General features: G+C 32.1%; 40 protein-coding genes (1 of these 40 only partly in view). 5 read left to right on the top strand and 35 right to left on the bottom strand.

Features of this window, described 5'->3' with window-relative positions; genetic code table 11:
• Positions 1-399: 399 nt before the first annotated feature.
• Together J2Z43_RS08440 and J2Z43_RS08435 are read right to left on the bottom strand one after the other, a co-directional pair.
• Positions 400-1,773, bottom strand: coding sequence for a hypothetical protein (locus tag J2Z43_RS08440; protein WP_209456769.1), 1,374 nt, complete (start codon positions 1,771-1,773; stop codon positions 400-402).
• 270 nt (positions 1,774-2,043) lie between these two features.
• Positions 2,044-3,288, bottom strand: coding sequence for a serine hydroxymethyltransferase (locus tag J2Z43_RS08435; protein WP_209456768.1), 1,245 nt, complete (start codon positions 3,286-3,288; stop codon positions 2,044-2,046).
• A gap of 321 nt (positions 3,289-3,609) precedes the next feature.
• On the opposite strand from J2Z43_RS08435, the gene J2Z43_RS08430 reads away from it, so the two are divergent.
• Together J2Z43_RS08430 and J2Z43_RS08425 are read left to right on the top strand one after the other, a co-directional pair.
• Positions 3,610-4,398 carry a threonine/serine exporter family protein gene (locus J2Z43_RS08430; protein WP_027701409.1) on the top strand — a complete coding sequence of 263 codons (789 nt, stop codon included), beginning with the start codon at positions 3,610-3,612 and terminating at the stop codon, positions 4,396-4,398.
• Complete coding sequence (locus J2Z43_RS08425; RefSeq protein ID WP_209456767.1) at positions 4,398-5,102, top strand: threonine/serine exporter family protein; 705 nt, start codon at positions 4,398-4,400, stop codon at positions 5,100-5,102. The genes J2Z43_RS08430 and J2Z43_RS08425 overlap by 1 nt, the downstream gene beginning before the upstream one ends.
• Before the next feature lie 140 nt (positions 5,103-5,242).
• Here J2Z43_RS08425 and J2Z43_RS08420 read toward each other — a convergent pair whose 3' ends face one another.
• From J2Z43_RS08420 to J2Z43_RS08320, 21 genes are all read right to left on the bottom strand, one after another.
• Complete coding sequence (locus J2Z43_RS08420) at positions 5,243-5,680, bottom strand: SoxR reducing system RseC family protein (RefSeq protein WP_209456766.1); 438 nt, start codon at positions 5,678-5,680, stop codon at positions 5,243-5,245.
• Between the two features lie 12 nt (positions 5,681-5,692).
• Positions 5,693-5,986 (bottom strand): metal-sensitive transcriptional regulator, encoded by a 294-nt coding sequence (locus J2Z43_RS08415; protein ID WP_027701407.1) that lies wholly within the window; start codon positions 5,984-5,986, stop codon positions 5,693-5,695.
• 179 nt (positions 5,987-6,165) lie between these two features.
• Positions 6,166-7,947 (bottom strand): aspartate--tRNA ligase, encoded by a 1,782-nt coding sequence (aspS, locus tag J2Z43_RS08410; RefSeq protein WP_209456765.1) that lies wholly within the window; start codon positions 7,945-7,947, stop codon positions 6,166-6,168.
• Between the two features lie 251 nt (positions 7,948-8,198).
• On the bottom strand, positions 8,199-9,461 hold the full coding sequence (gene hisS, locus J2Z43_RS08405; protein WP_209456764.1) for a histidine--tRNA ligase: 1,263 nt from the start codon (positions 9,459-9,461) through the stop codon (positions 8,199-8,201).
• Complete coding sequence (gene hemZ / locus J2Z43_RS08400; RefSeq protein WP_209456763.1) at positions 9,442-11,049, bottom strand: coproporphyrinogen dehydrogenase HemZ; 1,608 nt, start codon at positions 11,047-11,049, stop codon at positions 9,442-9,444. The genes hisS and hemZ overlap by 20 nt, the downstream gene beginning before the upstream one ends.
• Before the next feature lie 23 nt (positions 11,050-11,072).
• A complete protein-coding gene (locus J2Z43_RS08395) occupies positions 11,073-11,690 on the bottom strand; it encodes an MBL fold metallo-hydrolase (protein ID WP_209456762.1) in 618 nt (205 codons plus the stop codon).
• A 12-nt stretch (positions 11,691-11,702) separates the two neighbouring features.
• Complete coding sequence (gene dtd, locus J2Z43_RS08390) at positions 11,703-12,152, bottom strand: D-aminoacyl-tRNA deacylase (protein ID WP_209456761.1); 450 nt, start codon at positions 12,150-12,152, stop codon at positions 11,703-11,705.
• A gap of 30 nt (positions 12,153-12,182) precedes the next feature.
• Complete coding sequence (locus tag J2Z43_RS08385) at positions 12,183-14,402, bottom strand: RelA/SpoT family protein (protein ID WP_209456760.1); 2,220 nt, start codon at positions 14,400-14,402, stop codon at positions 12,183-12,185.
• Positions 14,403-14,638: 236 nt separating this feature from the next.
• The gene (locus J2Z43_RS08380) at positions 14,639-15,151 is read right to left on the bottom strand and encodes an adenine phosphoribosyltransferase (RefSeq protein ID WP_027701401.1); all 513 of its coding nucleotides are present in this window, start codon (positions 15,149-15,151) and stop codon (positions 14,639-14,641) included.
• A 10-nt stretch (positions 15,152-15,161) separates the two neighbouring features.
• On the bottom strand, positions 15,162-17,636 hold the full coding sequence (gene recJ, locus J2Z43_RS08375; protein ID WP_209456759.1) for a single-stranded-DNA-specific exonuclease RecJ: 2,475 nt from the start codon (positions 17,634-17,636) through the stop codon (positions 15,162-15,164).
• A 91-nt stretch (positions 17,637-17,727) separates the two neighbouring features.
• Positions 17,728-19,389 (bottom strand): ABC1 kinase family protein, encoded by a 1,662-nt coding sequence (locus J2Z43_RS08370; protein WP_209456758.1) that lies wholly within the window; start codon positions 19,387-19,389, stop codon positions 17,728-17,730.
• 93 nt (positions 19,390-19,482) lie between these two features.
• Positions 19,483-19,980, bottom strand: coding sequence for a gamma carbonic anhydrase family protein (locus J2Z43_RS08365; RefSeq protein ID WP_209456757.1), 498 nt, complete (start codon positions 19,978-19,980; stop codon positions 19,483-19,485).
• A gap of 19 nt (positions 19,981-19,999) precedes the next feature.
• The gene (scfB, locus tag J2Z43_RS08360; RefSeq protein WP_209456756.1) at positions 20,000-21,370 is read right to left on the bottom strand and encodes a thioether cross-link-forming SCIFF peptide maturase; all 1,371 of its coding nucleotides are present in this window, start codon (positions 21,368-21,370) and stop codon (positions 20,000-20,002) included.
• A 248-nt stretch (positions 21,371-21,618) separates the two neighbouring features.
• On the bottom strand, positions 21,619-21,762 hold the full coding sequence (locus J2Z43_RS08355; protein WP_081800284.1) for a cyclic lactone autoinducer peptide: 144 nt from the start codon (positions 21,760-21,762) through the stop codon (positions 21,619-21,621).
• 27 nt (positions 21,763-21,789) lie between these two features.
• A complete protein-coding gene (locus J2Z43_RS08350) occupies positions 21,790-22,374 on the bottom strand; it encodes an accessory gene regulator ArgB-like protein (protein WP_209456755.1) in 585 nt (194 codons plus the stop codon).
• A gap of 767 nt (positions 22,375-23,141) precedes the next feature.
• On the bottom strand, positions 23,142-24,851 hold the full coding sequence (gene ptsP, locus J2Z43_RS08345) for a phosphoenolpyruvate--protein phosphotransferase (RefSeq protein ID WP_209456754.1): 1,710 nt from the start codon (positions 24,849-24,851) through the stop codon (positions 23,142-23,144).
• 40 nt (positions 24,852-24,891) lie between these two features.
• Positions 24,892-25,155 (bottom strand): HPr family phosphocarrier protein, encoded by a 264-nt coding sequence (locus J2Z43_RS08340; protein WP_024621036.1) that lies wholly within the window; start codon positions 25,153-25,155, stop codon positions 24,892-24,894.
• Positions 25,156-25,200: 45 nt separating this feature from the next.
• Positions 25,201-26,430: a patatin-like phospholipase family protein gene (locus J2Z43_RS08335; RefSeq protein WP_209456753.1), complete on the bottom strand. Its 1,230-nt coding sequence runs from the start codon at positions 26,428-26,430 to the stop codon at positions 25,201-25,203.
• Positions 26,431-26,474: 44 nt separating this feature from the next.
• Positions 26,475-28,238 carry an Eco57I restriction-modification methylase domain-containing protein gene (locus tag J2Z43_RS08330; protein WP_209456752.1) on the bottom strand — a complete coding sequence of 588 codons (1,764 nt, stop codon included), beginning with the start codon at positions 28,236-28,238 and terminating at the stop codon, positions 26,475-26,477.
• A gap of 90 nt (positions 28,239-28,328) precedes the next feature.
• Positions 28,329-29,132: an N-acetylmuramoyl-L-alanine amidase family protein gene (locus tag J2Z43_RS08325; RefSeq protein ID WP_209456751.1), complete on the bottom strand. Its 804-nt coding sequence runs from the start codon at positions 29,130-29,132 to the stop codon at positions 28,329-28,331.
• A gap of 146 nt (positions 29,133-29,278) precedes the next feature.
• Positions 29,279-29,923, bottom strand: coding sequence for an undecaprenyl diphosphate synthase family protein (locus J2Z43_RS08320; RefSeq protein WP_027701391.1), 645 nt, complete (start codon positions 29,921-29,923; stop codon positions 29,279-29,281).
• A gap of 152 nt (positions 29,924-30,075) precedes the next feature.
• Here J2Z43_RS08320 and J2Z43_RS08315 point away from each other — a divergent pair, with 152 nt between their 5' ends.
• The 3 genes from J2Z43_RS08315 (at position 30,076) to J2Z43_RS08305 (ending at position 33,348) form a co-directional block, all read left to right on the top strand.
• A complete protein-coding gene (locus tag J2Z43_RS08315; RefSeq protein WP_209456750.1) occupies positions 30,076-31,116 on the top strand; it encodes an NADH:flavin oxidoreductase in 1,041 nt (346 codons plus the stop codon).
• Positions 31,117-31,131: 15 nt separating this feature from the next.
• Entirely contained in the window at positions 31,132-32,094 is a 963-nt protein-coding gene (locus J2Z43_RS08310) for an LCP family protein (protein WP_209456749.1), read from the top strand.
• A gap of 279 nt (positions 32,095-32,373) precedes the next feature.
• Entirely contained in the window at positions 32,374-33,348 is a 975-nt protein-coding gene (locus J2Z43_RS08305; RefSeq protein WP_209456748.1) for an LCP family protein, read from the top strand.
• Between the two features lie 119 nt (positions 33,349-33,467).
• On the opposite strand, the gene J2Z43_RS08300 is transcribed toward J2Z43_RS08305, so the two are convergent.
• From J2Z43_RS08300 to J2Z43_RS08245, 12 genes are all read right to left on the bottom strand, one after another.
• Complete coding sequence (locus J2Z43_RS08300; protein ID WP_209456747.1) at positions 33,468-35,585, bottom strand: family 10 glycosylhydrolase; 2,118 nt, start codon at positions 35,583-35,585, stop codon at positions 33,468-33,470.
• A gap of 670 nt (positions 35,586-36,255) precedes the next feature.
• On the bottom strand, positions 36,256-36,819 hold the full coding sequence (locus J2Z43_RS08295; RefSeq protein ID WP_209456746.1) for a C40 family peptidase: 564 nt from the start codon (positions 36,817-36,819) through the stop codon (positions 36,256-36,258).
• Positions 36,820-37,246: 427 nt separating this feature from the next.
• Positions 37,247-37,966, bottom strand: coding sequence for a C40 family peptidase (locus J2Z43_RS08290; protein WP_209456745.1), 720 nt, complete (start codon positions 37,964-37,966; stop codon positions 37,247-37,249).
• Positions 37,967-38,162: 196 nt separating this feature from the next.
• Positions 38,163-40,079, bottom strand: coding sequence for a polysaccharide biosynthesis protein (locus J2Z43_RS08285; protein WP_234926203.1), 1,917 nt, complete (start codon positions 40,077-40,079; stop codon positions 38,163-38,165).
• 164 nt (positions 40,080-40,243) lie between these two features.
• Positions 40,244-41,341, bottom strand: coding sequence for a glycosyltransferase (locus J2Z43_RS08280; protein WP_209456744.1), 1,098 nt, complete (start codon positions 41,339-41,341; stop codon positions 40,244-40,246).
• A 5-nt stretch (positions 41,342-41,346) separates the two neighbouring features.
• Positions 41,347-42,645, bottom strand: coding sequence for a UDP-glucose dehydrogenase family protein (locus J2Z43_RS08275; RefSeq protein ID WP_209456743.1), 1,299 nt, complete (start codon positions 42,643-42,645; stop codon positions 41,347-41,349).
• A 109-nt stretch (positions 42,646-42,754) separates the two neighbouring features.
• Positions 42,755-43,507: a glycosyltransferase family 2 protein gene (locus tag J2Z43_RS08270; RefSeq protein WP_209456742.1), complete on the bottom strand. Its 753-nt coding sequence runs from the start codon at positions 43,505-43,507 to the stop codon at positions 42,755-42,757.
• A 46-nt stretch (positions 43,508-43,553) separates the two neighbouring features.
• Positions 43,554-44,462 carry a glycosyltransferase family 2 protein gene (locus tag J2Z43_RS08265; protein ID WP_209456741.1) on the bottom strand — a complete coding sequence of 303 codons (909 nt, stop codon included), beginning with the start codon at positions 44,460-44,462 and terminating at the stop codon, positions 43,554-43,556.
• A 21-nt stretch (positions 44,463-44,483) separates the two neighbouring features.
• Positions 44,484-45,233, bottom strand: coding sequence for a glycosyltransferase family 2 protein (locus tag J2Z43_RS08260; RefSeq protein WP_209456740.1), 750 nt, complete (start codon positions 45,231-45,233; stop codon positions 44,484-44,486).
• A 25-nt stretch (positions 45,234-45,258) separates the two neighbouring features.
• On the bottom strand, positions 45,259-46,437 hold the full coding sequence (locus tag J2Z43_RS08255; RefSeq protein ID WP_209456739.1) for a CDP-glycerol glycerophosphotransferase family protein: 1,179 nt from the start codon (positions 46,435-46,437) through the stop codon (positions 45,259-45,261).
• Positions 46,438-46,451: 14 nt separating this feature from the next.
• On the bottom strand, positions 46,452-47,291 hold the full coding sequence (locus tag J2Z43_RS08250; protein WP_209456738.1) for a glycosyltransferase family 2 protein: 840 nt from the start codon (positions 47,289-47,291) through the stop codon (positions 46,452-46,454).
• 138 nt (positions 47,292-47,429) lie between these two features.
• A protein-coding gene (locus J2Z43_RS08245; RefSeq protein WP_209456737.1) for a polysaccharide polymerase crosses the window boundary here: on the bottom strand, positions 47,430-48,557 show its 3' portion. 30 nt of this gene lie beyond the right edge of the window; only the last 1,128 of its 1,158 coding nucleotides appear in the window; its start codon lies beyond the right edge, outside the window; it ends in the stop codon at positions 47,430-47,432.

The following is a 48,557-nucleotide window of genomic DNA, read 5'->3' as shown; positions in this document are numbered from 1 at the left end:
ACGCCGCCAGCGTTCATCCTGAGCCAGGATCAAACTCTCAATAATAATTTGACCTGCTCAGATACTATCGTTATCTTTAATATCTGGCTTTATATGGTTTGTTTCTTGTTTTCTTATAAATTAACCTACTGTTTAATTTTCAATGTTCTTTTTGTACCCGCGTCGAGTACATGTATTATAATATCACCTAATAATAATTTGGTCAACTATTTTTTTGCATTTTTTTATATTTTTTTTACTTTTCTCTTTATATTCTTTACTATATGGCTATTTATCAGTATTTATTCCTTTTTTCTATACTTAATAAGCTTTTTAAATTAATTATTAAAATTCAACTATAAAAACACTTTGACTGCCTCTTGTTCGGAGACAGTCAAAGTATTTTTATAATTTTTCTAACTATATAATAAACATCGCTACTATAGTTGTTACTATAAGTCCTATCATAACTGGTTTGAAGTTTCTCTTTGCTAGTTCTATTGGATCTACACCACATATTGCAGCAGCAGATATCAATCCCCACGGAACTAGACATCCTCCTCCAACCCATATTCCTGCAATTTGACCTAAAGCCGCCAAAGCACCTACGCTTGCATTTATTGCTGTTCCAAATACAGATGCCAATGAACCCACTAATGATATTCCAGAAAATCCTGATCCATCTAACCCTGTTATGGCTCCAACTACTGTTTGAATTCCAGCTACTGCTACTTTATTTAACGGAACAGTGTTTGATATAGCCATACCTATATCAGATAAAAGTCCTCCTGATCCTTGAGCCAATACTGGACCAAAAACATTTGTAAGCGGATCTACTTCCCCCATATAGAAGAATGCAGCTATTGGAATTATAGCTCCAAATATTTTTATACCAAATACAAAACCATCTATTATATTTTCACATACTTTATCAAAACTATCTCTTCCGTAGTTCATAATGTCTATCAAAATAATTAAAAATACAGCAGTTCCACCCAAAAGCGCAGACGCCTCCCCACCTTTAAGGTCGAAAATATACATCGCAGCTATATCTAGAATAAATCCTGCTCCTACCATTAATGTAGCTAATTTAGCTTTTAAATTGAATTTTTTATTTTGAATGTTTTTTGTATTTATAACTTCATCTAAAAACCTTCCTTGTTTTAAATCTCTTTTTAAAGTATAAAAAGCTATAGAAATTGTCACTACAGCCATAACCCAAAATAGCATCATACCATCATTGATTACATCTGACACTTCAACTCCCGCTGCCCCTGAAGTAATGCTAGGAGCACCTTGAATAAAGAAATCAGTAGATAAAGCTAAGCCATGCCCAAATAAATTTAGAGCTACAGCTACACCAATAGCAGGTAAACCCGCCCTGATAGCAACTGGTAAAAATATAGCTCCCACAAGCGCTACTGCTGGTGTCGGCCAGAAAAACCAAGACAAAATCAACATAACTCCACCGGTTACGAAAAACGCGGAAGTTGGATTTTTAATTACTTTAGAAAACGGTTTAACCATATACTCAATAGAATCATTCTCTTCAAGCGCCTTCGATAAAGCTACCATGATAGCTATAATAAGTATAATTGGCCCTAACTCATTTAAAGATATTATAAAAGAATTAAACACTGCCCCTATAGCTCCAAATACAGTTTTATTATAAAAAACTCCTAGTGAGAACACCCCTAATATACAAGGAACTACGGTATCTTTTTTTAATATCATAGTGACTAAAATAATAAAAATAAACAAAATATAAATATAGTGTGCTGCCGTCAAAGCCATATATATGTCTCCTTTACGAATACAAAAGATAATATATTATATGGCTCTATTGACTGTTTGTTACAGCACACTATATCAGTAGTATATAAAATATTAAGCATTATCTTTTCAATTTAAAGTATTGAATCATTGAAAAATAACCTTAAAAACTTATGTCTTAAATTGTAATGTAATAATTATATTTTAAAGCTATATTTCAAAATTAAAACTACATTAATAAAAATCTATTATTAAGAGTCATTATTAAAATTCCATTAAATATGGGTTCAATTAATCCATCAAATTGTATTCATTATAAAGTGGATATTTCTCAGTTAGGCCTACAACTAATCTCTGAGCATTTGCTTCATCATTATTAGTTATACATAAATCAATTGCTTCAGCAATAACTATCATATCTTCTTCTTTCATTCCCCTTGTTGTAACTGCAGGTGTCCCTATTCTAACTCCACTTGTTACAAATGGCCCATTTGGGTCGAAAGGTATCGTATTTTTATTTACAGTAATATATGCCTCATCTAATCTCTTTTCTGCCTCTTTCCCTGTAATATTCTTATTAGTTAAATCTAATAAAACAAGGTGGTTGTCAGTTCCTCCAGAAACAAGATCAAATCCTCTATTTTTTAATTCTTCTGCTAGAACTTTAGCATTTTTAACTACTTGCTTTTGATAATCTTTAAATTCATCACTTAGAGCTTCTTTAAAACACACAGCTTTAGATGCAATTATATGTTCAAGTGGGCCGCCCTGTATTCCTGGGAATATAGCCTTATCTATTGCCTTAGCATATTCTTCCTTACATAGTATAGCTCCACCACGAGGACCTCTTAGAGTTTTATGAGTAGTTGTAGTTACAAAATCAGCTACTTCACATGGATTTTGGTGAAGGTCAGCTGCTACAAGACCAGCTATATGAGCCATATCTACCATAAGAAGTGCTCCTACCTCATCAGCTATTTCTTTAAATATCTTAAAATCTATTTCTCTTGGGTACGCACTTGCTCCAGCCACAATCATTTTCGGCTTTACTTCGTGTGCAACCTTTCTTACATTATCAAAGTCTATTGTTCCACCATCAGTTGTTACCCCGTATTCATGAAAATCAAAATACTGTCCTGAAATACTCACCTTAGCTCCGTGAGTTAGGTGACCACCTTGAGATAAGTTCATCCCCATTACTACATCACCTGGTTTTAACATTGCAAAGTATACACCTAAATTGGCATTAGCTCCTGAATGCGGTTGAACATTTGCATGTTCAGCCCCAAATATTTTTTTAAGTCTTTCTATAGCTATTGTTTCTATTTCATCTATGTATTCACAGCCACCATAGTATCTTTTACCTGAGTAGCCTTCTGCATACTTATTGGTTAAATGACTCCCCATGGTTTCCATGACCGGTAATGAGACTATATTTTCAGAGGCGATCAATTCTATATTACGTTGTTGCCTCGTAAGTTCTTTTCTCATACTAGCATAAATTTCTTGATCCATTTTTTTTAAATTTTCAAACATGTTGTTACCCCCTAAAATATAGTCTTATTTTTTTATATTTAATAATTTTTGTGCTATCAATATGATAACAAATTATTAATAAATGATTATAGTGTTTAAGTAGAGAATAGTCAAGTATTTTTTATTTTTTGTTTAAATTAAAATAATAAGTACAAAATAATAAAAGGCTTTTAAACGTTTTATTATCAACAATAAACGGCTACTTAAATATGTCAAATGATTATTGAAAAAAAATAAAATATTTTTTTTAATAATAGCTATTAAATGTGTACATAAATTTGATATAATCTCAATATCATAACTTTTTATTGGAGGTGCATTATGGGGCAAAAAAATATTCAAAGCCAGAAAAAAGATGTACTCAAGGTTGCTTTATTCGTTGGCGAACTAATGATGAAAAACGGTGCAGAAACCTACCGTGTCGAAGATAGTTTACTTAGAATATGTAAATCTAGAGGGTTTAATCATGTCAATGTCTTTACAACCCCTACTGTAGTTATCATTTCTGATGAAAAATTTGATGGGTTATCTTTTATGAAGACTATTGATTTTAGAGGAATAAACTTAAATAAAATTTCTCTCCTTAATGAATTTTCTAGAGAATTTGTAAGCAATAAAGATTACGATACTAAGAGTGCTATTTCTAGACTTTACGAAATTCAAAATTTAAAACCGTATCCTCTACCTATTTACTATACATTTACAGGACTCGGATCTGCATGCTTTGCTTGTTTGCTTGGCGGGAATAATATTTTAAACTTTATGCTAACATTTATAATAGCTATATGTGCGGCTATTAATTACAATCAAATAATGAGACTAAGTTCTATAACAGTTTTTTCATGTTTAGTTACTTCTTTCCTAATTGCCGTCTCCGGGGTGTTGTTATCAGAAATAGGTATACTTGGAGATCCCAAGATGCTTATAGTTGGATCGATAATGCCATTGTTACCAGGAGTCGCCTTTATAAAGGCGATAAGGGATCTAATTTCAGGAAATCTACTCTCAGGGATTTCGAGAGCGTTCGATGCAGCAATGATAATAATATCAATAGCTGCCGGAGTAGGTTTTGTACTTAATATGTGGTACAAAATAGGAGGTATCTTATAATGACTGATATGCCAATAATTTTGCATTTTATGTTTTCAGGACTTGCAACCGTTGGTTTTGCAGTCTTTTTTAATACCCCAGCACGTCTATTAGCTCCTGCTGGTATAACTGGAGGGGTCGGTTGGATTGTGTATATATATTTATTTAATCTTTCTGCAAGTACTGCATTTGCTGGATTTATTGCAGGAGCATTTGTTTCCTTGTGCAGTGAAGTACTCGCCAGAAAGATGAAACAACCAGCTATAGTATTTGTAATTCCAGGAATACTGCCACTTATACCCGGTATAGGACTTTACAATACGATGTTATACATGATTCAAAAAAATTACTCCATGTCGATTACAAAAGGAACTGATGCAATATTTTTAAGTGCTGCAATAGCTCTTGGAGTTCTTGTAATAACATCACTTGTAAGAACAATGAATATAGTTAGATCGAGACAAATAGCGGAAAGAAAACAGAAAAAACTAGCACAAGAAGCCATAAATGCAGCAAATTCATCAGAAATCAACCCACAAATTAACGATCAATACGAATGTGAAAGCAGCTCAATCAACAAAAAGGCTGAGCCTAATTTAGACTACGAATACGAGGTTTTAAGTCAAAAATCAGATTCTAATACTTGCTATGACGATGATGACTACAACAACATACCTAGCATAGATTTTGATTTAGACGACTTAGACCCTAAACCAAGAAATTAATATAAAAAGAGAACCTACTTGATTAAGATAAATATCTATAATCCAGCAGGTTCTCTTTTTATATTTGGTTTTAATTATATTCAATTTACTACTTTAGCTTTGATTACACATTAGCCAAACTCAATTATTGATGCAGTCTATTATAAATCAATTAGTATTCTAGTTACTATCGGAATATAATTTCTGCTATCCTTAAATTTCTTATCATTTGCCCTCATCCAAAAATAAGATGCAAGAGTCAGTGTGAGACCTACAACAGCGCTAACTATCTCTACATTACCAGCAAAACCTAAGGCATTTAACCCATAATAAGTACCAATTGTCCCTACAAGTAAAGCAATTAAAGGAAGCACATAAACTATAGCAGTCGCTTTTATAACGTTTATATTCTCCATATTCACTTCAACATGATCTCCAACTTTTGCACCATAAGTATTATCCACTTCAACAAGTATCTCCTTGCTCTCTGATGAAACTGTAGCACACTTTCCACAATGAGCACATGCTGAATGTTTTTGCATTTGAACCTTTGCAGTTACCTCATCGACAATCTCAACAATAAATCCACTTTGATTCATTACAACTCCCCCTTACTTCGTAAACTTATTAATAGTATCCATAAGCTCACCTATTGTTTTCTCTGTCTCTAAATAATCATCGTGTTTGATACTCTCTATAACACAACCTTTAATATGATTTTCAAGAAGTATTGTACCAACCTTATTTATCGCAGATCTAACAGCTGAAATTTGGACAAGTATATCGACACAGTATCTTTCGTCTTCAACCATTTTTTCAATGCCCTTTACCTGTCCCTCTATTTTTTTAAGCCTCTTAGACAGGGCATCCTTATTATTTACTTGAGATAATTTTTTTTCTTCCATAAATTCACCTCATACTAAATTTATTCTAGCTTATTTAGCCCTTCTTATACTCATTATATCCGTTTTTACAATTCTGACACCTAAAAGATTGGCCCAGCAAATTGATCTATCCAATCGGGTGAGGCGACAATCATAATCGTACCTATAATTTTGCCTTGGAGCCGAACCCAATGAATTGATTAATTTTGCGGCAACAATTTTATTCCTAATTCTTCAAGTTGCTTATCTTCAGCACGTGTTGGTGCATTTGTCATTGGGCAAACTGCATTTTGATTTTTAGGGAACGCTATTACTTCTCTTATATTATTCTCTTTAGTAAGCAACATAACTAATCTATCTAAACCAAGAGCGATTCCTGCGTGAGGAGGTGCTCCGTATTTAAACGCTTCAATAAAGTATCCGAATCTTTCTTCAACAGTATCTTCTGAAAGTCCAAGAGCTTTAAACATTCTCTTTTGTACTTCGGAATCAGAAATTCTAACACTTCCTCCACCTAACTCGTATCCATTTACTACTATGTCGTAAGCTTTAGCTCTTAGAGAAGCTTTGTCTTCTTGCTCTATTTTGTCTAAGTCTTCATCAAGTGGCGCTGTAAACGGATGGTGCATTGATGCAAATGCCCCTGTTTCTTCGTCTTCTTCAAATATTGGGAACTCTGTTACCCAAAGTAATTCAAATTTATCTTTGTCTTGAAGTCCTAATCTATTTGCTGCTTCTAGTCTAACTTGTCCTAGTGCATCGAATACTACAGAGTTTTTATCTGCTACAAATAACAGTAAATCCCCTACCTTAGCATCCATTCTCTCTACTATATTGTTTAACTCTTCTTCTGTAAAGAACTTAGCAATCGGCGAAGTTACTCCTTCATCAGTTATCTTCATCCATGCAAGCCCTTTAGCTTTATATGTTTTAGCGTGATCTTCTAGAGATGTAATTTGTTTTCTAGTAAAATCGTCTGCGTGTCCTTTTACATTTATTCCTCTTACGCTATTTCCTGGTTTAGTTGCATCTGCAAATACTTTAAATCCGCAGTCTGCTACTATATCAGATATATTTACAAGTTCGAATCCAAATCTTAGGTCTGGTTTATCTGAACCGTATTTTTCCATAGCTTCAGCGTACTTCATTTGTCTAATTGGAAGTTTGATATCTACTCCAACAGTTTCTTCAAATATTTCTTTTAACATGCCTTCCATCATTGCAATAACATCGTCTTGCTCAACAAAAGACATCTCGCAGTCTATTTGAGTAAACTCGGGTTGTCTATCAGCTCTTAAGTCCTCATCTCTGAAACACTTAACTATTTGGAAGTATTTATCCATTCCTGATAACATAAGTAATTGCTTAAGTAATTGTGGAGATTGTGGTAACCCATAGAATCTACCTTGGTTAACTCTACTCGGCACTAAGTAATCTCTAGCTCCTTCTGGTGTTGGATTTATTAAAAATGGAGTCTCTATTTCGCAAAATCCATCATTTGATAAATAACGTCTAACTATGTTAGTAACTTTATGTCTAATCATTAAGTTATTTTGCATATGAGGTTTTCTAAGATCTAAATATCTGTACTTTAATCTTAGAGCTTCTGAAACATCATCATCATCTTTTATATAAATTGGAGGAGTCTCTGATTTGTTAAGTATTCTAAGCTCTGTAGCAAAAACCTCAATATTTCCTGTAGGCATATTTGGATTTTTAGATTGTCTCTCAGAAATTTTTCCCTTAATTGCTATTACATATTCAGATCCTAATTTTTCAGATTTTTCGAATGCTTCTTTATCTACATCTACGTCAAATACTATTTGACAGATTCCGCTTCTATCTCTTAAATCTGTAAAAACTAGTCCACCTAGATTTCTCTTTTTTTGCACCCATCCCATAAGTATAACTTCTTCGTCTATATTAGCTTCTCTCAATTCACCGCAGTAATGAGTTCGCTTTAATCCATTTAACGTTTCCAAATCTATACCTCCATTTATTATATTTCGTCATTTTATTACTCGATCATAATTATTAAAAATAACATTTCGCAATCGATATGTCAATATAGGGCGATTGTTATTACTATTGAGAATCGGCTCTATATCATATATTTGAACTGATTCTCAAACTAATTCTTAAACTGATTTTTAGCCTAACGTTCAGTCTAACTTTTAAACTTACTTTCAAACTAATTTTTATAAATCTTTAAAATTGACTTTTTAAAGTTCATTTATAAAACAGCTTTTAGCTCTTCGACTAAATTACTTAGTTTTACAGTTTTTTGCTCAGATGTCTCCATATTTTTAAGAGTTGCTGAATCATTTTCCAATTCATCATCGCCTATTACCACTGTGAACTTAGATTTTATTTTATCCGAGTACTTAAACTGAGCCTTAACACTTCTGTCTATATGATCTTTATCAGAGCTTATGTAGTTTACTCTAAGTTCTTTTAACAATCCAAAACTCTTAACTTTAGCCTTGTCACCTATCGTAACAATAAAAATATCTGTAGAATTAGGATCTTCTATTTCGATGTTATTGCTCTCTAATGTAAGGAGAAGTCTCTCTACTCCTAAAGCAAAACCAATACCGCTAGTTCCCTTTGGACCTCCGATTTGCTCAACAAGTCCGTCGTATCTACCGCCGCCACAAACTGTGCTCTGTGCTCCTATATCGTTTGATATAATCTCAAATGCAGTTTTTCTGTAGTAGTCAAGCCCTCTAACTATTTTCTTATCTATCTCAAAATTAATATCCATTTCATTTAAATAAGTCTGTAATGTTGAGAAGTGATCTTCACACTCTTCACATAAGTTGTCTACAATAAAAGGTACATCCTTTAAATTTTCCTGACAAGTAGGGTTCTTACAGTCTATAACCCTCATTGGGTTCTTTTCCATTCTCTCATTACAAGTCTCGCAAAGAACATCAGCTTTCGATCTCAAAAATTCCATTAACTTTTTATTGTAAGTTTCTCTACAGACTGGACATCCGACAGAATTTATACTTACAACTAGATCTTTAAGCCCTAATTCACTGAAGAATTGAACTGATAGAGATATTACTTCAGCATCCAGCGAAGGTGTGTCACTTCCAATAGCCTCTACACCAAACTGATGGAACTGTCTTTGTCTACCTGCTTGAGGTCTTTCGTATCTAAAACACGGGGTTATATAAAATAACTTCGTAGGTTGTGTTTCACTGTATAGTTTATTTTCGATGAACGCTCTAACAGCACCCGCTGTTCCTTCTGGTTTTAGTGTTAAATTTCTATCGCCTTTATCTGTAAAAGAGTACATCTCTTTTTGTACTATATCTGTAGTATCGCCTACACTTCTTTCAAATAGCTCAGTGTGCTCAAATATCGGAGTTCTCATTTCTTCGTATCCGTATAGAGCACAGATGTCTCTAAAATGTTTTTCTAAGTAAGTCCATTTATAAACTTCCTTTGGTGTTATGTCTTTTGTTCCTCTAGGAGCTTTTGTTAACATTTTTGTATACCTCCTTCTCTTTTCTGTGTGTCATTTCTTCAACTCTATCTATATAGTGTTCAACGTTTTTAACATTTTCAACTCTCTCGATTCTATTTTCATCATTGTAAACAAATTTAGATATCGATCCAGCGCCTAGCGCGTAGTTGCTCTGTTTTTCTTCCATTACTTGAATGTTGTATATACATTCGTATCCATCCTTAGCATAACCTATATTTTCTAAATTTCCTACCATATGTTTCTGTCTGTACATATAGTATGGATTTAATCCCATTTCATAAGCGTACTTCATCGATAAGTCTATCATCTTGATGACTTCTTTATCGTGAGTCAATTTATCTTTGTACTTGTCCATATTTATTTTTAAGTTAGATGCTCTTTTAATCGCCATTGTGTGGACAGTTAAGCTTTCTGGTGATAATTTTTCGATTTCTTCCAGAGTATTTCTAACCATTTCTAAATCTTCATCTATAAGACCTAGGATTATATCCATATTTATATTGTCAAATCCCATCTCTCTAGCCATGTAAAAACATTCCCTTATTTCCTCTACCTTGTGCTCTCTTCCTATTTTAACTAGTGTTTCATCGTTCATTGTCTGTGGATTAATGCTTATCCTACTAACATTATGCTTCTTTAAGACTTCTAGCTTCTCTCTCGTTATTGTATCTGGTCTACCAGCTTCTACTGTAAATTCAAGGATTTTAGATAAGTCTAACTCGCTAAATAGAGCGTTTATAAGCTTATCCATTTCCTCTGCGCTTAGAGTAGTTGGAGTACCTCCTCCAATATAAAGAGTCTCTATCTCTTTGCCAGTGTTTTTTATTAAAATTGACACTGCTTTAATTTCTTCGATCAACTTATCCACATACACACTTTTTAGATGACCGAAATCAGCTAGTGAATTTGAAGGAAATGAACAGTAAAGACATCTAGTTGGGCAAAATGGAATACTTAGATATAGGGAGATTTTATTTTCATCTATTGGATAAATAAAAGTTCTCTCTTTTTTTGCAATGTTTAAACAAAGATCTATTTTATCATCACTTATAAAATAATTTTCTTTAAGGTTTTCTTTAATTTGAGACTCTGAAAATCCTTCACTCAACAAATTATGAACGACCTTAACTGGTCTAATACCAGTCAAAATCCCCCATGGAACGTACACATCGTATAATTCTTTAAGTACCACATAAAAACTTCTCTTTACGGTCTCTTTACAGGATTTTTTAGCTATCATTTGATCTTCTTTCGATAAGGATTTAAATATATCCTTTATTAAATTCCCATCTTCTAAATCAACTTGATCAAAGTTTAGTTTTCTATAAATTTCAAGACTATTTCTTTCTTTATGTTCAAAAATTACTTCGCCATCTCTATAGCATTTGACCTCTGATGACAATGTATCGCCTTCTAGTGAAAGCGAATTTATCATCAGAGATCTGTTTTCTTCTTTTTTATCATTTGTTATATTTTCAATCTTATCTTCTTCTATACTATCTATAAAATTTAAATCATGAGTAAACATCTTGATTAACTCAGCGACTTCGTATTTATAGTCATGACCTTTTAGTAAAACGTCTAACATATCAACAACTCCCTAGTTTTAGACTATCTAAGATAAGGATTACTTTGTTTTTCTATACCAAGTGTACTTGCTGGACCGTGACCAGGATATACTCTAACATTATCTTCATATTTACAAAGTTTCTTTAAGCTCTTCTCCATAGACTTGTAGTCCCCACCAAATAGGTCAGTTCTACCTATACTACCTGCAAAAAGTGTATCCCCAGTTATCATATCATCGCCAAATCTTATACACATTCCTCCTGGAGTATGACCAGGAGTATGTATAAATCTCATGTTTAGATTTCCTAACTTCAAAGTATCTTTGTCGTCGACATATATATCTGCATCGAACTCTTGAGCTCCACATTTCATTCTAGAACTTAAATTCTTATCTTTATCATTTAACATTTCTTTTTCATTTTTATTTGCTACTACTTTCGCACCAGTCTTAGTTTTTATTTCCATAACGTATCCAATATGATCTCCATGACCATGAGTTAAAACTATATACTCAAGGTCTAGATCGTTTTTCTTTATATAATTGTATATATTTTCCAAGCTTCCGCCTGGGTCTACTACCATACATTTATTAGTATCGTCATCACTTACTACATAACTATTAACTCCACAGTAATCATCAACAAATTTTTCCATTTTCATTTCGAATTCCCCCTAAAAAGATTTACTTGAATCTAACAGAATTGTTACAGGTCCATCATTTGTTAAGTCTACCATCATATGTGCTCCAAATTGTCCAGTTCCAACATTTAATCCTTGTGATTTTGCCTTAGCTATAAATTCTTCATATAGTTTATCCGCCAAATCTGGCTTTGCCGCACTAGTAAAGCTCGGTCTTCTACCTTTTCTACAATCTCCGTAAAGTGTAAACTGAGATACAACTAGAAGCTCTCCATCTATATCCTTTAACGACAAGTTCATTTTATCATCCTCGTCTTCAAAAATTCTAAGGTTCAGGATTTTATCTATCATATAGTCTACATCCTTTGATGTGTCATCATGAGTAACTCCAAGTAAAACCATAAGCCCTTTATCAATTTTCCCTATAACATCTCCATCCACTGTAACGCTCGATGAAGATACTCTTTGAACTACTGATCTCATTGCATCCTCCCATTTTTAGTTGGTTGTATTTTAGTTGGTCATTCTGTAGGCATTTTCCACCCCAGGTATTGATTTTATCTTCTTCATAAGTGAATCTAATTGATCAGCACCATCGACCTCTATTAGTAAATTTATATTAACTATTGATTCCTTTCCTTTTCTTGCATTAATTCCATTTAGACATATCTTCTCAAGTGTTACAATATGAGTAACATCGTTTACAATTCCTCTTCTATCAGCTGCTCTTATCTGGATTTCAGCCTCAAACTTAGCTTTATCCACACCATCCCATTCAACTTCTATAAGTCTATTTTCTAAAAATTCTCCAGTGTCTTCTGTAGGCGTAATGTTAGGACAATCTGTTCTGTGAACTGCAACACCTCTACCCTTTGTTATATATCCAACTATATTGTCACCAGGAAGTGGATTACAACACTTAGCAAATCTTATAAGTATATTGTCTAGCCCCTTAACGCTAACTCCTTGTTGTGAGCCTTTCTTTCTTTTACTACTGTATTCCTGATCTGATATATTATGCTTAGCTATATCATCGGCTTGTTGCTGTTGATCTGCCTTTTGTTTTTTGACATCTCTTAAATAAAGTTCTTTGACTTTACTTGTAACCTGAGATCCCATAAGTCCGCCATATCCAACAGTAGCAATCAAGTCCTCGACACTAGGTTGGTTGAATTTTTTAGCAACAAGTGCCATATACTTATCTATCTGTTGATCTTTAGTTGGAAGTCCATGTCTCTTTAGCTCCCTTTCCATGATCATATTACCGCGGTCGACGTTCTCTTCTCTTCTCTCTTTTTTGAAAAACTGTCTAATTCTGCTCTTAGCGTTTGGAGTCTTAACTATATTTAGCCAATCTCTGCTAGGCCCATTAGAATTAGAAGAAGTCAGTATTTCCACAATATTTCCGTTTTTAAGCTTATAATCAAGCGGTACTATCTTACCATCTATCTTAGCTCCTACACATTTGTTTCCTACCTTTGTATGAACTCTGTATGCAAAATCTATAGGAGTTGAATCAGCTGGAAGTTCTATGACATCACCTCTTGGAGTGAATACATATACTTGGCTGTTAAATACATCTTCTTTAAGGGCATCCATAAATTCCTGTGGATCTTTAACGTCCTTTTCCCATTCCATCATTTGCTTTAACCACTGAAGTTTTTCCTGTGATCTCAGTACTCTAGCATCAGTTAAACCTTCTTTGTACTTCCAGTGTGCAGCAATACCATTTTCTGCAATGTTGTGCATTTCATAAGTACGTATCTGAATTTCAAGCGGCTCACCATCAGGTCCCACAACAGTCGTGTGAAGTGATTGGTATAAGTTTGGTTTTGGCATTGCTATATAGTCCTTAAATCTTCCAGGAATAGGCTTCCAAAGTGTGTGTACAATACCTAAAACAGCATAACAATCCTTTACACTGTTTACCAAAATTCTAACAGCCGTTAAATCGAATATTTCATCGAATGATTTGTGCTTCTTTTCCATCTTCTTATATATACTATAAAAATGCTTTGGTCTACCGTAGACATCGCATTCGATATTCATTTCTTTAAAAGTATCATTTAAAATTCCAACTATTTTTTCTATATAAGCCTCTCTTTGGCTCCTCTTCATAGAAACGCTATCTACTAATATATAATAACCTTCTGGATCCATAAATCTAAGTGCAAGATCCTCTAATTCCCATTTAATCTTTGAAATACCTAGTCTATGCGCAATTCCACCGTATATCTCAAGAGTTTCTTTAGCTTTGTACTTTGCCTTTTCTGGCGGCATATACTTTAAGGTCCTCATATTATGAAGTCTATCAGCTAATTTAATAAGAATCACACGGATGTCTTTTGCCATAGCCAAAAACATCTTTCTTAAATTTTCAGACTGAGTCTCTTCCTTAGACTGGTACTTTATCTGTCCAAGCTTTGTTACTCCGTCTACTAAGTCAGCTACATCCTGTCCGAACATTTCCTTTATATCTTCATAGGTATACTCAGTGTCCTCAACTACATCGTGAAGCAGACCTGCTGTTATAGTTTCTATATCTAGCTCCATATTAGCCAAAATATTAGCTACTGCAATAGGATGAATAAGATAAGGCTCTCCAGACTTTCTAAACTGTCCTTCATGCGCTTTTCGGGCTAGTTCATATGCCTTTTCTACTAAAGTGAAGTCAGCATTAGGAGCATAGGATTTAATTTTACCGATTAATTTTTCTAATTCTTTATCATGCATATAACCACCTGTTTAATCAAAATTTTGTTCGTCAATCTATATGATCGTACATTGTACTATAAATATATTTAATTTATAGATTGTTTCTCCTAATACCCTAATAACTTATATATAAGCAATTCCCTAGTAAATTTGTTAATCGTCAGGTAAAATTATATATATTAATACCGAAAAATTGCAGTGTAGCAAACCTGATGATTCAACAAATTTTGATTGAAGCTATTTACTTAAGCTAACTAGTATTTTATAAGAGATTTAACATCGTACTTTGTAAGTTTTTCTCTAGCATTTAAGAACTCTAGCTCTATTAAAAATTGAATTGACACTACCTCTCCACCAAGTTTTTCAATAAGTTTAGCTGAAGCTTCTATAGTCCCTCCTGTAGCTAGTAAATCGTCTACTATTGCCACTCTAGTCCCTTTGTTGATGGCATCTTTATGTATTTCCAGAGTATCTGTACCATACTCAAGTCCGTATTCATACGATTCAGTTTCACCAGGTAGTTTACCAGGCTTTCTAATAGGTACAAATCCTGCTCCTAAAGCATATGCTACAGGAGTTCCCATTAAAAATCCTCTTGCCTCTGGCCCTACTACTACATCTATATCTTTTGATTTTAAATCTTCAACCATAGTATCTACTGCATATTTAAAAGCTTCTCCATCTTTTAATAAAGTGGTTATATCCTTAAAATCTATACCTTCTTTTGGAAAATCCATAATATCCCTAATTTTGCTTTTCAAATCCATACAAACCCTCCTAATAGCTGCTTTTGAATTTACTAATTAATTCATTCAAATTTTTTAAAATAAGGCTACTGTTTAAATCCATTTTGCTGTCTGGCTTTGGCAGCATACTTATAAATATACTATCTTTTTCACAGCTATAATCGAGAAGTTTAAGTTCTTTAAATACATTTGATGCTGTAAAAAATTTCAGTGGCGATACACCAAAGATCTTTTTAATGTCAACTGTATCAAGTTTTACTTCTTTATTTATCATAACATTTTTATAGACTGATAAAAAATCGTCCCTATTTGGAATTATGTTATCAACTATATTTTGAATATACAATAAGCTAGTTTCATTATAATTATTAACTATTTTACTTTTTTCGCCTTTATTTTTATAAATATGATTGTATTCGCCTAAAGTGAATAAATAATCATAAAGAATAATATTATTATATCTTTTTAAGTCTATTTTATCAATATTAGGAGCGAATATAAGTTGTATATTAGCATTATCTTTAGAACTGTCTATAATATTGTAATTTACATCAAATTCTCCATCTATTAACGATATATCGGAAACGGCTGAATTAAATCCATTTACTGAGTTTGTAATTACTAGCGTGTTAGGTTGCAAGTACTCAAAAATGTCTAAAACAACATCTCCATTTACTAAATCGGTACCGGGACCTTCTTCGTCGATTAAACAGTAAAGTTCGGATATATCATTTGGAATTATTTTATTCATTAGACTTATGCTATCTTTGTCGTTATTTATATTTTTAGGACGATACATTCTAACGTCTTTTATTAAGAATTGTATTTTAGTGTTTCCCATATAAGTATTTTGATCTAGCTGAAATAAAACATCTATTCTATCTCCTACTTCGTAGTTTTCAGCTAAGTACGCCATATTAAATCCTACGCATTCATACTCATAAACTCCAACTGCATTGTACTCACTCTTTTTCTCTACCCTCAACTTCAAATGCTGTCTGGTTTTACCCATAACGATTATATCTTTTAATTCACAGTTTCTCATAATAAATCTAGGAGTTGGATTGCTCATGCCGAATGGTTCTAAGTTATGTAGTTCTTCTACCAGATCCAGACTTACAGATTTTTCATCTAATTCGTACTCTACACTCACATTTTCAACCATATCTTCTTCAGTCAAGCTGTAGTCTGCAAATTTATTGATTTCATCTCTAAGTTTATCTATGTTCTCTACTGGTAGAGTAAGCCCCGCAGCCTGCTCATGCCCTCCAAACTTCGTCATAAGGTCAGAGCATCTCATAAGAGCTTCAAATATACTAAATCCCTTAATAGATCTCGCAGATCCCGTAGCCTCGCCATCTTCTATGTTTAGTAAAACTGTCGGCTTGTAATACTTTTCGGTAAGCTTTGATGCTACTATTCCTATAACACCATGTTGCCATCCTTCACTAGCGATTACTAGAACTTTGTCAACTTCATACCTTTTATCCAAACTCATTATCTCTTCGGCTTTTCTGTACATATCAGCTTCAATAGCCTTACGTTCTTCATTTTTATCTTCTAGCAGATTCGCTACTTCTTCTGCTTCCTTTTGAGAATCTGTTGTGAAGAGCTCTACACCTAGATAAGAAAACCCTAGACGTCCTGCAGCGTTTATTCGGGGTCCTACGGCGAATCCTATGTGTGCTGAACCTATCTTTGCACCTTCTACTCCGCAAACGTTTAGAAGCTCTCTTAATCCCATATTTTTGCCTTTTCTCATTAGTTTTAAACCGTTTTTTACAATTATTCTGTTTTCGTCTTTAAGAGGAACAATATCACATATTGTAGCAAGTGTAACAATTTCTAGGTAATTGTACATTTTTGTCTCAAATTCTTCTGCCGGTGTCAAAGCTTGTATTAATTTAAATGCAATGCCACATCCACAAAGCATATCAAATGGATAGTTGCAATCTTCCTGTTTTGGATTTACTACTGCAAAGGCATTTGGGATTTCATCTTGACACTCATGGTGATCTGTTATTATAACGTCTATTCCAAGATCATTGGCTACATCTACTTCTTTTGTAGATGTTATACCACAATCAACGCTTATTATAAGGTCACAACCTCTATCTTTTATAAGTCTGATTGCGTCTTCATTTATGCCGTAGCCTTCCTCAAGCCTATTTGGAATATAGTAACTCACAGGATATCCAATGTCCTTAAAGTATAGACAAAGAACTGATGTCGACGATACTCCATCGACATCATAGTCTCCGTATATCCAAATTTTTTCGTTATTTGCTATTGCTTTCTCTATTCTATCGACGGATTTTTTCATATCCTTCATTAAAAACGGATCTCTTAAATACTTTAGCGAAGGGTTTATAAAAATTTCTGCTTCATCTTCTGTTTCTATTCCTCTATTTTTCAAAATCTGACTTATTTCCAGGGAAATCCCTAGATTTTTAGCAAGTTCATCTTCTTTTATTTTTCCAGTGTGTTTTAGTGTCCACTTTTTCAAAAACAATTCCCCCTTTAACTCTTACTCTTTAAAAAACTTAACTTTATACTTTTTACTATCTTAAAATGTCTTTTCTCCTTAATGTTTTGCTTTAATCTTTATACTTTGATCTTATACTTCTTATTACTAAAAACAAACCAATTAAAAACGAAATAAAAAATCCAGACAGTGCTGTATACTTTATCCATACATTTTTTTCTATATTCGGTGACGCTACTATTAAAGATGAACCGATAATAATTGAAGCTAGAATCAAAGATAAAGACATTTGGGAAGTCAGCTCTACAACAACAGCTTCCAACTTTGTCATCTTAACATCTTCAATATTAAGCTTTATATTATTTCTCTCTACATTTTTAAGTATTGATTTTAGTTGTCTCGGGATAGACTTTATATCTAACATGATTTCTTCTATATTCTGCCTAGAATCCGAAATTAAATCTTTTATATTCAGCTTGTGCTTATAGTAGTGTTTTAAAAATTCTTTGCTAAGTGAATCAAGAGAGAAATTCGGATTTAGAAGTCTAGCTGTTCCTTCAAGAGTTATTACTGTTTTAGCTAGTATCACAAGTTGATTTGGAAGAACTACATTGTACTTTCTAAAAAATCTAAAAACCTCATTTAAAATTTCTGTGGCACTTATTTTCTCAAGCGGAACATCGTAGTAGTAGTGAATAAGATAGAGTAAATCTTGCCTAAATCCAGATATATTGGAATCACCTGATAGAGCATCCATCTCTAAAAGAAGATATATTATCTTATCTACATTTTTATCGACTACTGCTAATGATACCTCGTTTAGCATTTTTAAAGTCTTGTTGTCTATTATCCCGATCATTCCGAAGTCGATATATGATATTTTATTTTTCCCGACCACAAATATATTTCCAGGATGGGGGTCGGCATGGAAAAATCCATCTGATAGTACTTGCACAAAAAACGATCTTACACCAATGTTGGCGATATTCTCGGTGTCCCATCCAAGACTTTTTATTTTATCTATATCGCTCAGCTTAATTCCTTTGACTTTTTCCATTACTAAAATTCTCTTTGTGCACCATTCTAAGTACACTTCAGGTATATAAACTTCATTGCTATCTTTAAACATCTTTCTAAACTTCGTTGCACTTATCGCTTCAAATGTATAGTCAAGTTCTCTTAAAAGCTGTGTCTCAAATTCCTCTATTATCTCTACTAAGTCGACTTTATAATCTTTTTTTAAATCATTCAGCGAAACTGCTATAGTTTTAAGGATCTCGAGATCAGATTTTATTGTGCTTTCTATATTCGGTCTTTGAACTTTGACTATTACCTCTTCTCCGGTTTTAAGAGTAGCCTCGTACACTTGGCCTATTGAAGCAGCCGCAATTGGATCCTCATTAAAATAAGAAAATACTTCTTTTATCCCTTGGCCGATCTCCCCTTCAAAAATCGCTAAGGCTTTTTCGGTAGGAAATTTTCCAGTATTATCTCTAAGTTTTGAAAGCTCGTCTATAATATCTTGATCGATTAGATCTTTTCTAGTACTAAGTATTTGACCTATCTTTACATAAGTTGGTCCAAGCTCTTCAAGAGCGAATGTCAACCTCTCACCTGTAGTCATATTTTTTATATTTTCTGATGTGTCAAAGATCGGTATTTTATAGGCTATGCCTTCAATATTTAGTTTTTCTACTATGAAACTAAATCCATATTTTATTAAAACATGTGCAATCTCTTTATAACGTTTTAAATGCCTATAACTAATTCTCAAATTACTTCCTCCTCTAATAGACAAGACTCAATTTCTATCCTAAGAAGGAGACAATAATATATTGCCCCCTTCAAAATTTAAATTCGTATGAATCTATTTATATCCATTTGCTGTATCTACATACCACTTTGCAGAACTTTTATTTCCTTCTATATCTTCTTTAGTAAGTTCTCTGACTACTTTAGCTGGAATTCCCATAAGAAGTACGCCATCTGGGAACGTCTTTCCAGATGTAACTACACTTCCAGCAGCTACTATAGAGTTTGCACCTATTACAGCATTATCTAATACTATTGCTCCCATTCCTATAAGTGTATTATCACCAACTGTAGCACCATGAACCAAAGCTTTATGACCTACAGTTACATTGTTTCCTATTTTAGTTATATAATCTCCGTGTAAAACGACTCCATCTTGTATATTGGAATTATCTCCTATAACTATAGCTTCACCGTCTCCTCTTAAGACAGAATTGTACCAAATACTACAGTTTTTTCCAATTTTAACATCGCCAATTATAGACGCAGTTTCTGAAATAAATACATTTTCTCCTATCTCTGGATTTATTCCCTTAAAATCTCTAATTACCATATACAGCCTCCTAAAAAGATTACTTTTCTACTTCTGTCATAAGTTTTGCCTGAATCATAATTGCACACTCTGTACGTTTTCTCTGCATTTCACAACCAAGATCGTAAGGAACAGTTATATCCTTGTTGAAATTAATTGCATTGGCGTGGCAACCACCTGAACAGTAGAACTTATTCCAACATTTTTTACACTCTTCTTTGCTATATACATGAGCTTCTCTAAATGACTGTTTTAATTCTTCAGGCATTTCTATTTTTTCATCGAATATATTCGCCATCTTGAACTCTTCATTACCTACAAATTGATGGCATGGATATATATCACCTGATGGAGTTACTGAAAGATACTCATTTCCTGCCCCACATCCAGTTATCCTTTTAATAACACATGGACCTTGATTTAAGTCGATCATATAGTGGAAAAACTTAAATCCTTCTCCGTTTAACTGTCTATCTGCATATTCATCTGCAAATTTTTCGTACTCTTCAAATATTTTTGGAAGATCCTCTTCTCTAAGAGCATAAGGGTTGCTTGTATCTCCGACTACAGGTTCAACAGATGTAAGTTTAAATCCTTCATTTGCAAAGTGAATAATGTCTTTTGAAAAATCTAAATTATCTCTTGTAAATGTCCCTCTTATATAGTAGTATTTGTCCTTAGGTCTATTCTCGACAAGTTTTTTAAATTTAGGCATGATAATATCATAGCTTCCTCTGTCATTTAATGTCGGTCTCATACTATCATTTATATCTTTTCTACCATCTAAACTTAAAACTACATTGTGCATATTTTCATTAATATATTCAATTATTTCGTCATTTAATAAAACACCGTTTGTAGTTATTGTAAATCTTATATTTTTATTATGTCCTTTTTCAATACTTCTTCCGTACTCAACAAGTTGTTTTACAACGTCGAAGTTCATAAGTGGCTCTCCACCAAAGAAGTCGATTTCAAGATTTCTTCGGTTTCTTGAGTTTTCAATCAAATAGTCTATAGCGGCTTTTCCTACTTCAAAGCTCATAAGCTCTTTGTCTCCACCGAAATCACCTTGTGCTGCAAAACAGTATTTGCATTTTAGGTTGCAATCATGAGCTACGTTTAAACAGAGTGCCTTAACTACTGATTCTCTGTTTACAAAACTAGGATGATTTTCATATGTATCTTCAGAATAAAGAAGCCCTTCATCTTTTAAGTTTGTAATTTCATTATATGATTCATTTATCGATTTTTCGTCAAATTCATCCTTCATAAGAGCTATTATTTGTTCTATTGTTTTATCTTCATAAAAATCTAACATCTTATATGATAAATCATCTAAAATATGCACAGAACCACCGTTCACGTCTAGCGCAATATTATATCCATTCATTGAAAACTTATGTATCATTAAATCTTACCTCCCAAGTTGCGTCACAAATCTAAATTATTTTTATATACATTTCAACTAATTATATCATATTGTCTGTTTAAATTACAAAAATAAAGCCATGGACAAATGCCCATGACTTTATTTATATATCTATTATGTAATTAACACATTACTTCCCCCATGTAGCATTAAAAAGGCATCTCTATGTCAACCCTATTAATGAAAAAAATATTCCAAAAAAAAATTAAATCTATCTATAATTAATATTAATTAACTTTATCCCTTTGATTCGTTAAAGGCTCTGGATGATACATGATCCAAGAGCAAGTAGTATTTGTTGATAAAACCGCTGTGAACAATGCTAATACACTACAGCATTTTAATGCTTTTATCTTAAATATTTCTAACAATCAAATCTCCCCCATAAAATTATTTTATCAACTAGTTCTTCTGCTAGTAACAATAGCTAGTACTTGCATTATAAAAATCCAGTAAAGCGCAAATGCACTAAAAATAAAGTAATTTGTCAATATACCGAAACTTATACTAGCTACATTTACTGTGAATATTATTAATGACAATCTTGCTGCAACTTTCTTATGATGAATTCTTTCTGCATCGCTAAGTGGGTTATTTCTGTGTTCTACCGGTGATAGTATACAAATTCCTATTAAGCTTACTGCTAGTCCAATCATTATTGGAATCTGATATACTTCTAAATCTATATAATTTATGGTTAATATTGTAACTAAATAAATAGTTGCAAAAGTTAGCAGGCATCTTGAATAATTTTTTGCATGAAAACCTCCTGCGTACTGTCGTATCGGACAGTATGTCAATAAGAACAACAAAGTATGTACAAATTTTCCGAAAATTAAGCCTATCAAAAGTACAGTTAATGCATTTGCTGCAAAAGCTATTATTAACTCAAATCCGTACGAATATACCCTGAACTCTTTCTCTTCAATAAGTTCATTCGTGACGAGAACTGATGTTATCCTATCTGCACTTAATTTAAACATTTAAGACCACCCTTTCAAATATCTATTAAATGAAGGATAACCCTTCATTTTATTTTTTTCAACACCTTATGTGAAACTGGGCATTAAAATTGCATAACTGGTCAAATTTTTAACCTAAAGTAGTAAATATGCTCTCCACCTGTGCTTTCAATTGAATCAAAGTTTTCTATTCTTTGTCTTATCTTTCATTATAAAAAAAAATAGCCCTTTTGTCTATTTAATTCTAACTAAATCTTTACATTTCCTTCAATTTTCACTAAAATCCACAAATTATGGATAACCTGTGCATAAGTTGTGGGTAAACACTATTAATTTGTGAGTAATTGTTGATAAGTTTTTATATTTTTAATATTAGAATTTTGAACAAAAATAAATAGGAGTGGATAACCACTCCTATTGATATATAATAAACAAATAAACCCACAAATAGATCAAATTGTATAATTTTATTAGAATGTTCCTCATAAGTGTTTCGCATCTCTAAACTTAAGATCTACATTAACATCATTTAAAAGTAATTCTACTATTAAAATCCACCATACTCAACCTTAACTCTTATATATAAAAATTCGGTGCTATTTAGGGTTTATTCGATTATCAATTCCATTTAGCTGCATATTTCTTTACTATCTATTCTATATTTTTTTATTTATTTATTGTTCATTATATAATATATTGCTTTATATATATATTATACTATTTTTGAAATATAATTCTCTATATTGCAAAAATTTTTTAATAATTTTTTTAAATTATGTACTAAAAGACTATTCTAAATATCTATCCATAAGATCAGATATCTCTCTAGAAGTTCCCCTAGTGAAAACTTCATCCTTTAGTTTTTCTAGATCTTGCGTATTTATAGAGCTGATTAAATTTCGTACTTCTAAAATCGAAATAGGGGGCATTGATAGTTTTTTAAAACCTATCGCTAAAAGAAGTGGCACCATTTTTAAGTCACTACAAGGTTCACCACTTATTCCTACCCACTTATTTTCATTTTTCGCACTTTCTATTACGTGTCTTAATAATCTTAAAACTCCTGGATTAAACTTGTCAAATATATCGTTTAGCCTATGATTGCTTCTATCTACCGCGCATGTAAACTGTATCAAATCATCTATCTCCACAGATAGAAAATCTACATGCTTTACTATTATATCTGAAATTATAGCCAGGGATGGGATTTCTATCACTGCGCCGATTTCTACATTTTTATTGTACTTAATGCCTTCTACATCTAACTTATCAAGAGTTTCTTTTAATATAGACTTTACCTCTAGTAATTCAGCTAGGCAAGATATCATAGGGAATTCGATCTTTAGGTTTCCGTGTACACTGGCTCTATAGAGCGCTCTTAATTGAGTTTGAAAAATATCTAATCGATCAAGACAAAGTCTAATTGACCTATATCCAAGTGAAGGATTTAGTTCTTCTTTCAAGTTTATATAACTCAGCTCTTCATCTGCTCCTATATCTAAAGTTCTTATTACTATTGGCTTGCCATCCATTTTTTCTATTATTGATTTGTATACTTCATATTGTTGATTTTCGCTTGGAGATGTATCTCTATTTAAATATAGAAATTCAGTTCTTAATAACCCAACTCCTTCTGCATCATTTTTAATTATGTTGTCTATTTGAATTTGACTGCTTATAATTCCATATAGATTGATCTCTTTTCCATCTAGTGTAACTGTCTTTTTACCTTTTAATCTTTTGAGCATTTCTCTTTCTTTACAGTATTTTTTTCTATGCTCTATATACTCAGCTTTGATTTTTTCATCAGGGTTTAAAATTACTTCACCACTACGTCCATCAAAGACAACGTAGTCACCATTTTTTACTTTTTGGGTTATATCATTTAATCCAACAACTGAAGGAATTTCAATGCCTCTTGAAATTATTGCAGAAATAGATGCCTTTGTTCCTAAATCGGTTAACGCTCCTACAATTGTATCTACATTAATCAAGTTTAAATCGTTTATTGAAAATTTATCACTTACCAAAATAGTATCTTCTTCTAATAATGATACATCGATTACTTCTAGTCCAAGTAAGTGTTTAATCAACCTATTAGTTATACTTTTTATATCAAATGCTCTTTCTGAAGTATATAAGTTTCCCATAGATTCAAACATAGTTACAAATAACTCTTTAGCTTCATTTAATGCGTACTCTGCATTTACTTTTTCTTTTTCTATTCTTTCTTTTGTCGAAATAATTAAGTCCGAATTATCCAGTATTGACAGATGTTCTACAACCAATTCTGCCTCACCATAAGGCAATTCTTTTATAGCCTTGTTTTTAAGTTCATCCATCTCTTTTCTAGATATTTCTACAGCTCTATCAAGCCTCTCGATTTCGTAGTCCACATTGTCTATAGTTCTCTTTTCAATGATAGGTTTATTGTCCACAACTACTAAAGCTTTTCCCATAGCAATTCCAGGTGAAGCGCCTATACCATTCAGAAACATAAAATATTCCCCCCATAATTGTTAGATATTGACGATCTTTTTATTTTTCATCAAATTCGTTTTCAATCAAATCTACAATTGCCTGCATTGCTTCACTCTCATCATCACCTTTTACAACTATCTTTATTTCTTCTCCCTTTGAAAGCCCTAGACTCATAATGCCCATAATAGACTTTGCATTTACACTTTTACCTTTAAATTCAACCTCTACATCTGATCTATACTTAGATGCTTCCTTTACAAACATACCTGCTGGTCTTGCATGAAGCCCACTTTTATTCTTTATCTTTACTATTTTTTCCATAGTTTTACTGTCCTCCTACTGTATATTCTCTCTCTTTATCTTAATCTATCTGCTTTGTTCACTTATACCAGTAATTATACTATTTATCAAAAGTTTTGAAGTTTTATGCTTTTTTAATAAATTTATATTTTTTTGTATTATTGGTTTTGATCCGAAACTCGATATTATATCGTTGTTTGATTCAATGTTTGTATTTACAATATTAAATACTTTATTGAAATCGTAAAGTTGTACTCTGTTGATATTATTTTCCTCAAGCTTAGTCTCATATATACGATAAAATAAATCCTGATACGAAAAATTCTTAGCTAAATCAAGCGTATCCCCAACTTTTGGGATAACTACTTCCATAAGAGTCCTTAGATTAGGATCTTTTTTAATATTTAGCAAGTTGCATATATTTTCTATTACATCTCTATCTAGCCTTCTAAACATTTCAAAACAGTACTTGTCGTCGAACTTATAATCTAAATCAAAGAAATACTTTACACCATGGCATCTTTCATACGCCTTCATAGTATCTAGGTATCCTAATTTTATATTTTTCTCAACACTATCTCTATCTTTATTTAAGGATCCCCCTAAGTATTCAGAAGGAATTATCGTCTTTACATTCATATTGCTGTATTTATTTAAACTCATTTTACCAATAAGGTCATCAACAAGTCTTATTACCACTATATCTTCATACCCTTTATCTTTCAGCAGGCCTACAGGTATATTATCTGAAAATACTCCATCTAAATACAATCTATCGTCCATTCTGTTCATCTGAAATATCGGAAGACTAGAACTTGCAATTAAATAATCTATCAATCTGCCTTCTGGCATTTCCTCTATATACAATTGGTGGGGATTTAGCTTTTTATCCCAGTACACAGTTACAAGCCCAAAGTCTTTCTTTGACTCTCTCAGTATTCTCTCATCTAAAGTATTTTCTAGTAGCGATCTCAATGGGCTGATATCAATACCTTGATTTTTTCTAGCCTTATTCATAAGATCAAGTACACTATTAAAACTTTTAGTAGAGAAACTTATATCTTTAATTCTTTCATAATTTTCTTTGTCAATATCCATAAAGTATGTATAATCGTAGTTTAGCCATATATCTTCCATAACCTCTATGTCATCTTGAACTATATAAGCTCCATTTAATGCTCCTATAGAAGTTCCAGATACACCTTGAAATTCCATACCTAATGATCTGAGAGCTTTATAAGCTCCTATTTGGTATGCTCCTTTTGTACCCCCGCCTTCTAGTACTAATCCTCTCATATCATCACCACCAAATTAAGCTTTATTTGATAATAAAATACAATTTATGAATTATATTTTACCATATTTTGACCTTCTAAACATAAAGATTTAAGTATCAGATTATCTATTTCACTTTGTAAATACTCAGCATTCTGTATACTATGCTGCGATTTATTTCTAATTTCATATATTATCTGCTTAGATAAATATTCTATTTCTTTGTAGTTTTCTCCTTTAAAGATTTTCATCTTTAGTACTTTATTTGGGTAGTAATCATATATCCCTCTACTCATCTTTTTAGCTGTAATTTTATAATATTTGTCATACACTTTAGAATTTAAAAGAGCTACCAAGTATTCATATGAAAATTCATTTAAATATTCTTCCTTAATAGCGAATGAATATACATCTGCACTTGAGAAATTGTAGTCGTAATCTATTGCAAATTTATTTTCTTTTGATTTGTAAGGATACATTATCTTAATTCTCTCAAACAAATCTACACTTCTTCCCCACTGCAGCTGATGCCATTTCCTTATATTTTTTTTGCACTCTCTTCTATTCTTTAATCTTTCACTGTATTCCTCTATTAGAGTTTCAAAATAATCTAGGTCATCTTCATCTTCTATTATGTCCGAATACACTAATTGGAAATCACTTGAATCTACTGAATACTTCTGTATGTCTTTATTTTTTACCCAACTTTTTAAAAATTTTCTATTTATTTTGTCGAGCCTCTTATCGCCCTTTCTATAAATAAATGCCTTATCACAACCAGTTATTACACCTTGAAAACTTTCAACAATATCTCCAAGTTGAAAAGTACACTTGTTTTGAATTATTGTATAGAACTTTTCACTGTCCTCATCCACAATAATCCAGTCATCATCTAAACTGTCTTTCTTGATCTTCAGGTGCTCAAATTTATCACTTCTAATATATACTGAAAGCCTTTCTATATTTTTCATGCTCATATCTTCGTCTTTAACTCTGTATACATCTGCGTACGACTTACTTTTTTGATTACCAAATGTAAGTATACAACTAGAAATTCCTACATTTTTAAAAATTTTAGCTCCTAAAAAGTCTACACATTCCTCAATAGATATGTTTTCATTTATATAATTTCTTAAATCTTTTGCCGATGGGCTCTCTAAAAAATACCTAGGTGTCACTATACTGCTTTTCCCACCCTCATCCAACAAATCCATGATTTTTTTAATAAAACAGAAGTAAAGATCTGATTTATCTTTATAGACTTCCCCGAAATTTTTATTTAAAAACTCTCTGTAACTTTTATCTATATTTTTATGCCCTACATAAGGTGGATTTCCTATTATATAGTCAAATTTATACTTATTGTCGTAATTTAATGAATCATAACACTGTATATTTTTTTCATAATTACATGAATTCTTGAGATCTTTCTTTGATAACGAATCTCTTAATATATTTATAGCCTCGCTATCGATATCTGTTCCGTAGATACAGTTGTTTATTATGTGGCTGTGAAGATTATTTTCATTCCAATAATTTTTGCCGTATTTATTTGATAGCGCTTTTAAATTATTTCTAAACATACTGTACAGTACATCGTAAGCTACTATTAAAAAATTGCCACAGCCACAAGACATATCAAACACCTTTGGATATGGATTTTCAATTATGTCGTGTTTATATAGAGTCTTTTCCATAATGTATTCAACGATAAATTTAGGTGTATAATATATGCCTGAGCTCTTCTTTACCTCTTCATCTAAGCTCTTTTCATAATTATTTGATACAATAAAGTCATCTTCTTTAATGAAATTTCTATCACCACGCATATTGACCTCCAATCAGAACTCTTCATAGATAACAAAAAAGCTGATTATTATAAAATCAACTTTCTCAAAATAAATTATTAAATATTTTGTCTATTTATTATCTAAAAATGTTAATATCCCTTGAACAATACCTTCTGCTAATTGGTCTTGATGCTTGCTACTTAACAATTTTTTTTCATCTGCTGGATTAGTTAAAAATCCACATTCTACTAAAATCGCAGGCATATCTGTATTTCTAAGTACTTCGAAATTGTTTTCTAGAATTCCTCTATCCTTTTCTTTTACATAAGAAAGAGTTGTAACTTGCACATTTTCTGCAAGTTTTTTTGAACCATCAGTTGCGCCAGTCCTATACCATGTCTCAATACCAGTCGCTGTAGTTACTCCCTCTTGTGCATTTAGATGTATTGATATTAAGGCATCTACTGAATTTTGCTTTGCAAGATTGACTCTTTCGTCTAAACTCACGTACTTATCATCAGTTCTAGTAACCAATACTTGTACATCTTTTTGCTTAGATAGGTTATTTGCTACCTTCTTCGCTATTTCAAGATTCAAATCCTTTTCGTACAGTTTTGAGTTTGTTTTACTCTGACTCCCTTTGTCATTCCCACCGTGTCCAGGATCTATAAGTACTGTAAATTTCTTGTTTTTATTTTCTTCCTCATCCCCCAAATCAAATTGTTCATCTGATTTCACCTTTTGTTCAGTCTTCAAGCTTATTTTGTTGTTACTCTTAATTAACCCAACTACTCCTTGAGATGCTTTAAATATACAAAACACAAAGAACGCGGCAACTAAAATGACTATTAATAACTTCTTTTTATTAATTCTTTTTTTCTTTTTCTCCTTTGAAGTTTTTCCCCTCGAATTGTCGCTTTTCTTTTCTGACATCTCAACACCCTTCTCAGTTATAAAATTTAGTAATTTTTTATTAATCTTTATTTTCAAAAAAATAAATATTTATTAATGATATTTTATCACCAAGAGAGATATTTTTCAACTCGATATATTTCTAAAAAGCTTTAAATATGCAGTTTTTATCCACCTAATGTTATATCTTGTGTATCATACCAACAAAATGCCTCATTTAAGTCTTCGTTTTTAAAGTCAGGCCAGTAATTCTCTATAATATAAAAGTCTGCATAAATTGACTGAATCGGCAAAAATCCACTCAATCTTCTTCTTCCACCCCATCTAACTATAAGGTCGAGTCTAGAAACATCAGATGACTGTATATGATCTTGTATATTATTCTTGTTTACTCCCTGAGCACCAGCTATATTATTTACATCCCAGTACCACCCGTAATTTACAAGTAGATTAGCTTTTATTTGGTTTTCTTTTGCTTCTATCCTATTAGTATAAGGAAGTAATTCTTTTGGAAACATCGGTGAACTAACATTTCCTACTACTAATAGTGCTGCTCCCTCATCCAAAAGTATATTTGCAGCTTTAATACACGCATCTGTAAATGCCTTTGTCTGATCAGCTGGTCTTCTAGTATTGTCTGTGGTAAATCCGTAGAATGTTACCTCATCACATCCACTATCTCTACAGAATCTATAAGCTTCGAGCCCCGGATCAATCCCACTTATATATCCTTTATCCTTAGTCATTCCTTGGTTGCTCGCCCAACGTCTATTACCATCTGGTATTATTCCAACATGCTTTGGTATTCTCATTTTTAATCACCTCTTACCACACATTATTGTCACAAATATACTTTATTAATCAGTATAATTTGTTAAATTCATACAAAATACGTTTAACTCCTAATAAATGTGTAGTAAACTATATAAATATAGATTTTTTTATTAATAATGGAGGAATACTGATGAAAACTTTATTTGACAAAACATCTATGAAAAATATAGATCTGAAAAATAGATTTATAAGATCTGCAACATGGGAAAATAGAGCTTTGGAAAATGGATCTATTGATGAAAATATAATCGATATATACTGTGATCTTGCAGATGGAGGGGTAGGTCTTATTATAACTAGTTACGCATATATAACTAATGAAGAAAAGCCTAATCCTAGGATGCTTGGTATATATGATGATTCTTTAATAGAAGTCTATACAGAGTTAGTGGACACTGTACATAAAAAAGGCTCTAAAATAATGATGCAAATAGTATATGGAGGTTCTAGCGCTAGTTACAATACAGAATCGAGAACTATACTAGGACCATCTAGCGTTCCAAACATAAATAAAGGTACCGTTCCAAAGGAAATGAGCAAAGACGATATAAAACATATTGTAGATTCATTTTCAAAAGCTGCCTTAAGATGTAAAATAGCTGGATTTGATGGCGTTCAAATACATGGAGCTCATGGATATTTGCTAAGCCAATTTTTAGACCCACACCACAACAAGAGAACTGACGAGTACGGCGGCTCCATTGAAAACAGATCTAGAATCATCCTAGAGGTCTACAGAGCTGTCAGAAATAGCGTTAGCGACGACTATCATGTCGGAATTAAAATTAACAGCAGCGACAATAGAGACGGAGGCGCCACAATTAACGACTGCTTGTATACTACAAAAGAATTAGACAAATTGGGTATCGATTCTATTGAGGTAAGCGGTGGTGGATTTTACAACTTAAAAGGTGAATCATACTTTAAAGACGATGCGTCTAAAGTAGCTGCATCTGTAAATTGCCCTGTAATACTTGTAGGCGGTAACAGAACCGTAGACAACATGAATAATATATTAAACAATACAAATATTGAATACTTCTCAATGGCTAGACCACTTATACGAGAACCAGAACTAATCAATCTATATAAGGAAGATAACTCCTATAAACCAAAATGTATAAATTGTGGTAACTGTATGAACGTTGAGAAAACGTGTATATTCAATTAGAGAGGTGGAAATTTTTTGTCAGGATTAAAAAAGCTGGTGGTATTTTTAACTATAATTGTAGTAGCCTTCCCAGCTAGCATATATGGATACGTTTATTTTAAATTAAAAACAATACAAGATAATAGCATTAATATTGACTCATTAAACAGCAACGATTACAAGAGCGATAAGAGCATAACAAATATACTTTTACTTGGTACAGATGCAAGACCTGGAGAAGAAAAGTCTAGATCAGATGCTATGATGATACTTACTTTAGACAACAAAAACAAAAGTATAAAACTTACATCGCTTAATAGGGATACATTTGTGGACATCCCTGGTCATGGAGAGCAAAAACTTACCCATGCCTATGTGTACGGTGAAGCTGAGATGCTTATAGACACTATTGAGCAGAACTTTGAACTAGATATACAACACTACGCTACAGTAGATTTTAATTCATTTATAGATGTAATAGATGCTTTAGGAGGCGTAGAAGTAGAGGTTCAGAAGAGCGAAATTAGAGAATTAAATAAATTTATACCTGAAACTTACAAATGGTCCAAAAATAAGGATAAAGGATCGATCGAGTATATTCAAAACTCCGGAAAGCAAAAGCTCAACGGATACCAAGCTCTTTCTTTCTCGCGTATAAGAAAGAACGATAGTACAGCAGAAAGAGACAGAAGACAGAGGGATGTTATTCAAGCTTTAATAAATGAGGCTAAAGATCTTCCAAAGAGCAAGTACGCAGGAGTTGTAAACAGCCTCCTTCCATATGTTAAAACAAATATGAATCCAAACACTATAATATCGCTTGGAACACAGTTGATAGGTATCGGAAATCTCGATCTTAAATCACTTGAGTTCCCTATGAATATAGATAAAGGAAGAAAAATAGGTAATTCAGGATTTGTTATACCTTTTGACTCGGAAGATATCAATGTGCTCCATGACTTCATATTTAAAGACATCGAGTACAATGGCGGTGAATAGGTCTTCGGTTTAGTTTTTATATGAGATGGGATAGAAAGGAGGAATGGGGATATACTGACCATGTCAGACCAAAGTGCTGATCTGAAAATGGCGCAGTTCATCCCCATTCCTTTTTTCTTTCTCTCGATATATAGAACTTGATCTGTCGACGTTATTTCACTTAATTCATACTTTATTCATAATATACACCAAAATATTCTATTGAATAAATTCCCATACTTTATTATAATTAGGTGTACGATGTTAAAACCCACGAAAAATCAGAAAGAAGGGATATATATGTCAAAACTTAAGAAATTTGTTATCTTTTTGGCTATTCTTGTTGTAGCTTTCCCAGCTGGGGTATATGGATATTTTTATTATAAATTATCTTCTATTCACGATTCTAGCATTGGAAACTCTGCTTTGGATAACTTAGATTATAAGTATGAAGAGGGAATAACAAATATCTTATTGATGGGTACAGATGCGAGGCCAGATGAGGACAAGTCTAGATCAGATGCTATGATGATATTGACTATCGATGGTAAACACGGAAGTGTTAAACTAACATCTCTTGCACGTGATTCTTATGTGGATATACCAGGGCATGGCAATCAGAAATTGACACATGCTAATGTCTATGGAGGAGCTGATTTATTAATTGAGACTATCGAGCAAAACTTCGAGATAGATATCAATTACTACGCTACTGTAGACTTTGAATCATTTATGTATATAATAGATACTTTAGGTGGGGTTAAAGTCAATGTAGAAAAGGGATACATTAAAGAGTTAAATAAATTTATTCCAGAGACTTATGAATGGTACAAGGGTAAGAAAAAGACTAAGATCGAGTATATTAAGAAATCAGGCGAGCAAACTTTAAATGGATATCAAGCTCTATCTTTCACACGTATCAGACACAACGATACAGCTTTTGAAAGAGATAAAAGACAGAGAGAGGTTATGCAAAGTATACTAAACTCGGTTAAAGAACTTCCTATTACTAAATATCCTCAACTTATGAATGCTGTTTTACCATATGTTAAGACTAATATGAAACCTAATGAGATACTGGCTTTAGGAACAGAAGTGCTTAAAATAGGAGACTTCAATATTAAACAATTTGAATTCCCTATTGATGATGAAGTTCACAGTACAGGTGGTATTTATGGAAATGCTGGTTGGGTTTTAAGGTTTGAAGAAGATTCTATCAGTATCCTACACGATTTTATATTCGAGGATAAAGAATACAACCCAGATAATGAGTAACATTGTAATTAATTATTAATCACTGCAAATTAAAAGCACTTTGAAGATTTTATTTCTTCAAAGTGCTTCTTTAGTTGTAATAAAATTCTAATTTAACTGGTGTATTGCCGATTAAGCTTTTAAGCTATTAAGTTTAATAATCTAATTAAAGCAGTTTTATTAATTCCTCCACCTATTTCGTATACTAATTCAGATTTTTTAACATCTAAAACTGTACTTTGTGTAGCACTTATACTATTTCCAAGCAGTACTACTGGTGAATTAGTTTTTGCAGCTAGTGGTCCAGCTGTTAGTGCGTCTACTAACTGGTCGCTCTTGCTTACAAATACAGAGCTGTAAGTTTGCTCTGGATAAAACTTCTCTATTACTTTTGCATTTGTCTCTTGTCTATCGTTTCCTGCTATTCTGTTCTTAGATACGTCAGATGCAACTATTGAGTCTACTTTAGTTATTACCTTGTCAGAAATACTTGCTGTTCCTCCTATAAAGTAAGCATCTTTTACGTCCTTCTCTTTAATCCAATTGTATATTCCAGTGCTTATATCATCTTTTGAAGTTAATACTATCGGTTGTTTTTCTGCTCCAGCTTTTGAAGCTATAGATAGCGAATCCGCTTCCCCTGTTCCACTAGTTACATATACTTTGTTTATATCGTTCTTTTCTGCTACTTTTTCAGCAATTAATAGAGATGTGTCGTACCTATCTGATCCGCCAACTCTATCTATTGTTATATCAGATCCTAAACCTTTTATTGAATCTTCAACTGTTGATCCTATTGAGTTTTCTCCACCTATTAGTATTACATGTTTAGGGTTTAATCTCTTTAATTCATTTGTTGTTGTAGTACCTATTTTATCTTTTTCCACTAGTAGTGTTGGAGCTCCATCAGTAGTTGCAAGTGGCGTAGAAGTAATTCCATCTACTATTGAATACCCGTTTACCAAAACTACTGTATCTGATCCCTCTGCCCAACCTTTTTTACTTATTTCAACCGCTGTTTCGTATCTAGTATTTCCCTCTAGTTTTTCAACTTTCACATTTTCAGGTTCAACTTCAGGAGGTGTTACTTCCTTAGGGTATAGTTTCTTTAAATCATTTTGTATTGTTGCACTGTTAACTATATCTTTAGCTGAGAAATACATACTTCCCTTTATTTCAGGATATTTTCTATTTAATTCTACTTGTTCAACAATTTCTTTAGCTACATTTTGTCCACCGTAACTACTTTGTCCTTGTTTATATATTCCTTGTCCTATATATAAATCTACATTGGTACCTTTAACTTCATTTGCCCACCATGCTACAAGCTTTGAATAGTCAGCAGCTTTTAAACCTATTGGCCAATAAAGTTGTGGCACTACATAATCTACAAGACCTTGTTTTATCCATGCTCTAGTATCTGCATATGTACCTACATAACTTTCATTTCCGCTAGTATCTGAACCTGTAGGCTCTGAAGCCGATTTATTTCTCCATATACCTGCTGGGCTGACACCAAATACCACATTTGGTTTAGAAGCTTTTACAGCAGCCTTTACTTGTCTTAAAAGATCATTTACATTTTCTCTTCTCCAATTATCTTTGTTTGCACCATTTCCATACTTAGCGTATGCGTCATCATCATTAAAGCTAGTACCTGGATAGAAGTAATCGTCAAAGTGAACTCCGTCTATATCGTAATTGTTTACAACTTCCATAACGCTATCTACTATATACTTCTTAACTTCAGGTAATCCCGGGTTATAGTAGTACTTATTGCCATGTTTTACTACCCAACCTGGATTTTTAATTGCTGGATGGTTTACAGGAAGCTTACTTAAGCTCTCATCAGCCATTGTAACTCTGTAAGGGTTAAACCATGCGTGAAACTCCATCCCCCTCTTGTGAGCCTCTTCTATCAAGAATGGCAGTGGATCATATCCAGGATCTTTACCTTGTACACCTGTTAAGTATTCAGACCAAGTATTTATTTTTGATTTGTATATTGTGTCTGACTTAGGTCTTACTTGAACTACTACAGTATTTATTCCTGTACTTTGTAATTTATTTAGTAAATTTATGTACTCTTGTTTTTGTTTTGCTTCGTTGTTCTTAGTCGATGGCCAGTCTATATTGTACACAGTTGATATCCATGCAGCTCTCATCTCTTTATTGCTTTTAGTCTGAGCAGATGCACTTGCACCAGTGAATGTGAATACCATTATAAAGGCCAGAAATATTGAACCTATTTTCTTCATATCATTTCCCCCTGTTTCTCTTTTGTAATTATTTTGTTACTTGCTTTGTTGCCTATTTATTACACGTACTTATTTAGTATAACGAAGTTCTATATTATATGTCAATTAATGACATTAATATTAAATTTTACAATTATTGTTAATAAAAGTGTTGTCGTATAGACCATCTTAAAAATAAAGTAAAACAGCAAAGAAAATTATGTCCTCTGCTGTTTTACTTAGAAGGTATATATTAAATTTAAAAGACTGACAAGGTTAAATCGTCTATTCTTTTACTTTTATCGTCTCTGGATTTTTTGTTACTATTTTGTTACTTTTTAATTCATAAATACGATTTTATACTATATTCCAAAATATTACAACCCTTTTTTGTAATATTTTTGTAACTTTACATAATTTTCCCGTAATATCTTTGTTCCTTTTAATTTCTTTGCTTATTTCGATTTCTTATTTATATGAGTTAAACTTTCATTATTTCTTATATACTGATCCAACTAGCATATAAAAGAAGAAACTATTAAATCAATATTTAGATCTTCTTTAAAAATAAGTAAAACAGCAGAGGAAATTATTTCCTCTGCTGTTTTACATAAAAGGTATATATTAAATTTAAAAAGATTGACTAGGTTAAATAGTCTATTCTTTTTGCTGGTTTAGTGAGTTTAATTTACTACTCTTGTATTATACGTCTTGCCGTTATAAATCTATTTGAATAACTTCCTGTATCCATTTTTGTAACTTTTACTACATCTCCGGTTTGTGGTGAATGTATAAATTTTTGATCTCCTACATACATACCAACATGTGTTATGCTTCCACCTGATCCAAAGAATACTAAATCTCCTTCTTTAAGGTTATTTCTCTCAACTTTAGTACCAGCTGTAGCCTGATCTCTAGATACTCTTGGAAGAGTTACACTAGCTGCATTTTTGTAAGCGTAAGTTGTAAATCCTGAACAATCAAATGAGTCAGGACCAGTAGCTCCCCATTTGTACGGTTTACCTTGTTGCTTATAAGCTAAATCGAGAACTTTCTTTACTTTAGAGTTTTGTTCATTATTAGCAGCAACTAAATTTTTATTAAGCAGAACGCTACTTTCAATTGTCTGAGATACCATTGATTGAGAATCTGCTTCAACCGCATTAGCAACTACTTGACCTTCTAAAAGTGCAAAAGCCGCTATTAGTACTCCTGCTAATATTTTTTTGAACCTTATATTTCTTATTTCCATCATATCTTTGCCCCCATATATTAAAAGTAATCATTCTGTTACTTTTTATGACCTTGTAATTTTTTGTTACTATTTTGTTACTTTTCTAATTCATAAATATGATTCTATACTATATCCAAAAAAATTACAACCCTTTTTTGTAATATTTTTGTAACTTTTCTTATTTTTTCTGTAATATCTTTGTTTCTTTTGATATCCCATCATATATTTTGACTACTTTTTATACAAGGCAGGCTTTTTAATTATTTATAATCCAATACATTTGGAATATAAAATATGAAACTATAAATGAATATAATTAGACAATAAAAAACAGTAGAGATAAATATCTCTACTGTATATAATTTAAGTTGTTTTTAACTATGTATTTGTAATTATCATATTATTGTAGTTTTTTAATCTTATTGTTTATTAGTTTAGTACTCGCTTATTAGTTTTGTACTATACGTCTTGCTGTTATAAATCTCTTAGAGTAGCTTCCAGTATCCATTTTGCTAACTTTTACTACATCTCCTGTTTGTGGTGAATGTATGAATTTTTGATCTCCTACATACATACCAACGTGAGTTATACTTTTACCTGAACCGAAGAATACTAGATCTCCTGGTTGTAAACTAGCTCTGTTTACATAAGTTCCAACTGTAGCTTGGCTTCTTGATACTCTTGGTATAGTTATTCCAGCACCGTTTTTATAAACGTAAGAAGTGAATCCTGAACAATCAAATGAGTTAGGTCCAGTAGCTCCCCATCTATATGGTTTACCTTGTTGTTGATAAGCAAGCTTTAATATACTCTCTACTTTGTCACTGTTTCCTTTGTTTGGTGTTCCACCTTTTATAGTTAAGTATCTTCCGTTTACCCAACCTTTTACATTATCAACAGTTTTTATTTGTACCCATCCATTGTAGTGCATATCTAAAACGTCTACTTTATCTCCAGTGTTTATTCTTCCTACAACTCTCCCGCTTACGCCAGCTGAGCTTCTCATATTTAAAAAGTCACATTCATTTACTATTGCAGTTGGCTCTGTACTATCTGTAGTTTCTGCTGCACTAGCTTGAATTGCCATTCCTTCCATCAGTACGAATCCTGATATCAATACCATAGCGATTGTCTTTTTGAATATGTTTCTTTTACTCTTAGTTATCATAGTTAAAATTTCCCCCATATCTATTATTTACAAATTTGTTACTTTCTCAAAACAACTAATTAATATACTAACCTATGTGGAAAAAATTTGCAACCCTTTTTGTAACATTTTTGTAATTTTTCCTATTTTTAGTAATAAATGTTTCTATTTTTAGTCCTTTTTTTAATAAATACAAACGAAATTGTAACTAATGTAACTAATCATCAATTTTTGTTATAGCTATCTCCCTCTCATTTGCCTTCTCAGCGGTTGTATAGGTAGTAACCAATGTTTTCATCAATGATTCTATTTTATCGGTCTCCTCGTCCTCTGTAACCATTTGTAACTCTTTTAATATTTTATCGATTTTTTCTCTATTTATATTAATCGGTTTACCTATAAATATTTTTTTATGTCTCGTCTCTAAAAGACCTTCTTCCGACATAAGTAGTTCTTCGTAAAGTTTTTCTCCTGGTCTAAGTCCAGTAAATTTTATCTTAATGTCTACTCCCGGCTCCAACCCGCTAAATTTAATCAAGTTATTTGCAAGATCTAAAATCTTTACAGGCTCGCCCATATCAAGTACAAATATCTCTCCGCCTTTAGCCATAGCTCCTGCTTGAATAACTAGCCCAACAGCTTCTGGGATCGTCATAAAGTACCTGATTATCATAGGATGAGTTACTGTCACTGGTCCTCCGTCTTCTATTTGCTTCTTGAACAGTGGAATTACACTTCCATTGCTTCCTAATACATTTCCAAATCTTACGGCTACAAATTCTGTTTTACTCTCTTCATTCATAGTCTGTATAATCATTTCAGCAGCTCTTTTAGTAGCTCCCATTATATTTGTAGGGTTAACAGCTTTATCCGTAGATATAAGTACAAATCTCTCTACATTGTACTTAGATGCAACTTTAGCTGTATTTAATGTTCCAAATATATTGTTTTTTATAGCTTCACTCGGGCTAAATTCCATAAGTGGCACGTGTTTATGCGCAGCTGCATGGAATACTATCTCAGGTCTATACATATCGAATATTTCATCTAATCTTTTCTTCTCTCTAATCGAAGCTATTACAACTACCAGATCAAGCTTGTCCCCATACTTTCTAATAAGCTCCTGTTGTATTGCGTAAGCATTGTTCTCGTAGTTGTCTAGGATTATTAATCTATTTGGGTTGAAGCTTGCAATTTGCCTGCAAAGCTCTGAACCAATCGATCCGCCTCCTCCTGTAACTATTACATTTTTACCTGCTATATAGTTACTTATATCTTTATAATCAACTTCTATCGGTTCTCTACCCAATAAATCTTCAATTCTTACATCTCTAATCTGCTTAATATTTACTTTTCCGTCGATGATCTCGTAGATTCCTGGTATTGTTTTTATTTTGCTATTTGTATTTTTACAGATATCTATAATATCCTTCTTTTTTTGATTATTTATATTCGCTATCGAGAAAATAATCTCATTTACTTCGTACTTGTCGACAATTTCAGGAATTTCATCAGAAGTGCCAACAATCTTCACATTGTGAATCACTCTTCCTCTTTTATTTGGATCATCGTCTATTATGGCAACAGGTGATTTTCTGAGTCTGGGATTTCTATTTAATTCCTGAACTACCATCTCACCAGCATTCCCTGCACCTATTATAAGTACATTTGAAATTCCCTCCTGCATAGAAGTCCTGTTAATAATGATTTTTATAGCCCTGTATGTTATTCTGTATCCAAGTGTAAACATTATTATAGATATCGTATTTAAAATATAAAATAATACAGAATAATTGTAGCCAATAACTTTGTGTACAATAACCACTGGTATTAAGTATGCAAATGTTGCAGCAAAAATTGATATTATTCCCTCTTCACCCGCATATCTCCAAAGTGTGCTGTAACACCTAAATATAATAAACGTAATAATATGAAGGATGATATACACTATTAATGGAATAAAGTTTCCTTTTATATAAAAGCCCGTTGATGTAGTTGTAAGATTTAAAGACAACTCAAATGCTACTAATATACATATTGCATCTAATACAACCAACATCATATGTCTAAATGAATGCCTTTTTAACAACTTTGCTAAAAAACTATCTCTGCTCAGTCTAAACCTTCTTTCCATGTCTGCACGACCTCCTTTACATCTATATTATGCCTCTAAGCTCTTAGTTCTATATCTAAAATTCTTAGTTCTATATCTAAAATAAAAATTAATCTCTCGATTATAAATCTTTTATACAACAATAAAAGCTACACTAATTATAGCATAGCTTATAAATTACTTTATTATTTTTCGTTATTATTTTTATCTAAAATATCTTCATATATCTTTCCAATATCGGTAAAGTTAGAATTAACCTCGTAATTTTCCCCGACAAAAACTCTGCCAGCCTTGCCCATGTTAAATCTAAGTTCATCATCTTCCATTATCTTTATAATAGCATTTTTTAAACCTTCAGGATCCTTTGGCTCGACTATTAGACCTGTCTTACCATTATCTAATGACTCTGGATGACCTCCTACATTTGTAACTACAACTGGCACTTCACACGCCTCAGACTCGATTGCTGCAACCCCAAAACCTTCTCTAAGTGATGGAAATACAGAAACATCGAATGAATTAAAAGTCTTCGCTACATCTTCAGGAGATATTCTTCCTAAAAATTCAACATCCTCTTCCACTCCAAGCTCTTTAGCTAGAGTTTCTAAGTTTTCTCTTTGAGTTCCAGATCCGCCTATTTTTAAAGTTATCTTTTTGTCTCTATATTCATCTTTAATTGCTTTAAATGCTCTAATAAGATACTCTATCCCGTATTTTTTTTCTAAACTTTTTATAATTCCAATTGTGAAACCTTCACTTTTTTCAACTTCAATAGGTTTAAATCTATCCATATCAACTCCAAAAAAAGTTACATCCACATGTTTTTTTGTATATTTATTAGCTTCTTTAGCCATATCTCTACTATTTGAAAAAATATAATCAGCTTTTCTAAAGTTGTGCTTAATTATCTGTTTTTGTAAAAAACCGTTATTAGGGAAGTCGTAAACATCAGTCCCCCATACCGATACTACAAATGGGTGGTATCCAACTAAACTTCCAATAAAACCATAGCTACTTGCGTATTGTGCATGCAAAATATCCGGCTTTATTTGATTTACAAGTTTTTTTACTTCTTTTATATAGCTTAAATAACCAGTTTTTTTAAATACACTTTCATTTTTCACTTCTTCAACATTAGAACCTAGATCGTGTATATCTACACCATCCATATATCCTCCATTTAAAGAAATAACATGTATCTTGTATCCTCTGTCTTTAAAAAAACTACAATACTTTAGAGTATGAGGATTTGATCCATCAGCCAAATAACAAATAGTTTTCATAATTACTACCTTCCTATAGAATAATATTCTATCTCCGCTTTTTTCATATCATCTAGATTGTAACAATTCCTACCATCTAAAACTAAAGGTCTCTTCATAAGCTCCTTGAATTTATTGATATCGTAATTTACTACTTCTTTCCACTCCGTCATAATAAAGCATACCTCTGCATCTTTTAAAGCTTCATCTATATATGTAGAGTAATTTATTGAATCTCCAAAAATTTTCTTTGAATTCTCAATGCCAGCAGGATCATATGCTGTAACATCAGCTCCTCTTTCAAGTAAATATTGTATATTTACTATAGATGGAGCTTCTCTTATGTCATCAGTGTCAGGTTTATAAGTAAGCCCCAAAACTGCTACCTTTATACCTCTAAAGTCATCTACTAATTTGCGAGCCTTTTTAACAAGCTTTAGCTTTTGATTTTCATTTACTTCTATAGCCGACTTAACTGTTTTTAATTCGTAACCATTGTGTTCAGCTAACCAATGAAGTGCTTTTGTATCTTTTGGGAAACATGAGCCCCCAAATCCGATTCCTGATTTTAAAAACTTGCTCCCTATTCTATCGTCATAACTCATACCTAGAGCAACATCTTCAATATTTGCACCTACTATTTCACATAAGTTCGCTATATCATTCATAAAAGATATTTTAAGAGCTAAAAAGTCGTTTGACGCGTACTTTATCATCTCTGCACTGTTTTTATTAGTAATTACAATAGGCTGATTAAATCTTTTATATATACTTTCTAAAGTTTCTCTAGCCCAGTCACTCTCAACTCCAAGCACAATTCTCGAACCTTTAAGCATATCTCTTACCGCTGTCCCCTGTGATAAAAATTCTGGATTAGATGCCAATTCTACTTTGACATTTTTATTTTTTAAATTCTTTTTAATATATTCTTCAATGTCTTCGTTTGTTCCCATTGGCACAGTAGATTTTATTACTACAAGAATATCATTTGTAACTGTTTGTGCAATCTGATTTGCAACTGTCTTGATGTAATCTAGATTTGGGGAACCATCACTACGCTCTGGTGTACCGACAGCAATTATTATCACATCTGCATCAATATACGCACTCTTGTAATCAGTAGTGTAGTCGATTCTTCCAGCTTCGTAGTTTTTAACCATAAGCTCTTCCAAATCTTTTTCGTATATTGGAGAAATTCCCTTCTTCATATTATCTATTTTTTGCTCGTTAACATCTACGCAGACAACATTTTCATTGCCGACTTCAGCTAAACACACCCCTGTAACTAATCCAACATATCCAGTTCCAGCAATAGCTATTTTCATTGTGCTTTCCTCCAACTTCTTAAAACTTAACCTGTCTTCTTTAACTAGCTTTTATTTATTTTTAACGATTCTTTATTTATATAATTTTACTCTTCATTATCCACTTTATTCAAACTCTCTTTTTGATTGCATTGTACACATAAAAACAGAATACATACATGCTTTTAGGCAAGCTTAAGTTTTCTATATTTCGATAAGTGTTCCAAGTTCTCTTAAGAGCTTTGATTTTGTTACTCGATATAGAATTTCCTACCAACCTATAATAAACTAAATCTTCGTAAATTCCATAAGCGTATTTTTCTTTCTTTAGAAGTTGTAGCCAAGTTGCCGTATCTTGACCCCTTCTAACTAGAGGCATTTCAAAATCACCCAATATCTTTCTATCTATAACTACAGTAGAACATCCAATAATTGTGTTTTTTAATAATCCCTCATAATCTATTTTCTCTGGTGACCTCGCCACCTTGTTTGTTTTTGTACCATCTTCTTTCATATATCTATACGATGTAAATGTAAATCCAATGTTTTCTTTAAGCATAAGCCCAACCTGTTTTTCTAGCTTTCTGCTATCCCACAGATCGTCGCTATCTACAAACGCTACAAATCTTCCCTCAGCACTTCTAAGGCCTTTGTTTCTAGAAATTGCAGCTCCTGAGTTTCTCATAAGCTTAGTATACTTAATTCTCGAATCATGCTCCTGATATTTCCTTATTATCTCGCTTGAACTATCGGTGGAACAATCATCTATCAATAAAAGCTGCCAATTTTTGTACGTTTGGTTTTGGATTGACTCTATCGTCTCTGATAAAAACTCCTCTGAATTATATACAGGAGTAATTATCGATACTAAAGGTTCATTCATAATTTTCTCTCCTTATATAGCAACTGGCGTAACTATAACCATAAAACTATTCCCACACTTGTTTTCTTTGACCCCAATACTTGTAGAATCCGAGAGGAAACATTATTATATACATAAATTTATTAAAAAACCCGTTTATCTCTTTAAAATGATTGCTTCCAGAAAGCAATGAATATCTCGCCAAGTTTATGTAGTTCTTAATCCACATATACGGATATTTATTTATCGGGTATGTATTTTGATTCGTAAGTATTAAAAACTCCAAAGCTCTACCTTTTAAAGATTTTTTCCTAAACATGTTTTTTGTAAGTCCATCTTCTAGATAATCGCTTTTTCTCAAAATTTTATTAACACACTTAATCTTGTAGTATTTAGACATTTCAAACCAAACGACGCTTTCTGGTAAGAAATTTATACCTTCTCTTTCAGGAAACGGAAACTCTTTAAGTATATTTGTAACAAATATAATTGTCTTGTCTCCTTCTACTCCATATTTGAAGAAAATATCTGCAAATGGACATTCTTTAACATCTTCTGGCATCTTAGATCCTATGACCTCTCCATCTGGATAAGCACATAAGCCAATGACTCCGTTAAATCCGCTTTTGTCTTCTATTGAATCCCATTCATCCCTTACTATTTCAAGTGCATCATTTACAATCTCGTCATCACTATCCAGTACAAAAGTCAATTCTCCTTTTGCATGTTTCATTGCAGCATTGATTGCAGAGTGTTTTCCACCATTTTCTTTATATACATAATTAATATTTAATTTATCTTCTGAAATAAATTTTTCAACTAATTCCTTTGTATTATCCTCACTGCCATCATCTATTATTAGCCACTCAAACATATCAATAGGCAATGTTTGCGACTTCAAACCATTATATACATTTTCAAGCAAATACGCTCTATTGTATGTTGCAGTAAATACAGTGATTTTATATTTACACATTTATTAGGCCTTCCTCTCTTGCTAACTTTTTCTTATACCGTTTATTCCGTAATATATGAAATAGTATATAGCTACTGGTAGAGGTATCTTTTCTACATTTCTATATATATTCCACGTCCATTTTGCCGCTTTTATCTTATTTCCACTAAGTGAAGTACTCGACTTTCTATACTTAGCCAATACTTCATCAATCCCATGTGCTATATATCCTTTTTTAAGTATAGATAGCCATAAAACATAATCCTCATGTGGTACACCACTCATTCTTATATCAAAATCTAACTTTGTCTTATTAATTACAACAGTAAGACATCCCATAACATTACCTTTTAACAACTTTTTGTAATCCACTGACTTAGGCACTCTTATTGATTTGTTTAACCTGCTGGTGTTTTCATCCATAAGTTCATAAGCAGTAAAAGTTATCACTGAGTCATTTTGATTCATAAAAGCAATTTGCTTTTCAAGCTTACTGCTTTCCCACTGATCATCGCTATCGAGAAAAGCTATAAACTGACCAGCTGCGTTTTCTAAAGCCACATTTCTAGCGTGTGAAACTCCTTGGTTAGACTCAGTTCTTATATACTTGATCCTATCTTCATCCTGCATATAAGACTTCACAATATTAGGGCAATTGTCTGTTGAACAATCGTCGATAATTAACATTTCCCACTCTTGATATGTTTGGCTTATTACTGAATTTATAGTTCCTTCTATAAATTTTTCAGAATTATACATGGGAGTAATTATAGATACTAATTTGTTATTCATATTACCTTCCTCACCATTTTTCAAATTATTTGTTTAACTTACTCAATATGCAATCGTATATTCTTTCGCAATTTTGGTTGTCATTGTATTTGAAAAACTTGTCTCTCTCATTTTTTTGATTGTCCATAACATGAAAATCATTATTAATGATTTCGATAAGTTTATCTACAGCTTCACTACTATTATACGACAAATATCCAAACATTTCACTTCTTAAATCTATATACGAATCTACCTTATCAATATACTCGTCTACATCAAACTGATAAAAGAGTATTGGTCTGTTCATATATAAAAAGTCAATCGCAACACTTGAGTAATCGGTTATATTTGCAGCAGAGGATCTTATCTCATCTGCCAAGGTAACACCTTTATCTAAAAATACTATTCTCTTCCCTGTTATATTTTCTTTTATGTCATCTATAAACTCGTGCATAAGATGGTGTAAATAAAATTTTATATTTACATCTTTTTCATCTAATACTAAATTTAATCTTTCATCATTTAAAAGTTCCATTATATTTTTAAAATAACATGTATCTATAAATTTACCCGAATTAAACTTTATCCAATCACGCCAAGTAGGACTATATAGAATATCCCTAGTTTTAGGGGACTCATCTGTTGGAAGGTTATCATACCTAGCATTTCCTACTATACACACAGACTCTTCACTCATTCCCCACTCACCTGACATAACATCTTTTTCAAACTCCGAACTTGCAGTAGAAATATCGTAGCTCTTAAGAAGATTATCAATAACACCTTTAAATCTAGAGTCCATAGCCTTTCTCTTTTTAAAGCTAATTGTCCCATGATTTAAGTATACTTTCACTACCTTATCGTGGAACCTCTTGAGTACAGGCACTACAAAATTGTATGGAGCAATATCAGCAGATGGAGAGTGAGAAAATACAATTACCTTAGAATTGTAATAGTATAGGTAGTTTTCGACACTTCCCTTTATTAATTTTTTACCAGGTATCCTGTCTTTAACAGTGCTGTCTTTACATACAATCCAATAAACTTCTACATCTTTATGGCTTTCTAGTAGATACTCATAAAAAAACTTCGAGTTATCATTGTATATATCACCCGAATGTCCGCCAATAAGCCATATATTTCGATTCTTAAATTTATTTTTATTAAATGGGTAAATTATAAAGGCAACAATCATATTTACCAAAAATCTCACTTTTTCCATAAACACCATCCTCATTATAACTTATATTGTCTAAATCCACTTATTCTACCTTTAATAGTTGCACTGTGGTAATCTCTATTCGAACTAAGAATAAGACCGCCTATATTTCTAGTAAGCTTAGACAGCATAACTTTAATAAATTTACTATTTTTTCTATAAACAATTTCCTTTTTACAAAGAGCGCCAAAACCTCTTCCGTAATTGTAATCTCTATTATACTTCTCTTTAGACTTAGAGTGCTTTTTAGCTGGATGGTAAACTATATTATCTCCAAAGTATCTTCCTCTAAATCCTCTATTAAGTAGATCAAGTATGTAATCGATCTCTTCTCCTGATCCAAATTCTCCACCTACACCTAATTTTTCATCGAATAGCGTGTAGTTCTTATCTTCGAAATTCACAAAAAAAGTTATAGACGTAATAGTATCTAGCACATTTGTACTAGTTATATGACATACTCCATCTTCCATCTTCTTAAATGAATCAATTTTATTTCTATCCATAGTCTTGCAACTAAAAATTTTATATTCTTTATTTTTTTCAAAAAAACTTACAACTGTTTCAAGTATATTGCTTTCATATTCACAGTCATCATCAGGAAAAGCTATAATTTGTCCAGCTGCATTTTCGATACCGACGTTTCTATTATAGCTAAGGCCTTTTTTATCGCTTTTTATATATTTTACATCTATTTTATCTGCATAATTTTCTAAAATAGCTTTTACTCTATCACATTCATTTTGATCTACTACTATAAGTTCAAAATTTTTATAAGTCTGGCTAACCAAGCTCTTCATAAGCAGATCTATTTCATCAAACCTATTTAAAGTAGGCATTATTAATGATATAAACATTTTTTCCTCCTCTACAATATCCAAAATAGATTGTTCCAACAAAATTGATCGATTTATTGGGTGCAACTACATTATACTTCGTACCATGAATTGGCATAATGCGAACCCAATAAATCGATCAATTTTATAGCAACCTAACTATCGTCTTTTTAACATTTCTTTAAATGTAAATTTTCCGTTATCATTATTTATTACATATTTAATAAGAAGTATTATCGTAAAGTTGTAACCAACTTCAAGAAGTATATTCTCCGCAAAAGCGTATATTAAGAAAATCATAACTACTGCTATGTATTTCTTCTGACCATTTTCTATAAATATACTTAAACCTCTGTAAATCAGGAATAAGAAAAATACTAATGTAACTATACCTAATAAGGCAAGTATATATATATATGAACTATCCAATGGATGTGCTACTGTAACCATTTCATCGTACTTGTTACCAAATAGTGTAAACATCGAACCAAATTCAACTAAGTAAGCGTGCCAATGAAGTGGTCTAGAAGCTAGAATTTTATTAAATATAGTAAAATTTGATAGAACAGTTCCAACAACTATAGATAAAAGTAAAAACAGTACTGGAAGTATCTTTATTCCAAACGAAATGATCGGATACTTTTTCAAATCTACTGCTCTAAGTATATCTACAAATATCAGCGCACCAATAATTGTAAGTGCTCCTGTTCTACTCATTGTCTGTAAATATATATATACAGTCATAACTATAAGTAATATTCTATCATATTTATTATAGTTATCAAATCTCAAGAAGATGTATGCTGCATATATAGGTAGCGAAAATAAGAATACTGAATTTGGATTACCAAATCCAAAAGTCTCTCTTATTACATAAGCTCCTCGAACAAGTCTATAGTGAGACTCTTCAACTTGAGTTACAAAAGGCAAGAAGTTTGACATCGTCATACATACTATTATAAATGCTAAACTTATAAGGAAATAACTCTTAACAACGTATTTATCTTCTATATCTCTAATGCTAATAGCTAAAAGTATTAGAACTAGAATCGAACCTTCTCTTGTAAACACATATAAAGCGCATGATATTAAAAATAATATCACTTCTGTCTTATTATGGTCTTTTCTTATAATAAACTGAATAAATAACAGAATTATCGATCCATAAAATAGAATTGGTACAATTTTTAAAGCAGCTGAATCTGCCTTAAGAATTGTAATCATATACTTTCTTAAAAGTATTATGAATAGAGTTAAAGTATAAAGCCCCTTATTTATTATTAAGTT

It is taken from the genome of Metaclostridioides mangenotii (assembly GCF_017873185.1).
GTDB lineage: Bacteria > Bacillota > Clostridia > Peptostreptococcales > Peptostreptococcaceae > Metaclostridioides > Metaclostridioides mangenotii.
The sequence above is the reverse complement of the archived record's forward strand: the minus strand, read 5'-3'. Positions and strand labels throughout refer to the sequence as shown.

Excerpts from the sequence above, each read along its gene's own strand:
- J2Z43_RS08440 (WP_209456769.1), bottom strand. The coding sequence starts at position 1,773 with ATGGCTTTGACGGCAGCACACTATATTTATATTTTGTTTATTTTTATT.
- J2Z43_RS08435 (WP_209456768.1), bottom strand. The coding sequence starts at position 3,288 with ATGTTTGAAAATTTAAAAAAAATGGATCAAGAAATTTATGCTAGTATG.
- J2Z43_RS08430 (WP_027701409.1), top strand. The coding sequence starts at position 3,610 with ATGGGGCAAAAAAATATTCAAAGCCAGAAAAAAGATGTACTCAAGGTT.
- J2Z43_RS08425 (WP_209456767.1), top strand. The coding sequence starts at position 4,398 with ATGACTGATATGCCAATAATTTTGCATTTTATGTTTTCAGGACTTGCA.
- J2Z43_RS08420 (WP_209456766.1), bottom strand. The coding sequence starts at position 5,680 with ATGAATCAAAGTGGATTTATTGTTGAGATTGTCGATGAGGTAACTGCA.
- J2Z43_RS08415 (WP_027701407.1), bottom strand. The coding sequence starts at position 5,986 with ATGGAAGAAAAAAAATTATCTCAAGTAAATAATAAGGATGCCCTGTCT.
- hisS (WP_209456764.1), bottom strand. The coding sequence starts at position 9,461 with ATGTTAACAAAAGCTCCTAGAGGAACAAAAGACATAACACCAAAGGAA.
- hemZ (WP_209456763.1), bottom strand. The coding sequence starts at position 11,049 with ATGTTAGACGTTTTACTAAAAGGTCATGACTATAAATACGAAGTCGCT.
- J2Z43_RS08395 (WP_209456762.1), bottom strand. The coding sequence starts at position 11,690 with ATGAAAATGGAAAAATTTGTTGATGATTACTGTGGAGTTAATAGTTAT.
- dtd (WP_209456761.1), bottom strand. The coding sequence starts at position 12,152 with ATGAGATCAGTAGTTCAAAGAGTATCTTCATCGAGCGTTACAGTGGAT.
- J2Z43_RS08385 (WP_209456760.1), bottom strand. The coding sequence starts at position 14,402 with ATGCATGATAAAGAATTAGAAAAATTAATCGGTAAAATTAAATCCTAT.
- J2Z43_RS08380 (WP_027701401.1), bottom strand. The coding sequence starts at position 15,151 with ATGGATTTGAAAAGCAAAATTAGGGATATTATGGATTTTCCAAAAGAA.
- J2Z43_RS08365 (WP_209456757.1), bottom strand. The coding sequence starts at position 19,980 with ATGGTAATTAGAGATTTTAAGGGAATAAATCCAGAGATAGGAGAAAAT.
- scfB (WP_209456756.1), bottom strand. The coding sequence starts at position 21,370 with ATGATACATAAGTTTTCAATGAATGGATATAATATTGCGCTAGACGTG.
- J2Z43_RS08350 (WP_209456755.1), bottom strand. The coding sequence starts at position 22,374 with ATGTTTAAATTAAGTGCAGATAGGATAACATCAGTTCTCGTCACGAAT.
- ptsP (WP_209456754.1), bottom strand. The coding sequence starts at position 24,851 with ATGTTTCTGAATGGTATAGGCGCTTCACCTGGAATTGCTATGGGAAAA.
- J2Z43_RS08340 (WP_024621036.1), bottom strand. The coding sequence starts at position 25,155 with ATGGAAAAAATAGTAAAGATAAAGAATAAAAGTGGGCTTCATGCAAGA.
- J2Z43_RS08335 (WP_209456753.1), bottom strand. The coding sequence starts at position 26,430 with ATGAGAGGATTAGTACTAGAAGGCGGGGGTACAAAAGGAGCATACCAA.
- J2Z43_RS08330 (WP_209456752.1), bottom strand. The coding sequence starts at position 28,238 with ATGCGTGGTGATAGAAATTTCATTAAAGAAGATGACTTTATTGTATCA.
- J2Z43_RS08325 (WP_209456751.1), bottom strand. The coding sequence starts at position 29,132 with ATGTCAGAAAAGAAAAGCGACAATTCGAGGGGAAAAACTTCAAAGGAG.
- J2Z43_RS08320 (WP_027701391.1), bottom strand. The coding sequence starts at position 29,923 with ATGAGAATACCAAAGCATGTTGGAATAATACCAGATGGTAATAGACGT.
- J2Z43_RS08315 (WP_209456750.1), top strand. The coding sequence starts at position 30,076 with ATGAAAACTTTATTTGACAAAACATCTATGAAAAATATAGATCTGAAA.
- J2Z43_RS08305 (WP_209456748.1), top strand. The coding sequence starts at position 32,374 with ATGTCAAAACTTAAGAAATTTGTTATCTTTTTGGCTATTCTTGTTGTA.
- J2Z43_RS08300 (WP_209456747.1), bottom strand. The coding sequence starts at position 35,585 with ATGAAGAAAATAGGTTCAATATTTCTGGCCTTTATAATGGTATTCACA.
- J2Z43_RS08295 (WP_209456746.1), bottom strand. The coding sequence starts at position 36,819 with ATGATGGAAATAAGAAATATAAGGTTCAAAAAAATATTAGCAGGAGTA.
- J2Z43_RS08290 (WP_209456745.1), bottom strand. The coding sequence starts at position 37,966 with ATGATAACTAAGAGTAAAAGAAACATATTCAAAAAGACAATCGCTATG.
- J2Z43_RS08285 (WP_234926203.1), bottom strand. The coding sequence starts at position 40,079 with ATGGAAAGAAGGTTTAGACTGAGCAGAGATAGTTTTTTAGCAAAGTTG.
- J2Z43_RS08280 (WP_209456744.1), bottom strand. The coding sequence starts at position 41,341 with ATGAAAACTATTTGTTATTTGGCTGATGGATCAAATCCTCATACTCTA.
- J2Z43_RS08275 (WP_209456743.1), bottom strand. The coding sequence starts at position 42,645 with ATGAAAATAGCTATTGCTGGAACTGGATATGTTGGATTAGTTACAGGG.
- J2Z43_RS08270 (WP_209456742.1), bottom strand. The coding sequence starts at position 43,507 with ATGAATGAACCTTTAGTATCGATAATTACTCCTGTATATAATTCAGAG.
- J2Z43_RS08265 (WP_209456741.1), bottom strand. The coding sequence starts at position 44,462 with ATGTGTAAATATAAAATCACTGTATTTACTGCAACATACAATAGAGCG.
- J2Z43_RS08260 (WP_209456740.1), bottom strand. The coding sequence starts at position 45,233 with ATGAATAACAAATTAGTATCTATAATTACTCCCATGTATAATTCTGAA.
- J2Z43_RS08255 (WP_209456739.1), bottom strand. The coding sequence starts at position 46,437 with ATGGAAAAAGTGAGATTTTTGGTAAATATGATTGTTGCCTTTATAATT.
- J2Z43_RS08250 (WP_209456738.1), bottom strand. The coding sequence starts at position 47,291 with ATGTTTATATCATTAATAATGCCTACTTTAAATAGGTTTGATGAAATA.